The following is a 56,423-nucleotide window of genomic DNA, read 5'->3' as shown; positions in this document are numbered from 1 at the left end:
CGGTAGTCGCGGAGTAGTCCTTTGCTGATGATTTGTTTCTGGATTTCGCTTGTGCCTTCGCCGATGAGGAGGAAGGGGGCTTCGCGCATCAGTCGTTCGATCTCGAATTCTTTCGAGTAGCCGTAGCCGCCGTGGATGCGGAAGGAGGCCTGGGTGACCTCGGCGCAGTATTCGCTGCACAGGTATTTGGCCATCCCGGCGGCGACGTCGTTGCGTTCGCCGGAGTCTTTGAGGCGGGCGGCGTTGACCATCATCAGGTGTGCGGCCTCGACCTTGGTGGCCATCTCGGCCAGTGAGAACGCGATCGCCTGGTGTTCGGCGATGGGTTTACCGAAGGTGGTGCGCTGCTGGGCGTAGCGCACCGCCAACTCGAAGGCCCGCTGCGCGACGCCGCAGGCGCGTGCGGAGACATTGACGCGGCCGACCTCGACACCGTCCATCATGTGGGCGAACCCGCGGCCCGGGTCGCCGCCGAGGATATCGGTGGCGGGTGCGCGGTAGCCGTCGAAGAGGAGTTCGGTGGTGTCGATGCCCTTGTAGCCCATCTTGTCGATCGTGCCGGGGATGTTCACCCCGGGAAGTACCTCGCCGAAGCCCGCCGGTTTCTCGATCAGAAACGTGGTCAGATTCTTGTGTGGTTTGTCGTGGCCTTCCTCGGTGCGTACCAGGGCGGCGACCAGGGTGGATGAAGCGCCGTTGGTCAGCCACATCTTCTGGCCGGTGATCGCGTAGTCGCCGTCGCCGGTGCGCTTGGCCGTGGTCGTGATCGCCGCGACGTCGGAGCCCAGTTCGGGTTCGGACATGGAGAACGCGCCACGGATCTCGCCGGTGGCCATGCGTGGCAGGAATCGCTGCTTCTGTTCGTCGGTGCCGTGTTGGCGCAGCATGTAGGCGACGATGAAGTGGGTGTTGATCACCCCCGACACACTCATCCAGCCGCGGGCGAGTTCCTCGACACACAACGCATAGGTCAACAACGACTCACCGAGCCCGCCGTACTCCTCGGGAATCATCAGGCCGAACAACCCCATCTCGCGCATCCCGTCGACGATCTCCTGCGGATAGACATCGCCATGCTCGAGCTCCTGCGCGTACGGAATGATCTGCTTGTCCACAAACCGGCGAACATTCGCCACGATCTCGGACTGGATCCCGGTCAACCCCAGAGTTTGTGCGAGACGGGTCATCTGACCTCTTCTTCGATCGGCGGATTCTTGTCGTCAGGGCGCTCGACGGTGGCGGAGGGCACACCGGTGAACCCTCTCAGCATGCCTGCCGGACGTGCGCGAGGGAATGACGCGATCGGCTATCGATGCGTTAGCGGGAGCCAATGAGGCGTGGTCACCGGATGTACGCAGTCGACTCATAGGCAGTGGCAGTCCCACTCTTCGCCGAACGGACATTGTTCGCGATTGCGACGGGACGTTTCAATCGACACGGTGTGACCCACACCACCATCTCCGACCTTCCCCGCATTGCTGAAGGAGACTCCATGCCGACCACCAAAGTCGATCCGGACGCGGCGACCCAGGACTTTCCCGCGTCGACCGGGTTGCGCGACCGCGCCGGTTCACCACGAAAGGCGTGGGGACTGACCTCGCTACTGGTGGCGCTGTACGTCATCAACTACGCCGACAAGGCGGTGCTGGGCATCATCGCCCAGCCGCTCGCCGACGAACTCGGTCTGCGGTCCTCGCAGATCGGATTGGTCGGCAGCCTGTTCTTCCTGACCTTCACGATCGGCGGATTCTTCGCAGGCGCACTGAACCGTTGGTTCTCGCTCCGGTGGGCGTTGGTCTTGCTGGCGCTGTGCTGGGCATTCGCGATGCTGCCGCTGGTCGCAGTTGCTGCCTTCGCGGTGCTCATCGTGAGCAGGTTGCTGCTCGGATTCGCCGAAGGTCCCAGTTCTGCGTTGCTGCACACCGCGGCGTACTCGTGGCACCCGCCGGCGAAGCGTGCGCTGCCGGGCGCTCTTCTGGCCGGCGCCGCCTCCATCGCGAAGATCGCCATCGCGCCGATCCTCGCGCTGGTCACCGTGAACCTCGGTTGGCGCGCGGCCCTGGTGACACTCTCGGTGGCGGGGCTGCTGTGGTGTGTCGTGTGGCTGGCCACCTGGCAGGACGGGCCGTACATCTCCGGTGCCAAGGGCTCTGCGACGAGCCCGACCACAACGGCGGGCGAGGAGCCCGCTGTCCCGTGGGTGCGGATCTTCACCTCCCGGACGTTCATCGGCGGCGCTCTGCTGGTGATGAGTGTGTATGCCCTGGTCACGGTGGTCCTCACCTGGCTGCCCTCCTATTTCGAGGTCGGTCTGGGCTACAGCCGGTTGCAGGCGGGTTCGATGTTCGCGTTCCCGTCGATCGTCGGACTCGTCCTGATGCTGGTGACCTCTGTGGTCGCCGACCGCCTGATCTCACGGGGTGCCACCTCACGAAAGGTTCGGGTGATCGTGCCGTCTGTCGGCGTGCTGATCTCCGGCGTCCTGCTGTTCCTGCTGCCGTCGATCGGTACCCCGGCAGTAGCCGTGCTGGTCGTCTCGGTCGGCTACGGTTTCGCGACGACCGTCTTCCCTCTGATGAACGCTGCGATCTCGGAGATCTGCCCTCCGCGTCAGACCGCGGGCACACTCGGCGTGTTCTTGGCGATCATGGCGATCGGTGGCCTCGTCGCGCCGTATGCCACCGGTCTGATCGTCGATGCGGCGGCCACTCCTGCGCAGGGCTACGCCACCGCATTCCAGATCCTCGGACTCGTCGCGTCGGTGTGCGCGGTGATCGCGCTCGTCCTGGCCGATCCCGAACGCGACAAGATGCTGGTCCGGCGCGGCCTGGTGGACGACGCGACCCGTCCATAGGTTCGGGCTATCCGTCCGTGAGCATGAATCGACTTGTGATCCACCGTGCTTCATGGTCGATTCGAGTGGGGCCCGATGACCTCAGCACAGCAATCCGATCCACCGTCAGTAGAAGGAAGTCCCATGCGTGATGCAGTGATCGTCGACGCCGTCCGTACCCCGATCGGACGCCGCCGGGGCGCCCTGTCGGGAATCCACCCCGCCGATCTGTCGGCCCACGTCCTCGAGGCCCTCGTCGAGCGCAGCGGCATCGACCCGTCGGTGATCGATGACGTGGTCTGGGGCTGCGTCAGTCAGACGTCCGAGCAGGCGACCAACATCGCCCGGACCGCCGTCCTCGCCGCCGGCTGGCCCGAATCGGTCCCCGGCACCACGGTCAGCCGAGCCTGCGGATCGAGCCAGCAGGCGGTCAGCATGGCTGCGGCGGCGGTGATCTCCGGTCAGCAGGACGTCGTGGTCGCCGGTGGTGTCGAGTCGATGAGCCGGGTGCCGATGGGCAGTGCGGCGCCCGACGGCGAGAATCAGCCGGCCACGGTGCTCGACCGATACGGGGTGGACCGCTTCAGCCAGGGGGTCGGCGCCGAGATGATGGCCGAGAAGTGGGCACTGAGTCGAACCGCTCTCGACGAGTTCTCCCTGCGGTCCCATGAGCGTGCGGCGACCGCCGCCGACAACGGGGCCTTCGACGGGCAACTCGCACCCATCACGGGCGTTCTCGAAGGTGACGAGGGAATCCGCCGTGGGGGGACGCTGGAATCGATGAGCACGCTCAAGCCTGCCTTCAAGGACGACGGGGTGATCCACGCGGGCAATGCCTCTCAGATCTCCGATGGTTCCGGCGCGCTGCTCGTGATGGGCGACGACACGGCGAGGAAACTGGGACTCTCTCCGATCGCCAGGGTGCACACGGCGGTGGTCGCCGGCGACGACCCGGTCATGATGCTCGCCGGCCCGATCGCCGCGACCGCGAAGGCACTCGAGCGTTCGGGCCTTTCGATCGGGGACATCGGCGCCTTCGAGATCAACGAGGCCTTCGCCCCGGTCCCGCTGGCGTGGCAGATCGAGACGGGTGCCGATCCCGAACGTGTCAACCCGCTCGGCGGTGCCATCGCCGTAGGCCACCCGCTGGGTGGTTCAGGCGCGATCCTGATGACGAGGCTGATCCATCACATGCGCGACAACGGAATCCGCTACGGGCTGCAGTCGATGTGCGAGGCAGGCGGCATGGCCAACGCGACCATCGTCGAACTCGTCTGAAAACCAAAGGAACACAATGGAACTCAAAGGTCAGTCCTTCGCCGTCACCGGTGGCGCATCGGGGTTGGGGCTAGCAACGGCGAACCGCATCGTCGACGCAGGGGGACAGGTCACGGTGATCGATCTGCCCACCTCAGACGGCGCAGCCGTCGCAGACGAACTCGGGTCGTCGGCGAGCTTCGCCCCGGCCGACATCACCGATCGTGAGCAGTTCGCTGCCGCCCTCGACGTCGCCGACGAGCGCGGCGGTCTGCGGGGGCTGGTGCACTGCGCGGGTGCCGGACGGCGGATGCGCGTGCTGGACAGGGATGGCAAGGCGGGATCGCTCGAGGACTTCGAGTTCGTGATCAATCTGAACCTCGTCGGCTCGTTCAATGCCCTCTCCCTGGGTGCCGAGCGGATGGCGCGGCTCGACGAGATCGACGGCGAGCGCGGCTGCATCGTCCTCACGGCCTCGGTCGCCGCCTTCGAGGGGCAGATCGGTCAGATCAACTACAGCGCCTCGAAAGCGGGCATCGTCGGCATGACGATCGTCGGAGCGCGCGACCTGGCGAGCAAACTCGTCCGGGTCAACACGATCGCACCGGGCACGATGGACACGCCCCTGCTGGCGCGGCTGCGCGACGACGTCCGTGCGTCTCTCGCGGCCAGCATCCCGAATCCGTCTCGCCTGGGCAAGCCGTCGGAGTTCGGGCAACTCGCGGTCTCGATCCTCGAGAACAGCTATCTCAACGGCGAGACGATCCGCCTCGACGGAGCGATCCGGATGGCACCGCGATGAGTGATGCGTCGACGAAGGCCCGCAACGGGGCCGCCGCTTCTCACGGGTCGACCCAACTCCACTATCCCGACGTCCCGGTGGCCGCACTGCCGCCGAGTATGGCGCGGATGTACGGCGATCGGGCGGCCGTGGTCGACGGTGACCGTGTGTTGAGTTACGACGAACTCGACGTCGAAACCGGCCGGGTCGCAGCGGCGTTGCGAGCGTCCGGGGTCGACTATCTCGACGTGGTCCTGCTGCATCTTGCCAACAGCATCGAGTTCGTCGTCGCTTACTACGGTTCGTTGCGCGCCGGGGCTACGGTCACGCTCGTCAATCCGCTCCAACCCGTTCCCGGCTTGCGGGCGCAGCTCGCCGAAACGGGTGCGGTGGCAGCGTTCACCGGAGCCGAGCAACTCGACCGTCTGCTTGATGCGGCCGGCGAAACCCGACTTCTCGCCGTGGTGCTGGCCGAGCCCGACGCGCCGTCGGCACCCGCTGGGGTGGTGACGCTCGCGGAATTCACCGCGGGCCACTCCGTCGCCCCGGCCACGTCGGTGACTTCCGCCGACGTCGCGCACCTCGCTTTCACCGGCGGCACCACCGGGGTCTCCAAGGGTGTTCAGGTGTTGCACCGCAACGTGATCGGAAACGTCACCCAGATGGTCGGGTGGCGCGCCGGGCACGCGGTGATCGAGGGCGACGACGGGTACGTCCAGCTCCGATCACGAGGTGGTGAGAGTCGGGGAGTGGTCCCCGGCGACGCCGCCACCGTCGTGGTGTCGCCGCTGTTCCACGCGCACGCCCTCATCAACATGTCCTTCCTGCTGCTCTGCGGTGCGACCCAGGTGCTGGCGGGACGGTTCGATCCGGCGAAGATGCTCGGTCTGATCGAACGGCATCACGCGACCTACATCACCGGCAGTCCGGCGATGTGGCACGCGTTGGCCACGCACCCGGACGTCGGGAGCCGTGACCTGTCGTCGGTTCGGGTGGTGTCATCGGGCGCTGCACCGATCGACCGGGTGACACTCGAGTTGCTGCAGGCGGCCTTCCCCTCGGGGGCGGTCGTCGAGGGATATGGACTCACCGAGGCAACGTGCCTGGTCTCGTCGGCGCCGCTGACGAGTGACGGTGATTACCGGCTCGGCAGTGTGGGTTTGCCGACATTCGACACCGCGATCGAGATCCGCTCGGTCGATGACCCGCACACCGTGCTGTCGGCGGGTGAACGTGGCGAGCTGTGGGTCCGCGGACCTCAGGTCACCGCCGGCTATCTGGGCCACCCCGAGATCACGGCCGCGCAGTATCTCGACGGATGGCTCGACACCGGCGACATCGCCTACCGCGACGACGACGGTTATCTCTACATCTGTGACCGTGCCAAGGACATGCTGATCTACAAGGGCTACAACGTCTATCCACGCGAGCTCGAGGAGATCCTGGTCACGCATCCGGATGTTGCCTCCGCTGCCGTGGTCGGGCGTGAGGCGGGCAGTGTCGGTCAGGAGCCGGTCGCGTTCATCGTGCCCAAGGACGGCCACGTGGTCGACGAGGAGCTCGTCCGCGGTTTCGTCGCCGAGCAGGTGTTGCCGTACAAGAAGATCCGCGACGTCATCGTCGTGGACTCCCTGCCGACGTCGGCTGCGGGCAAGATCCAGAAGGTCGCGTTGCGCGGTCGGCTGGCACCCACGGCCCGCTGACCGAGTGGCGTCGGTTGCCACTCGGTCAGCGGCGGCCATGCGTGTTTCACACTGTGGAGTTGTCAAGGAACACTGTGGAGTTGTCAAGGAACGGTGCGGTGTTCGCCGCTGATCGGTCAGTTGTCTGCCGGGTTGGCGTTGTCGACGTCGAGTGTGCTTGAGGTGGAAGCCATTTCAGGCCGCAGCGGGTAGGTCGTCGAGGGTCATGCTGCGCCGGTTGTGGGCGGGTATGGGTTGTCGACGTGGGTCGAGGGTGGCCGGTGGGATGAGCCAGGGGTGTTTGTCGAGGCCGATGGTGACGTCCCAGCCGTTGTGATGGACGTCGGCGTGGCATGACGGGCACAGCAGACAGCCGTTGACCACGGCGGTCTCACCGCCGTCGGCCCAGTGCACGATGTGGTGGGCATGGGTGCGGGCGGCCGGTGCACCGCACTTGATGCAGCAGCGATCACGGACATAGAGGGCCTTGCGCATCGCGGCGGTGAACAGTCGCTTGTCGCGGCTGATGTCGAGGGGAACCTTCTCACCGTCGACGATGACAGTGGTGACGCTGGCATCGCATGTCAGTTGCGCCAGGGTGGCTTCGGTGACCGATCCCATGAACTGCAATGATGCCTGGATCGGCGCATCGGCGGGCACCGTGATCAGCACCTGGGTACGTGGTGCCGATGCGGTGTCGCCGCCGCGGGAGGCGATGTCCAACAACGTTTCGAGCGCATCGGCCTGCCGACGTTCGATCGACCGGGCGTCGGCGGATCCGTCGGGTTCGGGCCGCGGAGCGCCGAGTTCCTCCATCGCGGCCCGAAACTTCTCGCCGACCTCGGTGTCGAGGTCGGCGCGTACCTGTAGGCGGCCGTCGCTGTCGGCGGCATGGGTGAGGGCATTGATCGAACGGTCCTCGGCGGCCGGCAAACCGCCGTCGGTGGTCGCGGCGAGCTCGTTGCCGATCACCCTGGCGCGCGCGGCGATCTGGGCGGGAGTCGCTCCGAAGAAGAACTGGCCGAGCAGATCGGTCAGCTGCCCGTATCGGGTGTCGTCGTCGACCGATTCGGGTGATCGCTTCGCGATGTGTGCGATGCCGGTGACGATCGCATCGATGTGCTCGGCAGAGATCGCACCATCGGCGGCATGGGCATGCGCGGTCGGCAGGGCGGCCGTCGAGGCCGCGATCCGGATCAGTCGCGCAGCGACGTTGGGCGCGAAGCCCATGACGATCAACAACTCTCGGAGCTTGCGTCCGTGGCTCTCGCCGACGCCGAGCCGTTCGAGGTGACCGGTGAGAATGGCCGCGTGATGATCGATCAGATTTCGCAGCGTCAGAATCGTGCGCATCGCCTCGAACGCGCCGCGGCCGGACATGTCGTCGGCGAATGCGACATCGCGCAACGAATCGGCGATGGTGGACAGCTCAACCGTGGTGGTCATGTACAGCCTCTCGGATAACGCGGATGCGCTTGCAGGGCATCGTCATCGTTGTCTCTGGTCGACCAGAACCGGGTGTCCTGCGGTCGACCGGCTGTCATCATTTCGGCTTGGTGGAACCAGACTATCTGCGGGCACCGACAAGATCGGCGGGGACGTGAATTCTGTCCACATGGTCGGCATCCGCGACAGTCGTTCCAGGCGAGACCGATTCGTACTCGTCGGGATCCCGCAATGGTCGAGTGCCTGCCGCATCCGCCGATGAGGAAGCACTACGGTGGCCGTTTGGCCGTTGCAGCCTCGGAGACCGCGGTGCTGAAATCGGATTATCGGCGGCCACCGACACGATGGGCGGGGCCGGGTCAACCGGACAACCGTTGCAACGTCGGATATCGGTGGTCACCAGCCGCCACACTCGTCCGTGACACCTCGGGTGGCGGCCCCTGCGATCAGTTCAGTGCCCACGAGGTCGAGGGGCACGGCAATCAGCCCCGTTGCGCTCGCTTCACCAGATTCCGGCCGATGATCAGCCGCTGGATCTCGCTGGTGCCCTCGTACAGTCGGAGCAGGCGGACGTCGCGGTAGATCCGCTCGACGGGCACGTCGCGCATGTAGCCACTGCCACCGTGAACCTGCACAGCCAGATCGGCGACCTTGCCGACCATCTCGGTGCAGAAGAGCTTGGCCGCCGACGGTGCGATCCGTCGGTCCGTCTCGTCGACCCACGCGCGCGCCGCATCCCGCACCATCGCGCGTCCGGCCATCACTCCCGCCTGCTGGTCGGCGAGCATGGCCTGTACGAGTTGGAACTCGCCGATCGCGGTGCCGCCCTGGGTCGCGGTGGCGGCCCACGTCACCGATTCGTCGAGAGCGCGCTGCGCGGTACCGACCGACAGAGCCGCGATGTGGACACGGCCTCGTGCCAGTGAGGTCATGGCTGCCCGATAGCCGACGTCCTCGCTGCCGCCGACGAGCGCCGAGGCAGGCACCCGGACGTCATCGAAGTGGACATCCGAGGTCCACGCGCCTTCCTGTCCCATCTTGCGGTCCTTCGCGCCGATGGTGATACCCGACGTCCCCGCGGGAACCAGGAACACCGCGATCCCGGTCCCGTCGGAGTCGGCCATGCGCTCCGAGGATTGAGCCCGCTCGCTGCGCTCCCGGCGCTCGGTCCGCGCGAACACCACGAACAGGTCGGCCAACGGCGCATTGGTGATGAATCGCTTCTCGCCGGTGATCACCCAGTCGGCGTCATCTCCCGATCCGGCGCGAACCGCCTTGGTGCGCAGTCCGGCCGGGTCCGAGCCGGCGCCCGGCTCGGTGAGCGCGAACGAGGCGACCACCTCGCCCGAGGCGATCTTCTCCAGCCAGGTGCGCTTCTGCTCATCGGTGCCGAAACCGACGAGTACCTGGCCGGCGATACCGTTGTTGGTGCCGAACATCGACCGGAGCGCCAGCGACGTGTAACCGAACTCCATGGCCAGTTCGACGTCCTGGGTGAGGTCGAGGCCGAGGCCGCCCCACTCCTGCGGGATCGCGTAGCCGAACAGGCCCATGTCCTTGGCGGTGGCCCGGATGTCGTCGGGGATCGCGTCGCCGTCGAGGATCTCCTGCTCACGCGGGACGACCTTCTCGCGGACGAACTCACGCGTGGCGGCGAGGATGTCCGCGAAGTCCTCGGCGGACACCTGGGATGTGGCAGCTGCTGTGTTCATGACACCGGTCATCCTCCCACTGTGGCGCCCTCGGCGGGCGCGGTCCACTACGAACTCGCTACTGCACGGATAGCCGCTTCGAATGGATCGGCGGGGGTCGATTCGGTGCGGCGGCCGGTAGATTCCGTCATATGGACTCTTCTGCACCCAACACCCTCCTGGACGGGCGGACCGCGGTCATCACCGGTGGTGCGCAGGGCATCGGACTCGAGATCGCACGGTCGTTCGTCGACGCGGGTGCACGCGTGGTGCTCGGTGACCTGAACGAAGAGGCCGCCCAGGCCGCGGTGGAGAAGCTCGGCGGCACCGACGTCGCGCGCGCCGTGCGGTGCGATGTGACCGACTCCACCAGCGTCGATGCGCTTCTGGCCGAGGCCGTCGACGGCTTCGGTTCGCTGGACGTGATGGTGAACAATGCCGGCATCACCCGTGACGCGACGATGCGCACGATGTCCGAGGACGACTTCGACCTGGTGATCTCCGTGCATCTCAAGGGGACGTGGAACGGTACCCGCAAGGCTGCCGCGATCATGCGCGAGGCCAAACGCGGTGCCATCGTGAACATCTCGTCGCTGTCGGGCAAGGTCGGGATGGTCGGGCAGACGAACTATTCGGCCGCCAAGGCAGGCATCGTGGGCATGACCAAGGCCGCCGCCAAGGAGATGGCACATCACGGGGTACGGGTCAATGCGATCCAGCCCGGTCTCATCCGGTCCGCGATGACCGAGGCGATGCCGCAGAAGGCGTGGGACCAGAAGATGGCCGAGATCCCCATGCAGCGGGCAGGCGAGGTCGGTGAGGTGGCCTCCGTAGCTCTCTTCCTCGCCTCTGACATGTCCTCGTACATGACCGGGACGGTGCTCGAGGTGACCGGCGGGCGCTTCATGTGAACGCAGCCCGCCGCCGACACCGTGGTTCGCCGAATTCGAAAGGCTTGCAATGAGAGACACTGTTTTACGTGACGTGGTGATCTGTGAACCCGTCCGCACCCCGATCGGCCGGTACGGCGGCATGTTCAAAGACGTCACCGCCGTCGAACTCGGAGTGACCGCGTTGCGCGGCATGCTTGATCGGACCGGGCTCGCGCCGGATGTGGTCGAAGATGTGGTCCTCGGGCACTGCAACGGCAACAGTGAGGCGCCGGCCATCGGCCGGGTCGTCGCACTCGACGCAGGCCTGCCGATCACGGTGGGCGGCATGCACATCGACCGGCGATGCGGCTCCGGGCTGCAGGCGGTCGTCCAGGCCGCGTTCCAGGTCGCGGCCGGCGACAATGATGTCGTGGTCGCCGGTGGGACGGAATCGATGAGTAATGCGTCGTTCTACTCCGTCGACATGCGCTGGGGCGGCGCCCGAACCGGTATCGCCATGCACGACAGCCTGGTTCGTGCCCGGTCCACCGCCGGAGGGCAGAACTACCCGGTGCCCGGTGGCATGATCGAGACCGCGGAGAATCTCCGGAAGGAGTACGAGATCTCCCGCGAGGAACAGGACGAACTCGCCGTCGAGTCGCACCTGCGTGCGGTGCGGGCACAGAAAGACGGCATCCTCGCCGAGGAGATCATCCCCGTGACCGTCCGCAGCCGCGGTGGCGAACAGATCATCGACACCGATGAGCATCCGCGTCCCGACGTCTCGCCGGATTCCCTCGCCAAACTCAGGCCGATCATGGGGAAGGCCGACCCGGACGCGACCGTCACCGCAGGCAACGCCAGCGGCCAGAACGATGCGGCGGCCATGTGCATCGTGACCACACCCGACGTCGCGGAGAAACACGGTCTGCGCCCGCTGGTGCGGCTGGTGTCCTGGGCAGTCGCCGGAGTCCCACCGCGCACGATGGGTATCGGGCCGGTGCCCGCCACCGAGAAGGCGCTGGCCAAGGCGGGTGTGACGCTCGCCGACATCGACGTGATCGAGCTCAACGAGGCCTTCGCCGCGCAGGCGCTGGCGGTGACGCGCGAGTGGGGTTTCGGACGATTCGGTACCGGTGGCGGCTTCGATCGCACCAACGTGCACGGGTCGGGGATCTCGCTCGGCCATCCGGTCGGCGCGACCGGCGTGCGCATGCTCGCATCCCTGGCGCGGGAGATGGTGCGCAACGACGTCCGCTACGGACTGGAGACGATGTGCATCGGCGGCGGCCAGGGGCTGGCGGCGGTGTTCGAACGCGTCGTCTGAGTCCAGGCGCGCACCGGGATCACGGCGATTCGCGGATCAGGTCGACGAATGCGTGTCCCACGGGTGACAGGCCTGCCGGGTCATAGGTGATCGCGAACGGCCGGACGAACCGCGGTTCGACGGTACGTACGACGACGCGATCGGCGGCGGCCTCGGCCATCGTCTTCTCCAGCAAGGTGCCGCCGATACCCGCCAGCACCATCGGCAACCGTTCCTCGCGATGCTCCGACAGGACCGCGAGCGGCGGTCGGACACCGGCCACTCGGATCGCCTCTTCGATCTCGTCGGCGACCGAGTGCCCGCGTGGGACGAACACCATGGGGATCGTGGGCAGTTCCGCCAGCGGGATGGGCCCGTCGGGGACCTGCGATCCCGGCGGATAGACGAGCAGGTACTCCTGCTCACCGAGCACGATGACCTCCAGATCGTCACCCGCGATGGGGAGATGGGCGACGACGAACTCGCAGTGTCCGTCCTCGATCACCGAGGCCGCCTGCGTCTCATCGCGCAGCTCGCCGAAACGGACACCCACACGGGGGTACTCACGACGGAACCGCGCGATCAGCTCGACGATCGGCCCGCTCGCCATCGCGGGGGCCGCGAGGATGTCGAGGCGGCCGGTCAGTTCGTCGGCCGATGCGGACAGCAGATCCTCGACCGCGCCGACGTCCCGCACGATCTGACGTGCCGGACCGACCATCGTCCGGCCGGCGGCGCTGAGCACCATGCCACGGCCGATGCGATGGAACAGCTGTACGCCGAGTTCGCGCTCGAGAGCCCGAAGTGCTTGTGACACAGTGGGTTGCGCGACGCCAAGGGCCCCGGCGGCACCGCCGATGCCCTCGTGTTCGACAACTGCGAGAAAGTACTCCACCTGACGTAGTTCCATCGTCCTACCAGTCGCCGAACTCGGTCGGGTCCGTGGTGACACCGACGTGCCCCTTGGCCACCGCGATGAAGGCCATGGCCGCAGGCGAGGGCCGACCGGCCCGGAGGACCAGACCGAAGGCCCGGGTCAACGGCGGGTCGAGCCGCAATCGCCGACTGCCCGGCATCTGCTGTTCGGCGACCACCCGAGGCGCGACGGTGGCGCCCGTGCCACGTTCCACCAGGTCCCAGGTCGCCGTCGGATGGGCGCAGTCGACCACAACGTTACGGGCGTCGTCGTCGATGAGGTCGCCGATGATCGCCGACGAGCCCGGATCGGCGATGTCGAACACGAGTGGGATCGAGCGCACCAGCCTGCGGGGCACCGGATCGGTGAGGCCGGCCGCCAGATGCGGCGGGGCGGCGAGCACGAGTTCCTGCGCGCCGAGGGGGATGGCGGTGAAGGTCGCGTGCTCGGCCGCCGCATCCATGAGGCCGATCTCGGCCTCACCCCGTCGCAGGGACGCCAGCACACCGCTCGGTCCGTCGGCCGCGACGACCCGCGCCGCGAGGCGCGGGAACCGTTCCCGGAACACCCGGATCATCTCCACCACCGGGTCGATGCTGAACGCGCCGTGGGTGACGATGTCGACCCGTCCCGCGCGTAGTTCGCGCACGGCCTCGACCTTCGCCTTGGCCCGGTCGACGTCGGCCAGGATGCGCCGCGCGGCGACATCGAGTTTGCGGCCGGCCTCGGTGAGTTCCAGGCGACGCCCGGTGCGGTCGAACAGCGTGACGCCGAGCCGCCGCTCGAGCGTCCGGATGGCCTGGGAGAGGGACGGCTGCGAGATGTAGAGCGACTGCGCCGCCTTGGTGATCCCGCCGTGGTCCACCACCGCTACGAAGTAGGTGACGAGGTGCAGGTCCACGTCAGTGATGGTACGGATCGTCGATTGCGTCGGGGCCGGTCACGGGCGGTTGCCCGTGACCGTCGGGATCACTGTCCCGTCCAGTTGGGGGTCCGCTTCTCGGCGAATGCGCGCGCACCCTCCTGTGCGTCGGCGGAGGTGAAGACCTGCCCGAGGTGCTTCCACTGTGCCTTGAACAGGTCGGCGTCGGTGTAGTCGATGGACATGGAGACCACCTGCTTGGTGGCCCGCACGGCCAGCGGTCCGTTGGCGGCGACGGTCGCGGCGAGTTCGCGAGCCACGGTCAGTGCCTCGCCGGGTTCGGCCAGCCGGTTGACCATGCCGAACTGGTGGGCGCGCTCGGCGGTCATCGGGTCACCGGTGAGCGCCATTTCCATCGCGAGCTGGTAGGGCAGGATCTTCGGCAGCCGCTGCAGACCGCCGGCCGCTGCTGCGAGGCCACGCTTGACCTCTGGGATGCCGAATTTCGCGTCACGCGCGGCGACGATGAGGTCTGCACTCAGGGCGAGTTCGCATCCACCGGCCAGGGCCCAACCCTCGATGGCTGCGATCAGCGGCTTCGCCGGGGGCGCCTCGACGAGTCCGGCGAACCCCTTGCCCTCGATGTTCACGTTCTCGCCGCGGGTGAATCCCTTGAGGTCCATGCCTGCACAGAAGGTGCCGCCCGCGCCGGTGAGGATGCCGATGGTGATGTCGTCGCGGGCGTCCATCTCGTCCACCGCGGCCGCGATGCCCTCGGCCACCTCGCGGTTCACCGCGTTCTTGGCCTCGGGCCGGTTGATGGTGATGACGGCGACGCCGTCGGCGAACTCGGTGAGAACTGCGGTCATCGGGAAGTCTCCTCGACTGTGGTGGACGGTGTGGTCAGCGACCATCGGATGGGGACACCCTCGGTCGGGCTCAGGATGCCTCGCTGCTGCAGGACGACCAGGTGTGCGTTGGTCTCGCCCAGTGCCATTCGGCTGAGCGGGACCGATAGCTGCTCGAATGGTCGCGACCACGTCACCGAACGGGTGATGTCCCAGGCTGTGCTCTGGGGCTCGGCCGCCACGGCCGCCGTGATCTCGTCGAGTCGTTCCTCATGGTGTGCGAGGAGATGTGTGACGCGGTCGGCGAGCCCACGGAACCGGTACTCGTGGGAGGGCAGCGCTTCGAGGTCGGGCAGGTGCTCGGTGTTGGCCAGCGAGATCAGATACTCGGACAGCGGGTTGTGTGACTGGAACCGATTCGTCGAGACGTTCGGGCTGATCCGCGGCAGCAGGTGGTCGCCGGTGAAGATGACCCCGGCGTCCTCGTCGACGAAGCAGAGGTGGCCGGCGGTGTGTCCCGGGGTCCACAGCGCCCGCACATTCCACCCCGGCAGATTCAGTGGGTCGCCGTTGTCGAGTTCCACATCCATGGTGCGACCGTCCGGCAGGCGGGCGATCTCACGGAATCCGGTGTCCACGACGTCGGTCGGTGCGCCGTGGATCTCGAGGTCCCGCTGCGCGCCGTCGATCTGTCGTTCTATCTCCGCCTCGGTGACATGGTGCAGGTGGCGCGCATCGTTGTGGTGCATCGCGAGCACCGGATCGGCGTGCTCGAGCAGCCGCGGCACCAGCCCGAAATGATCGGGATGCAAGTGCGTGATGGAGACGTGGCGGACGTCGGCCACATCGTGCCCGGTGGTGTGCAGACCATCGACCAGGGCACGCCACGATTCGTCGGTGTTCCATCCGGTGTCGATCAGGGCGATGCCGTCGGGGAGCGCCAGTGCGTAGATGAGTACGTACCGCAGCGGGTTCGACGGCATCGGGACCGGGATCGACCACAGGCCGGGCCGGACCTCCTCGACCGGGGGCAGTACCTTCTCGGCCCATGCCTCGCGCTGACGATGGCCGGTGACCTCGATCGTGGTCATTTCACCTCCAGATGATGCCGCCGATGATCCGGACGGTTGCGGCGATCAACTTCCATCGGATCATGAGGGGTTCGTCATATTCAAAGTGGGTCCGACTCAGACACGATGAGGAAGGTTCTATGGCAGTGGGAGATGCGCGCCGTTGACGCGTTGTGGGTCGGCAGGTGATGGTTGCCCGGTGGATGCCGATCAGATGCCCCTGCCGCTGGCCGGGATCACCGTGGTAGCGCTCGAGCAGGCCGTCGCGGCGCCGCTGGCGACGCGACATCTCGCCGACATGGGTGCCCGCGTCATCAAGGTGGAACGCGTGGGTGAGGGCGACTTCGCCCGGAACTACGACGACGCAGTGCACGGCCTCGCATCGCATTTCGTCTGGCTCAACCGTGGTAAGGAGTCACTGGCCCTCGACCTGAAGTCGTCGTCGGGGCGCGACGCGTTGCGCCGGCTGATCGACCGCGCCGATGTGTTCCTGCAGAATCTGGCGCCCGGGGCCGCGGCACGGCTGGGGTTCGGTGCCGACGAACTACGTGCCGATCATCCGGACCTGATCGTCGTCGACATGTCGGGATACGGCGACGCCGGTCCGTACCGGGAGCGCAAGGCCTACGACATGTTGGTGCAGGCGGAGGCGGGTCTGATCTCGGTGACCGGCACTGTCGACGAGGCGGCCAAGACCGGTATCCCGACGTCGGACATCGCCGCAGGCATGTACGCCTTGACCTCGATCCTCGGTGCGCTGGTGCGGCGTGGGGTCACCGGAGTGGGGGCTGCGGTCTCGGTCTCGATGTTCGACGCGACGGTCGAGTGGATGGGGCATCCAATGTACATGCGGCTCTACGGCGACCGGCAGATCGCGCGTTCCGGCGTGGGACACGCGGCGATCGTGCCGTACGACCGCTATCCGACCAGTGATGGCGAGATCCTCATCGGGGTCCAGAACGACCGTGGCTGGCAGGTCCTGGCCGGCGAGGTACTCGGACGCCCGGATCTCGCCGCCGATCCCCGCTACGCCACCAACATCGGCCGGGTCGGCGCCAGGGTGGACGTCGACGCCGCGGTCGCGGCCGAGACCAAGCGGTTCACCACCGCCGAACTCGACGAAAAACTCGCTGCGGCAGGCATTCCGGCCGCCGAGATCCGTGAGCTCGACGGCGTGGTGGCGCACCCGCAACTGTCCGGACGCGATCGGTGGCGTGAGGTGGACACCGAGGCGGGCCCGATCCGCGCGTTGCTGCCCCCGATGACCTTCGCCGACGTCGAGCTGTCGATGGGGGCGGTGCCCTCCCTCGGCCAGCACACCGAGGCAATCCTCGCCGAGCTGGCTCACGACGAGACCGACCCGGCGCGGGTGATCGAGTAGGGGACGAGCGTGGTGAGGGGGAACGGGTGTATCGAGATCGCCTGTTGCTCGGGTGGTCTCGATACGCCGCTCGCTACGCTCGCGGCTACTCGACCGGCGGTGGGTGGGCGGTGGTTGAGTGCGGCTACGGGGCCGGCGGGGGATTGTCGGCGCCGAGTTCCGATGCCGGTCCGGTGACGTAGTGCTCACCGTCGAAGGCGGCGGGATGGCCTGCGGCGAGAAACGTCCCGATCCCCGGTTGGTCGAGTTCGGCGAACATCGGGTTGGTTGTCAGCACCCCCGACGCGACGACCTCCTCGAAACTTCGGTAGCGCTCCCAGAGCACCGATGATCCGCCCAGCGCCGCAGTGACTTCCGCACTGCTGTGACGCGCGAACCACGGCTCGAAGAGCGCAGTCAGCACCGCCCGGTGGGTGAAGCGGTCGGCCTCGCTGCGAAAGTCGGCGCCGAGCGCCTTCTCCACCGCCTCGATGGCGTCGCCCACCTCGGTCAGCGCGACCAGGTCGCGGAAATGGCGTGGCGTGAGCGCCACGATCATGAACCGGCCGCCGTCCGCGGCGACGAAATCGGTTCCGTACGTGCCGTAGACGTCGTTGCCGGTGCCCACCCGTCCCCGGCCGTTCACCTGCGGTTCGGTCAGGTAGCCGAGCGTGCTGGCGATCGAGAGGGCGGTGTCCTCGAGCGGCAAGGTGATGTGTGCGCCGATGCCGCTGCGTTCGCGTCGACGGACTGCGGCCGAGATGGCAAGGGCCGCATACAATCCACACGCCATATCCCACGCCGGCAGCACATGATTCACGGTGCCGGAGTTGGTGACCGGTCCGGTGATCATCGGGAACCCGAGGCCCGCGTTGACGGTGTAGTCGACGCCGGGCGTGCCGTCGGTGCGCCCGAGGATCTCGCAGGTGATGACGTCGGGCCGTAGCGCCGAGAGGGTCTCGTGGCTCATCCACGACCGTCCCGCCGAGTTGGTCAGCAGGATTCCGCCCCCCGCGACGGGATCGGACACCAGACGTTGCACCAGCGACTGCCCTGCCTCGCTGCGCAGATCCGCGGTGATCGACCGCTTGCCCTTGTTGAGGCCGGTCCAGTAGATCGACTCACCGCTGTCGGTGAGCGGCCATCGGTGCACGTCGGCCGCACCGCCCACCGGGTCGATCCGGATCACCTCGGCGCCGAGCTGCGAGAGGGTCAGTCCGGCCAGCGGCGACGCGACGAAACTCGACACCTCGACGATGCGGAGGCCGGCGAGCGGCTTCTCGGGGGTGGTCATGATCGTGCTCCTTCGGGGGTACTCATGTCAGGGGGTTACGCCATGAGGGCGCGGAAACGCCAGTCCAGGACGGGGCGTGGGCCGTCGGCGTCGTGCGCGACCACCACCGACCGCAGGTCGAGCAGTCCGCCTCCGCCGTCGAGGGCGATTGCCTGTTCGACAGTCAGTTCGCTGGTGAGCGTGTCACCTTCCCGGACCGGTCCGGTGTGGTCGCACGCCTCCCAGCCCAGCACGGTGACCAGGTTCGGCAGGGCGCGATTGGCCTGGGCGAGAGCCACTCCGATCGTGTGTCCGCCATAGACCAACCGCCCGGCGGTGCCGACCCGCTCGTCGTGATGCGTGGCCGCGATGTTGAGGGTGAGGCGGGCGAGCTCCGGCGCGTTCGACACGACGTCACCGCTCGACGCGTACACATCACCGGTGAGGTCAGGAGAGAAGTGTTGTCCGCGAACAGACTCCCGGAATGCGGCGAGGTCCCAGTCCGGCATGACCGACTCGGTGGAGTGGTCGGCGCCGATGGCGGAGAGGTCGTCGGAGGCACGGACACGTTCTGGGTCCGGCGAATCACTCAGCGGTAGCATCGCGCATCGGTAGAAGTCGAGCACCACGGCACCCTGCTGATCGGTGGTGACGATGTGCAGCGCGGCCAGTCCGGTCGGGGCACGACCGGGTTTCGGCGAGTTCTCCCGCAGCCCGACCACTTCGGTCGTGGTGCTCAACGTGTCCCCGACGTGCGGATGGCGCAAGAATCGCAGGCCGCGATAGAACAGGTTTGCCTTGACATGATGGGTCGCCAGCGTGGACTGGCCGATGGCCAGGTCGCAGATCAGTCCGGGGTGGGCGATCGCACGGTCGCGACCCGTGATCCGCTCGGCCAGTGAGACGTCGAGAGCGAGGCGCATCCGGTTGCCGACGATGGCCTGGTGGGTCGCCGCCATTCCCGATGTGATGGTCACCGACGGTGCGTCGTCAAAGATCTGCCCGATGGTGAGCTCGTCGAAGTAGGGGCCTCCGACCTGGATGGTCGCGCCGGTCATGCGGGGTCCGCCTTGGCGAGGACCCGGCGCGCCGAGACGGCGAGCGCCTCGTCGAGCATCCGCCCGTCGAGAGCGGCGGCACCGTCACCCCGTGCAGCGGCCTCGTCCAGCGCGTCGAGGACTCGTCGCGCATCGGCGACCACATCGGGGTCGGGCGTGAAAATGGCTTTCGCCGAATCGATCTGGGCCGGGTGGATCACCCAGGTGCCGTCGAAGCCGAGATCCCGGACCCAGGTCTTCGCATTCCGGAACGCATCGTCGTCGGCGATGGTGAGATGCGGTCCGTCGACCACCGAGACGCCCGCCGCGCGGGCGGCAGTCAGCACGGTCTCCTGGATCGGATGCCAGACGAGTTGCGGTGCGGTCGACGAACGCCCCAGCGTTGCAGCGAGATCCGCGTAACCGATGATCACCGCGTCGAGCCGATCGGACCCGACGCAGATGGCGGCGATGTCGCGGATGCCCGTCGGGGTCTCGACGAGGATCTGCAACCGGGCAGGCGAGTTGCCGAGGAGCCGATCGGCATCCGTGAGTTGCTCGGGCGACTCCGCTTTGGGGAGCACCACCGACCCGAGTGACGATCCCATCGCGGCACATGCGGACAGATCTGGCTCGACCCAGTCGGTCCCGAACGCGTTGATGCGGATCGACACCGGGCGAGCGCCACCGAATTCCGCGACGAGTGCAGCGGCGGCGTCGCGGGCGGAGTTCTTGTTCTGCGGCGTGACCGCGTCTTCGAGGTCGAGGATCACCTCGTCGGCGTCCGAGGCGAGTGCCTTGCGGGCCTTTCGATCATCGGAGGCGGGGGCGACCAGGACGGCCCGGCGTCTGTTTGTCTGCACGAAATCCTCGATCCCAGGTACGGCCAAATGTGCGGCCAAATCGGTGTCCCCAAGAACACTTACCAGACGCGCGGGTGCAACGGAAGTGCGTGACAGGCCTTGACAGCGCGACCGGGTAGGGCAAATATGGCCGTACAAATAGTCACGAATGTATTGCTGCTGTGTGAGGTGGGTCCATGAGCAACCTGAACGCCGAAGAGTCGTTTCTCGTCGAGACCGTGCGCGCGTTCGTCGACCGCGACGTCAAGCCGACGGTGCAGGAGGTCGAGCACGCCAATGAGTACCCGGACAAGTGGATCGAGCAGATGAAGCAGATCGGCATCTACGGTCTCGCGGTTCCGGAGGAATTCGGCGGTTCGCCGGTGTCGATGCCCTGCTATGCCCAGGTGACCCAGGAACTCGCCCGGGGCTGGATGAGTCTGGCCGGCGCGATGGGCGGTCACACGGTGGTCGCGAAGCTGTTGACCGAGTTCGGCACCGACGAACAGAAGCAGCGCTATCTGCCTCGGCTCGCGACCGGCGAGGTGCGGGCGACCATGGCGCTCACCGAACCCGGCGGCGGTTCGGATCTGCAGAACATGTCGACGGTGGCCAAGGTCGACGGCGACGACCTGGTCATCAACGGTTCCAAGACGTGGATCTCCAATGCACGGCGTTCAGGTCTCATCGCGTTGCTGTGCAAGACCGATCCCGCCGCGCAGCCACGGCATCGGGGCATCTCCATCGTGCTGGTGGAACATGGCCCGGGACTGACGGTCTCGCGTGATCTGCCGAAGCTCGGGTACAAGGGTGTGGAGACCTGTGAGCTCTCGTTCGACGACTACCGGATCTCCCGGTCGGCGATCCTCGGCACCGAACCGGGCAAGGGATTCGGCCAGATGATGAAGGGACTGGAGACCGGACGTATCCAGGTCGCCTGCCGTGCATTGGGAGTGGCCACCGCGGCGCTCGAGGATTCTCTTGCCTACGCCCAGCAGCGCGAATCGTTCGGGCAACCCATCTGGAAGCACCAGTCCATCGGCAACTATCTGGCGGACATGGCCACCAAGCTCACTGCCGCACGGCAGTTGACGTGGCATGCGGCCGACCAGTACGACCGTGGCGAACGCTGCGACATGGAGGCAGGCATGGCCAAGCTCTTCGCGTCCGAGGTCGCCATGGAGATCGCGCTGAACGCGGTCCGCATCCACGGCGGCTACGGCTACTCGACCGAATTCGATGTCGAACGCTACTTCCGGGACGCTCCGCTGATGATTGTCGGCGAGGGCACCAACGAGATCCAGCGGAATGTCATCGCGGGGCAACTCGTCGCCCGGGGCGGGATCTGAGCGATGGTGAGGGTTCCGGGATGAGCGCACGAGACACGAGCGAGCCAGCCTATCGGGCACTGGCCGGGACACTTCGTGCGCGGATCGCGGAGGGCCGCTACCGCGGCGGAGTCCGACTGCCCACCGAATCGGAACTGTCCGACGAGTTCGGTCTGAGCCGGCAGACGGTGCGGCGTGCGTTCCAGGATCTGGTCGCCGAAGGTGCGGTGTACCGGGTGCCGGGCCGTGGCACGTTTGCCACCGAGGGCAACGGGCGGTACCTGCGGCAACTCGGATCCATCGAAGACCTGATGAATCTGTCGGCCGACACCACCATGGAGGTGGTGTCGGCACCCCGACGGCAGGTCGACCTCGACGCGGCCGGTCGCCTGCGGTTGGACACCGACCTGGTGTATCGCATGGTCTTCCGCCGGTTTCACGATGGTGTGCCCTTTGTCCTGACGACGGTGTGGTGGCCGGAGTCGGTGGCGCGACCGGTGATCGATCGACCGGAGGTGGCGGCCGGGGCCACCAGCGCGCACACCATGATCGGTCTGCTCGAACCCCACCTGGCCCGTCCGATCGTGGAGGCTGCACAGTCCATCACGGTCGCCGCCGCTGATGCGTCGGTGGCCGAGCAGGTGAATTGTCCGCAGGGCCATCCGATGCTGCGGGTAGACCGCCTCTACAGCGATGCCGAGGGGAACGCCGTCGAATTGGCCGTCAGTCACTTCCTGCCCGAGCACTACACGTATCGGGTCACCTTGCGACGGAGTAGCAGCTGACCGGTGGCGCGGTCAGTCGCCGGTCGGCTCCACCACGTAGTGGCCGGATCGCAGGAACCGGATCGCGCGCCGGGTTCCGGCGGGATCGAGGAGCGGGGCGAGCGCGGCGCGCAGGGCGATTCGCCACCGTGCCGCGACGACCGGATGCGTCCGCCGCATCGCCTCGATGTCGCGCGGGACCGGAATGACCACCGCCGAACCGGAACCGATGTCGGTGACCGCGCGAGGCTCGCCTTCGACGACGTCGATGCCGAGGCGCGCGCCTGCGCCGAGTAGGTCATCGGCGGTGTCGGCGGGCGCCGGTGGCGCGGGAGAGCCGAGCGACCAGGAGACGAGCAGCCGATCGCTCTCGTCGCCGCCAGCGAGTTCGTCGGCCAGTTCGCCGTAGAAATCTCGGTGGTAGGCAACCGGCACCGCGCCGAGCTTGGCGAGGTTGAAATAGGCGTTGCGCGCAACGAGAGGATCGAAGGTCCAGGTGATGGTCTGCAGGCCACGCGCCACCGCCCACTCACGCTGGTGCATCTTGAGTGCATGGCCGACGTTGTGGCCGCGGCCGATCCGGGACACCCCGGTGACGTGGCTGTGCAGCGTCCGACCGACCGGCGCCGCGAAGAAGCCCACGCTCCCGCCAGCCAACCGGTCGCCGACATACGCGCCTGCGACGTAGTTCCCCGCGTGGGACAGGGCGCGGAGCATGTCGACACTCACCGGCCGGTTGCCGGGGTCGGGGTGCCACACGTCGTCGAACACGTGGGTCAGTTGCTGGAGATCGGCGGGGGACGACAGCTCGTGGATCTCGACAGCGGTCGACGTGTGCGGCATGACCTCATCCTGTCATCGTCGCCGCGGATCACGGGCCGAGTCCGGCCAACCATCGGTGCCCTGCTCAGGAGGCCCGGGCAGCGCATTAGGATGACCTGTCATGGGTCGTGCGACGCCTGATCGGTCGCCGGATGTGCTGACGCGCGTCGCGGCGGGCGTCGTCGTCCCGGTGGTCGCGGTGGCCGCGCACGGTCTCGGGGCAGGCTCGGTGCCGGGCTCGGCCGGTGTGCTGCTCAGCGGGGGCATCGGCGCCCTCGTGGCGCTGGTACTCGGCAGTCAGCGGCGGCGGTCGGCGACCACGGCCACGCTGCGCACTGCGGCCCTTCTGACGCTTGCCCAGATCGCTTCGCATCTGTCGTTGATGGCCGTTCAGACACCGTCGTCGACGATGCACCACGACGCGCTCCTGCCGATGCTGGTCACACATATGATCGCCATCCCGCTGAGTGCGGGACTCATCGTGGCTGCGGCCGGCCTGCTGCGGGTACTCACCTCGACGGTGCGGCGTCTGTTCCCGCCACCGCGGGTCGTCGCGTCTCCACCCGTCGTTCCCGTGCGCTGGGTGGCGCCCTATCTCTACACCGGTGTCGTCGTCGGAGGGGTCGGGGTCCGCGGTCCGCCCGCACTGCCCTGACCCGATTCGCCAGCGCCGTCCGACTCCTGTCGCGACGCGGTGGCACCTGCGCGTGCCGGTACGCCTCTGATCGTGCCCGGCTGACGCGGGGCGATCATCACACGCGTTTTCCGCGTGTCTCCGAGACCTGGAAAGAACCAACAATCATGAGTAACAGACTGATTCGACGACTCGCCGTGCCTGCTGGAGCCCTCGCCGTCGCGGCGGCGGCCACCTTCGCCGGGGTGGGCGCGGCCTCTGCGCACGTCACCGCGAACGCGCCGACCCTGAGTCAGGGCGGCTACGGCGTGGTGAACCTGGTGGTGCCCAACGAATCCGACACTGCCGCGACCACAGCGCTGACGGTGACCCTGCCCAAGCTGAAGTCGGCCCGTCCCGAGGTGATGCCGGGGTGGAAGACCACGGTCGTCAAGGACCCCGCCACCGAGGAGGTCACCTCCATCACCTGGACCGCGCTGCCGGGTACACCGGGTGTACCGGTCGGCGAATTCGCCCAGTTCCGCATCTCGGGTGGGCCGTTCCCCGAGCAGGCGAGCGTGTCACTACCCGCCGTGCAGACCTATGCCGATGGCCAGAAGGTGGACTGGTCACAGCCCATGGGCGCGAACGGTGAGGAGCCGGAACACCCGGCGCCCACGCTCACGTTGCCGGCAGCGGAAGAAGGTGCCGACCATCACGGTGGCAGTGCAGGCCAGAGCGGTGTCGCGGAGACCTCGACGGCCTCGGATGCGGCCTCGTCGTCGGCTGACGGCACCGCACGGTGGTTGGGCGGTATCGGACTGGTGATCGGAGCACTCGGCGCAGTGTTCGGTATCGGCGCGCTGGTCAGATCCGGCCGACGCGGCACCGAGACATCTGGCGATGACGACACGCGACGTGGTGACGATGCGCGACGTGGTGACGATGCGTAGGCCTGCATCGGCAGCCCCGACAGTCCGTCGCCGCTCACCGTCGACCGTGCTCGCGGTGATCGTCGGTGTCCTGCTGGCCGGGCTGATCGGCACCTGGGCAGCACCGATCGCGTCGGCCCATTCACGCGTGGTGTCGACGGATCCGGCCGACGGTGCCTCGGTACAGACCGGCCCGCAGCAGGTCACCATCACCTTCAACGAACCGATCCAAGAGTCGTTCGCAGTGCTGACCGTGGTGGGTCCCGACAACCATTACTGGCAGGACGGCAAGCCGACGGTGAGTGGTCCGCGACTGAGCGTCGCATTGCGGGAGTTGGGTCCGGCCGGGACGTACACGCTCAACTACCGAGTGACGTCGGCCGACGGACACCCCGTCGAGGGAAAAAGGACCTTCGAGCTCGCGACCGCGGGCAACGGGACTCCCGGTCCGGCGGCCGACGCGACGTCCGGCGGCGGCGACGACGGTCCGCCGTTGTGGCCCTTCATCGTGGTCGCGGTCGTCGTGCTGGTCGGTGGTCTGGGCGTGGTGCTGTGGCTGACGCGCCGGCCCACTCGACGCTCGTCGTGACCGGGACGGACTGACGTGGGCATCGCGGGCAGGCGTACCCCGCAGTCGCGATCGTGGCTGCGCGATCTGGCGCTACCGGGTGCGCTGCTCGCGATGTTCACCGGCCTCGGTGTCTGTTGGATCCTCGCCGCGCCCGGCGGACCCGAGGCGCTTGCCGTCCCGTCCACGGCTGCGGTCGGCGCAGCCGTCCTGCTGGTCGGCCTGGGTTCACTGCCCGGGCTCGGACTCCGGCCGTCGGCACGGGTGATCGGCGTGGCCGGCGGCATCTGGTGTGTCGCGGCGCTTGTCTCCGCCTGGATGCGCACGGCCGACCAGGCGGGTGAGTCGTCCCTGTCGGTGAGTGTCGGCCAGTTCGCCGACACTCTCGGTGAGGGGGCGCCGGAGGTGGTCGAGCTGATCGCGGCGGTGCTGGTGGTCGCGATGGCATCCGTCCAGCTCACCGGCCGGATGCATCCGCCCGCCACGGCCTACGGGGTACTCGGGGCCATCGGGCTGCTGGCAGCCGCCATCACCGGACATCCGAGTCAGACGGCGGTCGGCCCTCTGCTGATCGGCGCCCACGCGCTGGCCGCGGCCTGGTGGTGCGGATCTCTCGCGGCAATGGTCGTCACCATCCGAGGCCGGGTCGGCTGGACCACGGCCCTGCCCGTCTTCTCACGACGGGCGGTGTGGGCGGTCGCGGTCATCGCCGCGACGGGTGTGATCACCGGTCTGATGGAGATCGGTGGTCTCGGCGAACTCGTCGGATCGGGCTACGGGCGCATCCTGCTGGCCAAGGTTCTCGGCACAGTCGCCCTCGTGGTGCTGGGTGCGCGACATCGTCGGGCGTGGGTGCCCGCGGTCATCCGGCACCGGTCGCCGGAGGCCACCTCGATCAGACTCGCCGTCGGGGAGCTGATGCTGATGGCCGTGGTGCTGGGACTCGCGGTCGGGTTGTCGACCACGGCGCCCTGACGGTCTGCTGACAGAGTCAGCGGGGCTGGTCCCAGACCGCCAGGAGTTCGGTGATGATGTCGACCGACATCCCGAGCGCCCCCAGGTGACTCTCGCCGTGCATCGTGAAGAGTTTCGCGTCGGGCAGCAGCGACACCATGTGTTCGCCGTGGCTGTACGGGATGATGTGGTCGCGGTCGCCGTGCCACCATCGCACCGGCACGGTCACGTCGGACACCTGGAAACCCCAGTCCCGCGAGAAGACCACGATGTCGGAGAACGGTGCCTCCATTCGCTGCGACCCGCCGTGGAGCAGGTCGTCGAGGAACATCGCCCGGAATTCGGGGCGCGACAGCAACTCCCGGTCTCCCTGCGGCGACAGGCGCCCGTAGATGGAGATCGCCGGGTCGGCGATCGGGCGCGCGACACTCAGCACCGAACTCACCACTTTGCCGACCGGCGCTCCGGCCACCCGTAGGACCGGCGCGGCAGCGCGGGCGAGACGCATCGCGCCGCCATCGATCGCGTCGGGTCCGACGGTCGGTGCGACGCCGCCCAGGATGCCCGCCGTCACCACCCGATCGGGGAACGCATGGGCCACCCCGAGGGCATATGGGCCGCCGCCGGAGAGGCCGATGACGGCGAACCGGTCGATACCCAGCAAATCGGCGACCTCGCCGAGGTCCGTGGCGAACTCGGCGACGGATCGATACGAGTGGGGCGTCGACGAGCCGACTCCCGGCCGGTCCAGTCCGATGATCCGAATGTCGTTCTCGGCCGCGAATGCGCGCGCCTCGGTCGGGATCTGGCGGCGTGCTCCCGGCGTTCCGTGCAACCAGAACACGGCGCGGCCGTTGGCCGAGCCGAACTCGGCAAACCCGATCCGCCGCTGACCTCCGCTGACCGCAACGGAGCCCTCGATCTTGGGACGGTCGATGTCCATCATTCATCCAGCATCCCACGTAAGTTGTGTCTTGGGTCACGTGACCCCGACAGATTTGAGGGGGGCCGTCTCGATCGGAAGGTGATACGCGATGACAGATCAGACTTTCACGGCTGCCGTGGTGACCGGCTTCGGAGATCCGCTGACCATCTCGGAAGTCGAGATGCCCGAGCCCGGTCACGGGCAGGCGCTCGTGAAGCTCGAGACGTCCGGCGTGTGCCACACGGACCTCCATGCGGCGCACGGGGATTGGCCCGTGAAGCCGACACCTCCGTTCGTCCCGGGCCACGAGGGCTACGGCACGGTCGTGGCGGTAGGACCGGGCGTGACCGACATCGCGGTCGGCGACAAGGTCGGCAACGCGTGGCTCTGGTCGGCATGTGGTCACTGTGAGTACTGCCGCACCGGCTGGGAGACGCTGTGTGAGAAACAGCAGAACGGCGGGTACTCCGTCAACGGCTCGTTCGGCACCTACATGCTCGTCGACGAGCGGTTCGCCGCCCGCATCCCCGATGGTGTGGACCCGGTCGAGGTGGCGCCGATCCTGTGCGCCGGCGTCACGGTCTACAAGGGCTTGAAGGTCTCCGAGACCAGGCCGGGTCAGTGGATGGTGATCTCCGGGATCGGCGGTCTCGGCCACGTCGCAGTCCAGTATGCGACGGCGATGGGTATGCGGGTCGCCGCCGTCGACATCGGCGACGACAAACTCGATCTGGCCCGTGAACTGGGCGCGGAGGTGACCGTGAACGCTGCCGAGGTGGATGTTGCCGACGCGATCGTCGAACAGACCGGCGGCGCGCACGGCGTGCTCGTGACCGCCGTCCACCCGCAGGCATTCGGGCAGGCGATCGGTATGGCGCGCCGCGGCGGCACCATCGTGTTCGTCGGGCTGCCACCGGGCGACTTCCCCGCTCCGATCTTCGACGTGGTGCTGAAGGGACTCACGATCCGGGGTTCGATCGTCGGTTCCCGCCAGGACATGACGGAAGCACTCGACTTCTACGTGCGAGGCCTCGTGAAGCCGACCGTCGCGACGACCCGCCTCGACGACATCAACGATGTGTTCCGTCGGATGGAGGAGGGCAAGATCGAAGGTCGGATCGTGATCGACTACCGCTGACCACAGGTATTTCTCATCGAGAACCGCGTACCGTCGTGAGGGTGAGTTCTGAGTTCGCCCGTGGTGTCGCCCGTGGATTCGGGCATGTCCTACGTCCGTATCCGATCCGCGACATCCCGGCAGGCGCGAGTGTCGATCTCCCCGGCCGTGGCCCGACCTACGTCACCGATTCCGGGCCCAAGGACGCACCCGCGGTGTTCCTGCTGCACTCGGTACTGACCACCGGTCTGCTCTGTTGGTACCCGGTCATCCCGGAGCTCAATCAGCGATACCGGGTCATCACGATGGATCAGCGATGGCACGGCCGCGGCATCCGGTCGGACGGCTTCGATCTGGTGGACTGCGCCGACGATGTGGTGGCACTGGCCGACACACTCGGCATCGACACGTTCATCGCAGCGGGCTTCTCGATGGGTGGCGGCATCGCCCAGCTCACGTGGCGGCAACACCGACAACGCGTGGCCGGGCTGGTGCTGTGCTCGACCGGGCCCTATTTCAGCACCCGCGACCCCGCGCATCGGGCCAACGCCCAACGGACCGGGCGACTGCTGACCGCGACGAGCCGGTTCATGCCGAAACCGTCGCGACGCCTCGACGACACCTCCGCGCACACCACGGTGTGGGCAATGCGTCAGTTCCTCTCCACCCCGCTGGCGCAGATGGGGCAATTCGGTGACGGACTCGGTGAATTCGACTCGCGCCCATGGCTCGGCGAGATCGATGTGCCCACCTCGGTGGTGGTCTCCGTTCGGGACCGGGTGGTGGAGCCGGAACGTCAGCAACTGCTCATCGACGGGATCCCGGGCGCGCGGCGATTCGAGGTCGACGGCGGACATGCATGTTGCGTCCTCGGTGCGCAGTTCTTCATCCCGCCGTTCACCGAAGCCGTCGACGCCGTCAGCGAGGTCTCGATCGGGGCGTGAGCGTCTCGCCGGTCGTCGGGCGCCGGCGTGGTGGCACGGCATCGCATATCGCGCACCCGTTCGATGCTTCGGGACGGGCCGTCGGATACGCGACACCGGTTGGTGCCATCAAGGTTTCACACTATTGACTTGTCAAGGTTCGACTGCGATCCCGGGTTGCGCCCGGGTGCGTGGGGAATGGTCCGGTCAGGCAGCGAGCGTGAGGTCACCGACGGTCATCGTGCGACGGTTGTAGGCGCGCAATGGTTCTCGTCTGGGATCCACCGTCGCAGGCGGGATGAGCCAGGGGTGCTTGTCAGCGCCGATCACCACATCCCACCCGTAGTGGTGGACGTCGGCATGGCATGACGGACAGAGCAAGCAGCCGTTGGCCAGAGAGGTCTCTCCGCCGTCGGCCCAATGCTGGATGTGATGCGCGTGCGCACGGGTCGCCGGCGCGCCGCATTTGATGCAGCATCGGTCTCGTACATAGAGCGCCTTGCGTACGTGCGCGGGGAAGAATCGTCTGTCGCGACTCATGTCCAGAGGTACCCGCTCGCCGTCGACGAAAACGGTGGTCACCGCGGCGTCGCAGGACAATGCCCGCAGGGTTGCCTCGGTGACGGACCCCATGAACTCCAATGACGCGCGTGTCGGGGCGTCGGCCGGGACGGTCAGCAGAACCTGGGTGCGCGGGGCGGATGCGACATCGCCGCCGCGGGCAGCGATGTCGAGCAGGGTCTCCAAGGCGTCGGCGCGGCGCCGTCCGGGGGTTCGGGAGTCGGGTGAGCCATCGGGTTCGGGTCTGGGTGCCGACAGTTCCTCGATCGCGGAACTGAGCTTCTCGCCGACCTCGACATCCAGGTCGGCGGTAAGGTGCAGCCTCCCGTCGGCGGTCACCTGATGGTCGAGGGTGTTGATCGAGCGGTCCTCGGCGGCCGGCAGTCCTCCGTCTACCTGCGCGGCGAGTTCGTTGCCGATGACCCGTGCGCGTGCCATGATCTCGGCCGGTGTGGCGCCGGAGAAGAACTGGCCGAGGAGATCGGTGACGTGGTGATGGCGTGTCTCGTCGTCGACCGGGTCCGGCGTCCGGGTGGCGATGTGGTTGATGCCCTTGACGATCGCATCGACGTGCTCACCCGAGATCGCGCCGTCGCCGGCGTGCGAGCTCATGGTCGGCAACGACGCCATCGACGCACTGACGCGCAACAATCGACTCGCGACGGCGGGGGCGAATCCCATGACGATCAACAACTCTCGTGTCGAACGGCCGTGATCTCTCGCAACGCCGAGTCGGTCGAGCGCACCGGCAAGGAGTGCCGCCCGATGATCGAGCAGACTGCGCAACGTGACGACGGAGGTCATGGCCTCGAACGCCTCACGTCCCGTGATGGCGTCATCGAGAGGACACTCCCTCAGTGAATCGGCGATACCGGTGAGATTCCCCGTAGTTCTCATGACTCCAATGTATTCGAATGAATGTTCGATTACAAGAGCAATTCGCAAGCAGTGCAAGCAAATTCAGCAACTTCAGTGGACCTCAGTGAACCTCAGTCGACATCAGTGAACAGAAGTCACAGGACAACAGCGGCACCTCTAGGGCACGCGGGTCACCCAACGATCAGCACGTGCAGTGTCCGTGGCCCGTGGACACCCTCCACGCGATCGAGTTCGATGTCGCTGGTGGCGCTCGGCCCGCTGATCCAGGTCTGTGGATGTGTGTGGGCCCCGGTCTCGACGAGTCGGGCGACCGCTTCGGGGACATCGCCGACCACCTGATCGGTGTCGACGATGCAGACATGTACGTCGGGCACCAACGACACCGCGCGTCGGCCCTGTCCCGGTCCGTGGTCGAGGACGATGGTGCCCGTGTTGGCCATCGCGACCGCAGCGGTCGTCACCACCGCGCCGACCCCATCGAGGTCGGCGGGCGAGAGTCCGTCGTCCTTGCGCCATTCCAGATCGGCCCCGAGGCGTCGACGGACGACGTCGTCGGCCACGATCGGTCCGCTCACCCCGGCGAGTGCGGCGACGACCGCGGCGTCCAGGTCGGCCGCCGACACCTGCTCGACCACGGCACGGTAGTCGGCCACCCGTTCGGCGAAGCGATCGATCAGGCCGAGGTCGCCGGTGCTGACCGCCTGCCCGTACGCCCAGTCGACCGGCGTCTCGCCCACGTGGGGATCGCTGACGTCGCCGAGCGCGGTCCGGATTCGTCCGAGGATCTCGTCGCGTGCACTCATCTGCCGCCCTCGCCGCCCTCGTCGTTTCGGTTGGCGCGCTCACGTTTCCACCAGTCGCGGAACGACTCTTTCGGTGGCACCGGGATGTCGCGAGAAGAACTCCAGCCGGCCAACGGTCCCGGAATCGACCCGATCGTGGTGCGCCGCCGGAAGAATCGGTTGCTCGAGGTCGCCGTCTTCTGTGCGGCCTCCAGTCTCTTGTGGGAACCGAACATCCAGGCCATCGCCTTCATCGCGGCGGACTCAGCCGTCGGGAGTCCGCCGCGATGCTCGTCGACGACGCGGGTCCGCAAGTGCACCAGCAGTTCCGGGATGTCGATGCGCACCGGACAGGCGTCGAAGCAAGCGCCACACAGGCTCGATGCATACGGCAGTGACTGATCGACAGCAGAGCCGGTACCGCGGAGTTGCGGGGTGAGGATGGCGCCGATCGGGCCGGGGTAGACAGAGCCGTAGGCGTGGCCACCGGCGCGCTCGTAGACCGGGCACACGTTGAGGCACGCCGAGCAGCGGATGCACCGCAACGCATCACGGCCCATCTCGTCGGCCAGCACGGTGGTGCGATGGTTGTCGAGCAGGACGATGTGCACATTCTGTGGACCGTCTCCGGGGGTGACACCGGTCCAGATCGACGTGTAGGGATTCTCCCGTTCGCCGGTGCTCGACCGCGGCAGCACCTGCAGGAACACCTCGAGGTCGGACCAGGTCGGTAGCACCTTCTCGATACCGACCACCGAGATCAGCGTTTCCGGGAGGGTGAGGCACATCCGGCCGTTGCCCTCGGACTCGACGACCACGAGACTGCCGGTGTCGGCGACCGCGAAGTTCGCGCCGCTGATCCCGACCTTGGCGCGTAAGAACTTCTCGCGCAGGTGGAGCCGTGCCGCCTCGGCGAGCCGTCGCGGGTCGTCGGTGAGGTCGTCGGGGGCCGGACGGCCGACCTCCTTCATGCGTCGCCGGAAGATCTCACGGACCTCGCTGCGGTTGCGGTGGATGGCGGGGACCAGGATATGGCTTGGCCAGTCATCGCCGAGTTGCACGATCAACTCGGCGAGGTCGGTCTCCCAGGCGTCGATGCCTGCCGCCTGCAACGCCTCGTTGAGCTCGATCTCCTGGGTGGCCATCGACTTGACCTTGACCACCTCGTCGGCGCCGGTCCGGCGGACCAGATCGACGACGATCCGGTTGGCCTCCTCGGCGTCTCGGGCCCAGTGCACCACCGCGCCGGCCGCGGTGGCCTTCTCCTCGAACTGCACCAGGTAGTGGTCGAGGTGACGGAGGGTGCGGTTCTTGATGGCCTCCGCTGCCAACCGAAGCTCCTCCCAGTTGTCGAGTTCACCGACGACGCTCGCACGTTTGGAGCGGATGATGCCGGTGGCATGGGCGAGGTTTCGACGTTGGGTGGTGTTGGCGAGTTCGGTGCGGGCCGCGACCGGGAACTTCGGCATGCCGACGAAGGTGGACGTCACACCGACGTGCGGGTGGCCGGTCTGATGGGCAGGTCGGGCGGTCGTCATGCCGGCTCCGTCTCGGTCGACGCCAGTACCTCCGCCAGATGCATCATGCGTATCCCGGAGCGTTCTCTCGACAGCATGCCGCCGATGTGCGCGAGACACGAATTGTCACCCGCCACCAGGACTTCGGCACCGGTCTCTTTGACGTGGGCGGTCTTGTCCGAGCCCATCGCCACCGAGACATCGGCGTTTTTCATCGCGAACGTGCCGCCGAAACCGCAGCATTGCTCGGCTGCCGGTAACTCGACCAGGTCGATCCCCTTGACGCTTCGTAGGAGTTGCAGCGGTTTGTCGCCGACTCTCAGCATGCGCAGCGAATGGCATGTCGGGTGATATGTCACGCGATGTGGGAAATACGCACCGACGTCGGTGACGCCGAGGACATCCACGAGGAACTCGCTCAACTCGACCACCTTGGGGACCAGGACGTCGACGGCCGAGCGCAACCCACGATCGCCTGCGCGGTCGGCGAGCCACGGATGCTGATGACGCACCGATCCCACACATGATCCCGATGGTGCGACCACGGCGTCGTAGCCGCCGAAGACGTCGACGAACTGGCGGACACCCGGGATGGCCTCATCGGCGTAGCCGGTGTTGGTGAACATCTGTCCGCAGCAGGTCTGCTCGACGGGGAACTCCACCTCGACCCCGAGGCGTTCGAGCAGCAGCACCGTGGCCTTCGGGGTGTCGGGCCACATCGTGTCGTTGAAACACGTGGCGAAGAGCGCAACCCTCATGTGTGAATCATCCGCCTCGACGCGGTCGGACGCAGTCGGATCGTCAGAGACGGAGTTCTGCTGTGCCCGCGGGCGTCAGGTCACATCCTGCGAACGATGTGGAGGCGATCGCGGTCGATCAGCGCTTCTTCGGGAGGACTGGCCGCGTGCACCCGAGACCGTGTACCGATGATCTCCAACTGCCCCGAAACTATGTATCGTTGATATACGTGGCGTCAGGTAGAGGTCGTTTGATCGAGGCAGCACGTTCGATGCTGACGGAGCAGCCGGGCCGAGTCCCGAGCACTCGTGAGTTGTATGAGGCGGCCGGTGTCGCTGCTCCGACGCTGTATCACCACTTCGGCGACAAGGACGGTCTCTTGCAGGCCGTGACCGATGAGGCGTTCGCTGAGTACCTGGAGCGCAAGCGCGCGGTTACCCGTAGCGGTGATCTTCTCGTCGACTTCGCGGCGGGTTGGGACATGCATGTGGGCTTCGGAGTGGAGAACCCGGCTCTTTATGCACTCATGTACGGCGGTGCTGATCATCAGTCCGCAGCTGCTCAGACGGCCGAAGCAGAACTGCGTCGCGGCCTCGAGCGGCTAGCCGATGCGGGGTTGCTCTGCATGGGGGTGGGCGAGGCCACCGCCATGACCACTGCGATGGCGATTGGCTGCGTCACGCGGTTGGTCCACGACGGTGGATCGGCAACCGGACCGCTTGCCAAGAGGATGCGTTCGGCGCTGATGTCCGAGCTCACCGGGCGCCCGCACGAACTCGGTTCCTCCGAACATGCCGGAGCGCTGCTGCTCGCTCGGCTCGGCTCGGCTCCAGAGCTGTTCACCTCGGCAGAGGAAGCGCTGTTGAGGCAATGGCTGCGCACCCTCATCGAACACGTCGCGCCCTCACAAGACGCACCGGAACAGGGAGCAAAGGAGTGACCATGTTTGCCAACGAGAGCTTCACACCCACCCACTTGCTGGGAGGAACGGACCGGGTCGTCCGTCTCGGATACGGCGCCATGCAACTGGCCGGCCGGGACGTCATCGGGTTTCCGGACGACGTGCTCGGCGCGATCGGCGTGTTACGCGGCGCGGTGGAGCAGGGAGTGCAGTTCTTCGACACTGCCAACGCCTACGGGCCCCGAACAGTCAACCAACTCATCGGGCGGGCGCTCAGCCCGGTTTCCCCCGACATCGTGATCGGGAACAAGGTCGGCGCCCGGCGCGGTGCTGAGGGGGAGTGGCTGACCGACGGTCGCCCGGAAATCGTGCGTGCCCAGGTCGAGGATGCCTTGCTCGATCTGCGGGCCGAGGCCAGCCCGCTCACCTACCTGCGTCTTTGGGGCGACAGTCAGGCGCCTGGGAACTCTCCTGAGGAGGCGGTGCCGCTCGAAGATGCGCTCGGCGCCCTCGTCGAGTTGCGAGACGAGGGGAAGGTGCGCCACATCGGTATCTCCGGCGCTTCGCCCGAGATGTTGGAACGCGCACAACGTCTCACGCCGATTGCGGCGGTACAAAACCGGTTCAACCTCATCGATCGCAGTGGCGTCGAGGTACTTGCGGCGTGCGAGCGTGACGGCATCGCCTTCGTCCCCTACTTCCCGCTCGCGACCGGCGCGCTCGGCGGCCTGCCGGCGCTCACGCGACCAGCCCAGCGTCTCGGTGTCTCGGCATCGGCGGTCGCCTTGGGCTGGTTGCTGCGCCGCTCGCCTGTGATCATCCCCATCCCGGGCACCAGGTCCTTGGACCACCTGGCGGACAACCTGCGCGCGATTGATGTCGCTGCTGCGCTGACCGATGAGGAGATCAACACCCTCACGTCCGTCGAGGACGAAGAGTCAGCGTCGCTGGACACGATGTCGACGCAGATGATCGAGGCGCTGACCCGCCGCCGATCGGCATAACCGCCGGGACTGAGTCGAATTGTCACCCGCCACCAGGACTTCGGCGCCGGTCTCTTCCGCCGAATCCGCAGCATTGCTCTGCTGCCGGTAACTCGACCAGGTCGATCCCCTTGACCGCCTTGACGCTTCGCAGGTGTTGCAGCGGTTTCTCGCCGACCTCGTGTCGTTGAGGCATGTGGCGAAGAGCAACCCTCATGGTGGGATCATCCACCTCGGAGCGGGCGCCCGCAGCCGATCGGCCGTCGGTGGCGAGTTCTGGCCGACTCCGGGCAGAGGTCACCAGTCGACTTCGTCGAGGGCGGTCAACGCTGGTCCGGCGGATTCGAGGCCGACCTGCATGGTGTCGTGGTCAGCGAGCGTGCCGAACCTCAACGCGGTCGCGGATGCGATCTGCGCGATCGGGGCCTGGAACACCGCAACCGTGCCGAGATCGGCAAATGCCTCGGTGCCGTCGCCGAGTGCGGCGTCGAGTCCGGCATTCTGGTCTGCGATGAAACCGGTCGCGCGCAGCCGGCCTGCGTGCACACGGATCACGATCTTCCAGAACGCCCGGGGAACGGCGACGTCTCGGTAGACGGGGTCGTCGGCGCCGAACACGGGTCCGGTGATGATGGTGATGCGCTTCTTCTCCGCACCCGCATTCGTGAGCGCGTAGTTCTCGATGCCCTGCCAGAGGTGTTGATTGAAGGCAGAGATCTGCGGACAGCAATTGGTGAAGTGAAAGGTGTCGTCGGCCGATAGCTTGGCGGTGGCCGGGCTGCCCCACGCCGGGTCGAGTCGACGCACCATGTGGCCGCGATCGAAGAAGCGTGGCCGCTGCGAGGCGAACACCTCCTGTCCGAGTTGTGCGTCGGTGTCGATGCGCGGGTCGGTGTACCAGATCTCCGCGGCCTCGACCTCGCCGGTGGTGCGGTTGATGCTGCGCAGCCGCCGTCCGTCGACGTTGACGATGGTGTACACCGGCATTCGGCGATCTGCGCGGATCACAAGGCTGAAATGGTGATACCGCAACACCACATTGGCCGCCGATCGGCGCAGGCCGTGGGGTAGCGCGCACTGCTTCACCAACGCCGTCGGGAGTGTGGGGAGCGCGACCGCCTGCGGGAGGAAGTCGGGCTCGTAGCCACGGCGCTTGTCGTAATCGGTTTCGGGCGCATCGTTGCGTTCGAGGACCATCGCGCCCGCCGTCGGCGGCGAACCGTCGGACAGCACATCGATCGGCGGCACGCCCTCGGGCGTCGAAGTCGGTGACGCGTCGGGGGTCGCCGACGTCGCGGCGGCCTCGGCCGCGATCGTGCGGCCGTTGACGATCCGTAGTTCGGGAAGGATGAGCTCGGCGGATACCCCGGTGGCTGTCGCGATCGTCGGCGTCGGTGTCGGTGCGGTGGCCGTCGTGCGGGCAGATCCCATCGGTGGGTTGAGCGCCTCGGCGAGGAGGTCTCGGAAGCGCAGGGGCAGGTCATCGTGACGGAGACGGAGTGCCGCGACGACCGCGCTGGCCCGGATGCCCTCGTTGCAGTCGTCGGGGGCCGGCGCGCCGGTGTCCAGGGTGTGATCGTTGCGTGGGCCACCGGCGTGATGCAGTGCGACGAGACAGAATTCGTCGTTGTACACAGGACTCCCGCTCGATCCGTGCAGCGTGTCGGCGGAGTAGAAGAGGGTCGTCGACGACGCGCCGCGTCCGACCACCCGGTTCTCACGCAGCGCGATCTGCTTGAAGTCGCCATCGGGATGCTCGATGACCGAGACGAAGTCGCCTTCGGCATGTTTGTCCGCCGCCGACGACAGCGGGGTGAACCCGAACTGCTCGAGTGCCTTGTCGCCGGCCAACCTGGGACCGACCGCGATGAGGCTGACGTCCAGATCGTCGACGGGGCTGGTCCAGAAGAAGGTTGTCGGGTCCAACCGGAACTCGGTGACGATCGCGGGGATGTCGTCGATGCACAACTGATAGTCGAACTGCAGGCTCGATGCTGCCGCGTCGGTGGCATCGGGGATGACGTGATGGTTGGTCATGAACAGCCGCGGCGACACCATGACTCCGGTGCCGAGGGGTCGGCGGTGACGGTCGAGGAGCCGGGCCACGGTGGCGGACGCTCGGCGGGCCAGGTCGAGATAGGCGATCGGGACGTAGTCGGCGGGGCCCACGAGTTTTTCCAGAGCTCCGTCGGCGGTCGGTGCGACGAGTGCGGCGACGCGTTGTCTGCTCGACGGGGAGAGGTCGTTGAGCAGCTCGGCGTCACCGCCGGCGAGTTTGGCGATCTGTGGGCCGGTGAGATCACCGCCGGTGACCGCGGAGAGCCTGCGCACGAGTCGGGCATGATCGGGTTCGGAGAAGATCGTGGTCATCGAGCCCTCCAGGGCATCGTTTCCGGTGTCTGATCCAAGTGTGGTCCGACTCCGCGATGCGGCCGCGAGTAGACGACTACCTGTCTTTGCAGGTTGTGCGGCGGGTTACTCGGGACTTCGAATCATGTGCTGCCGGTTTCGCGACCACATACGACGTCAGTCAGAAGCGTCGCGTGACCGATCGGTGGCCACGACGGCCTCCGGAGACGACGAAAGCGACTCGCTCGGAAGCGAATCGCCTGGTCAAGATGGTGCCCCCAGCAGGGCTCGAACCTGCGACCTGCGGATTAAAAGTCCGTAGCTCTACCAACTGAGCTATAGGGGCGTGCCCCGCGGAGCAGGGCGACGACGAGTTTACAGGCCCGGTCGACGCGGGGGATGCGGCCCCGTCGAGCAGCCGTTCGGCGGCGGTGGTGCAGGCGCTACCTCAGGTTTTGTGGCAGCGGCAGTGTCTTCGTGTGGATGCGGACATGGCGTCACCGCAATGGTGACCACACCGATGGACATTCGGCCTGTTGTTCGCACCCGAGCCCGTTGTCGGCCTCGCCGACCGCCTCACCGTGACCGTGGTCGGATCTGGGCCAGAACCCTTTTCGCTACCGCGGGTCCTCGGCGTGGCGAACATCGTCGCCACGCCGGATCTTCCACCGCAGGAGGGAAACCGCCGGGTACAGGCCGTCCCGACTTACTTTGCGAAGTGATGACAACGAACGCAGATTCGCCCTCTGACCATAGGATTTGTACTTTGTTCAGCGCGTGTCCTAAGCTAAGTCGGCTCCCAACGGAGAACCGGCCCCCTTCGTCTAGCGGCCTAGGACGCCGCCCTTTCAAGGCGGTAGCGCGGGTTCGAATCCCGTAGGGGGTACGCTTGCCCGGCCCCGAGGTGACGAGGGGACGGAAGAGCAACACAACAGAACATGGCCCTGTGGCGCAGTTGGTTAGCGCGCCGCCCTGTCACGGCGGAGGTCGCGGGTTCGAGTCCCGTCAGGGTCGCAAATTCGTTTTTGCGATTGGCATTCGGTTCGGGTGCCGCCCGGCCAGGTAGCTCAGTTGGTACGAGCGTCCGCCTGAAAAGCGGAAGGTCGCCGGTTCGATCCCGGCCCTGGCCACCATCCATACCGGAGCAAGCGGTCCTCGTCTGAGGGCCGCTTTTCTGTCTGCGGACCCACAACTGGATGTTCAGCCCGAGTACCCCAATCGCTTCGACACGGTCATCGCGCCGTCGATCAATGCGAGGGCCATCTCGTCCTGTCGGGCATCGGACATGTCCGCCGACAACCCGCCCATACTCAACGCCGCGACGACATGTCCTTTCCGGTCCCGGACGCAGGCGCCGAGCGCGGCCACCCCGGGCGTCACGTCCCCGATGCTGATGGAGTACCCCCGCTCGCGGATCTCGACGAGGCGAGCGCGCAGTTCCTCCTCGGTGATCTCTTCCCCAGTGGGGGTCAGCATGGGGCCGGCGTCGAGGACCTGGGGGAGCGCGGTCTCCTCCAACTCGGCGAGTAGTGCGATCGGCGCACCACCGAGGTAGAGGGGCAATGACCGCCCGACGGTCAGCACCATCACTCGGATCGGCTGACTGCTCTCGATGAGGTCCAGGCACACGGCGCGTGCACCATCCGGGACGAGGAGGTAGACGTGCTCATCGAACCGGGCCGCCAGCTCGGACATCACATGGCTGGCCTCGGTGCGCAGGTCGAAACTGCCGAGGACCGCGGAGGCGAGCTCGAAGACCCGAAGCGTGAGGCGATAGTCGTTGGATCGTGTCCGCTCCACCCACCCGGCTACTTCGAGGGTGGCGAGGATTCGGTACATCGTGGTCCTGCTGTACCCGCACTTCTTCATCAGCTCGGCGAGGGACAGCTCTGAGCTGTCGCCCTTGAAGGCCTCCAGGACAGTCGTCGCCTTGATGATCGAGGCGATGTGGTTCTTCGGATCGAGCTCGGGTGTTCGGGGCGGGTTCACTGTCATCGTTCCCTCTCCTTCGCCAGCTGTTGTGTGCGCCTGGCCATTTCAGGACTTCGTTGTCGTTATCAACGGTGATGGCCCGTTCGCGCGAGACTGCGGCGGCAGGCACAAATCACCACATGTTGTGATGGTTGACACACGAACAGCTTCGTGCAATTGTTCCGTATGGCGAACACGCTATCCGGATTCCGGACACCGAGTCAAGCCCCAGGGGTGATGGACATCGATACGGCACCAGGAGCCGCCGCGACACTGGTTCTGCCCATCTCGGGTTCGGGACAGCTCGTCGGACGTACGGCCGCTGGGACCGAGATCACCGTCGAGACCGCCGGATGGTCCGTCCTGGACTCCTTTGTCGAGAGATTCGCACCCGGCATCGCCGCTGACCTCGATCACCGGTTCGCCGACCTCGTCGCGGAATGGGAGTCCACACCGGCGACCGTCGTCTACTCGGTCGCCGACGGCCATGACGTGCTCGTCGGACTGTCATACCAGACTGCTCCTGCGGAGATCCTGCGTGCTGTGTGGTCGGGTCTGTGTGTCGCGATCGCCCGCGACCTGCGCGACAACGAGATTGACGGACCGGTCGAGATCCACTCCGACCATCCCGGCGCCGACGTGCTCGCCGATCGCCTCGCCGGCCTCGGCGTGGTCGTCGATCCCAGGGGACGGAGCGCGGACCTCACCGAGGTGGCCCGACGCGAGCAGCTCGACTTCCTTGTGCGCACTGTGGCCACCACCGCGCAGGGGGCAGTCTGATGACCCGCCGTTCGGTCGTCGTCGGCATCGACAAGGGAACAAGCTCGTTGAAGACGATCGCCGTGGACCTGGCCACCGGCGCACTGGTCGCCGAGCGCGGCGCGAAGACCCCGTGCTCGTACCCGAGTCCCGGACGGCACGAGGAGAACCCCGAGGACACCTGGCGCAGTGTCGCGTCCACGATCCGCTGTGTGGTCGGAGATCTGGGTCCTGACACCGTGATCGAAGGGGTCGGGGTGACCGCCCACATGGGTGGCCTGTGGACCCTCGGAGGCGACGGGCGGCCGGTGGGCAACGCCATCTGTTGGCCCGATGCTCGGGCCACAGGGATTCTCGACGAGGTCGGTGACCGAGGTGAGCTCGACGCGCTCTTCGACATCAGCGGCAACGCCCTGATACCTGGCACACCGTATCCGTTGCTTGCGTGGGTCAAGCGGCACGAACCCGCCCGCTACGCCGACATTGCGCATTTTTTCATGGCCAAGGACTACATCAACTACCGGCTGACCGGAATCGTCGCAACCGAGGAGTCCGATCTCTCGTTCGCGCCGTGCGACTTCCGCGGACGACGGAAGGCCGAGGCCTTCTTCACTGCCTTCGGTATCGAGGAGATGTCGGCCCGACTCCCGGATGTCGGGGTCAGCGAAGCCCTCTTGGGTACCGTGACCGATGTCGCGGCGGCGGAGACCGGTCTGCCGGTCGGGACACCGGTCTGCGCGGGGACGGGCGATGCGACCGCGAACATGATCGGGATCGGCGCCGCACACGACGGTCAGGCAGTCACCACGATCGGGACCAGTCTGATGAACGGGACCTCCACCGACCATCCGCTTCTCGAACCCAGAGGCGTCGGTTTCGCGTTCCTCATGCCGGAGAACCGCTGGCAACGGCAGATCACCAACTCCGGTGGCGGCACCATGTGCCTCGATTGGGTGATCAACACCTTCTGCCCGGTCGAGGTCGAACGGATCGCAGCGGGGGAGACGACCCTCGGGCACGTTGTCCGCGAGTTCGCGCAGGACACGGAGCCGGGCGCTCGAGGCCTTGTCTTCCATCCGTATCTCAACACCGCAGGCGCGACCGCGCCGTTCCTCGACGTGAACGCCCGCGGTAGTTTCGTCGGCTTACGCAGGGACACGACACCGGCGGAGATGGTCCGCGCCGTCATGGAGGGCACCGCGCTGTCGGTGCGTGACTGCTATGCAGCGATGCCGGTGAGGATTGACGAGATCCGCCTCACCGGTGGCGGGGCACGCAGCGTCGAGTGGAGCCAGATCATCGCCGACGTCCTGCAGAAGACGATCGTCGCGCCGGACGTCCCGGAGTCGGGTGCCCTCGGCGCCGCGATGCTGGCCGCGATCGCCACCGGGCAGTACACCGACCTGGATGCCGCGGCCGCTCAGATGGTGCGCGAAGGTCGTGTCCACGAACCGGATACGACGACCGCTGAGGTTTATGACGCGGCGTTCTCGACGTACCGCGCGGTACTGACGCCCCTGCGCGACGTGTGGGCGGCCGTCGCCGACGGCACCGACCATCGCACCCCGGCCTGAGCGCCGATCCCTCCTCGATCCAACCGAACCTCGACCAACAGCGAACGGAGACTCCTGTGACCGCCATCAGAACCGTGCTCGGCGACATCGCGCCCGACGATCTCGGCGTGACGCTCTGCCACGAGCACCTGTTCACCAATCCGCCCCGGTGGGCGCGGGAGCGGGACCACGACATGGTCCTCGACAAGGTGGATGCCGCCATCGGCGAGGTCGCTGACTTCAACAGTCTGGGCGGGGGTGCATTGATCGAGATGACCACCGAGGACTACGGACGTAATGCCGCCGGTCTCCTTGCCGTCGCCGAGGCCTCACGTGTCCACGTCGTCAGTGCGAGTGGCTATCAGAAGGGCATCTACTATCCCGACACGGTCGCCACCGAATCGGTCGACGAGATCTCGCGGCGCTTCGTCACCGACGTGACCGTCGGGATCGACGGGACGTCGGCGCGAGCAGGCGTGATCAAGTTCGGCACCTGCCGCACCGATGAGATCCGTGAGGACGAGCGCAAGGTCCAGGAAGCGGTCGCCCGTGCACATCTCTCGACCGGTGCACCGATCTCGACACATTGCCAGGCCGGGACGCTCGGCACTCTGCAGGCCAACGGATTCGCCGATCTGGGCGTCGACCCGGCGCGCGTCCTGATCGGACACCTCGATCGGAATCTCGACTACGGCTATCTCCGCGAGGTCGCGCAGACGGGCGTATGGCTCGGTTTCGACCACTGGACCAAGCCGAAGTACCCGTCGGACGAACTGCGGGTTTCCTGCATCGAGCAGTTGTTCGCCGAGGGGTACACCCAGGTGATGGTGTCGGGCGACCTCGGCAGACCGTCCTACCAACCGCACCACGGGGGCTCTCCCGGATTCGCGGGGCTGCTCAAGCAGATCCGCGAACGCCTTCCCGCGGAAATCGCCGAGACCGTGTTCCTGACCAATCCCCGCGAGTTCTTCGCCTTCACCCCGACGGAGACGGCCGCATGAGCACCCCGACAACCGCTTCGACCGTCGACACGCGTTCGCGACTACCGACCAGGGGAGTGCTCTTCGATCTCGACGGCACACTGATCGACTCGCGGTACGCGATCATCGAGGCCTATCGTGCGACCTTCGAGAACGAACTCGGACGTCCGTTGCCCACCGAACTCGAGGACCCGAGCGCGATCATGGCCCCGCGCCCACCGGAGATCTTCGCGCGGTACTCCGACCAGGAACCGCTCGAACTGGAGAACGCGTACGGCCGCCACTACGAGACCGATGCATTCCGCCGTGTGGAACCGTATCCGGGATTGCGCGACACATTGTCCGTACTCGTGGGTCGCGGCATCACGGTCGGCATCGTCACCAACAAGCGGATGAGCCGTGTACGAAGGGATTTCGACCATCTCGGACTAGACGCGACAATCTTCGCGACCATCGTCACCGCCGATGACACCGCAGAACGGAAGCCTCATCCGGCACCCGTACTTCTCGGTCTGCAACGCGGTGGTCTCGACCCGGCACACGCCTGGTACGTCGGTGACGGGCCCCAGGACATCCGTTCCGGCGCCGCCGCAGGCACCGGGACCGTCGGGGCCGCGTACGGCTACTACGGCCCCGAACGGCTCGCCGACCACCGGCCCGACCATCTCTTGCACTCCCTGCGCGATCTGCTCGATCTCGTCTGACACCGTCGCGCAGCGCTTCTCTCGATCCTGCCCACTGTGGGGTGTGGGCACTCACCGAACGGAATCACCATGACCCAAGTACTCCCTGCCCGAAATCGGGCGCTGACCTCGGTATCGGAGGTCGACCATCTGGTCGACTCTGAGGACATCAAGACCCGCAGACACAAGGTCATGCTTGTGCTCGGCCTCGCCGGGATCGCCTTCGAGGCCTATTTTCTGGCGGTCCTGAGTTCGGGCACCGCCCCCATGAGCGAGCAGCTGAACCTCGACTCGAACGGTGTCGGTCTGGTCAGCTCCTACGGCTATGTCGCCACGTTGGTCGCGGCGGCGACGTGTGGGCTGCTGGCGGACCGTTTCGGCCGCGTCAAGATCATGGTGGTGGCCAAGCTCATCGCGGTCGTCGCCGCGTTGCTGATGGCCGGTGCACCCAGTTTCGCGATGCTGGTGCTGGCCCGGTGCATCGCGGGTGCGGCCTACGGCGTCGACCTCGGTGTGGCGATGGCCTACCTGTCGGAGAACCTGCCCAAGCGGCGTCAGTACCTGCTGAACTTCTGGCAGGCCCAGTGGTACATCTCCACAGTGGTGGCGCTGGTCATCGTGCTCGGTCTCTATCACCTCGACGTCGGTCTGAGCATCTGGCGCTGGGGCCTCGTGACCGCCGCGATCTTCGCCTTCGTAGTGGCGATCGCGCAATGGACCCTGATGCCCGACAGCCCGCGCTGGCTGGCCAAGAAGGGCCGGCTGTCGGAGCTGACGACGTCCCTGCAGCAGATGTACCGGATCTCCGCTACATATCCGACCGGACATCTGGAGGCCGCGGTCGAGGAACCGAAGAAGGAACGGCGCTGGACGGAGCTCTTCAGCGTGCGTTTCCGGGCACGGACGATCCTCGCCAACGTCGTGACGATGATGCAGGCCTTGCAGTACTACGCCGTGGCGTACTACCTACCGGTCATCGCGCTCAGCCTGTTCGGAGACAATTTCGGTGAGGCCACCTTCGGGTCCATCGTCTTCAACGTCTTCGGCATCGTCGGTGGTGTCGCATCGATCTGGGTCGCATCGAAACTCGGTGCCAATGGTGCTGCCAAGTACGGCTTCCTGGCCGTGGCCGCGATGATCCTGATCCTCGGCGTCTTCTTCGACTCGCTGCCCGTCCTTCTCGCGTTCCTGGTTCCGGCGATGTTCATCTTCTTCCACTCGGCCGGACCGGGCGTCTCCGGACTGACGATGGCCGCCATGGCGTATCCGTCGGATTTGCGTGGCCGTGGCGGACAGCTGGCCACCATCTCGCAGAGCATCGGCGGCATCGTCGGCCTGTACGCATTCCCCCGGATGTCCGACGCACTCGGACTGAGCACCACCATCACGATCTTCGTGGCGGTCCCACTAGTCGGCGCGGCGATCTGCATGCTGATCCGTTGGGAGCCGTTCGACACCAGTCATGACCTCAACGAGATCGCAGAAGCCGAGGGCGACATGGTTGTTCGGGAGGTGTTCGGGAAATGAACGGCACCAACTCACCGCGCGTCGCGTTGATCACCGGCGGAGGTCAGGGCCTGGGGCTCGCGATGGCCCGCCGCCTGCACGCCGACGGACTCGAGATCGTGATCGCCGACATCGACGCTGCCCGTACCGATCAGGCCGCCGCCGAGGTCTCGGGCACCGCCGTGCTCCTCGACGTCACCGACGACAGGTCGGTGCGCCGGGGGATCGATGCGGTCGCCGACCGGTTCGGACGCCTCGACGTCCTGATAAACAACGCAGGCGTCATCTCCCGGTCCAACGCAGAGAAGATCGACTCGGATCGGTGGCTCCGGGAACTCGATGTCCACCTGGGTGGGACCATGCGATGCAGCCGACAGGCCTTTCCGCTGCTGCGGGAGGCGCCGGCCGCGGCCGTCGTGAACGTGGCGTCAGTCGGTTCGACGTTCGGACTGCCACACCGACTGGCCTATACCGCAGCGAAGTCGGGCGTCACTGGGATGACCCGGACCCTCGCCGCCGAATGGGGTCCGTACGGGATTCGGGTCAACGCCGTGGCACCCGGGTACATCGACACCGGGATGATGCGGTCCGGCCTGGAGTCGGGAACCCTCGACGAGGATCGGCTCCTCGATCGCACTCCACTTCGTCGCCTCGGGCGGCCGGAGGAGATCGCCTCGGCCACCTCGTTTCTCGTCTCCGCAGATGCCTCCTTCGTCACCGGCACCGTCCTGCGGGTCGACGGCGGTATCACCATCGACGGCACATTCCACTCGGCATCGGCCGAACAGACCAGAGAGGCACATTGAGACATGCTGGTGGACAACACAGTCGACGCACCGTCGGCAATCACGTTGCGCGACACCGCATATCGCCTGCGATCAGCGATGATGCGGATGGCCGCAGACAAGGGTGAGGGCTACATCGCGCAGGGACTCGGCATCGCCGACCTCCTGGCAGTGATCTACTCGCGGCAACTGCGATTCGATCCCGCCGACCCCGACTGGGCAGGCCGCGACCGGTTCTTGATGTCGACCGGGCACTACTCCATCGCCCTCTACGCGGTGCTCGCCGATCTCGGTGTGCTCACCGAGGAACAGATCGACGAGTACGGACTCAACGGGAGTGAGCTCCCGATGAGCACCTTCGACGAGACACCCGGCGTCGAGATCACCGGCGGTTCACTGGGGCACGGCCTCGGACAGGCGGTCGGGATGGCGCTCGGGCTCCGGCTCGACGGCGGTGACCAGCGGGTCATCGTCGAGCTCTCCGATGGCGAGCTGCAGGAGGGCGCCACCTGGGAGTCTGCCATGTCGGCCGCGAGCTTCGGCCTCGGCGGCCTGACCGCGGTTGTCGATTGCAACGGCATCCAGGCGGACGGTCCCATCGTGCTGGACATGGAACCGATCGCCGACAAGTGGCGGGCGTTCGGGTGGGCCGTCGAGGAGGTCGACGGCAACGACATCGACGCGATCACCCGTGCATTCGACACCCTGGCCACTGCACCTGCGGACACCCCGCGTGTCCTGATCGCGCGCACCACACCGGGGACCGGGGTGCCGACCCTGGTCGCGAGGGAACGAGCACATTTCGTCCGGGTCGCCGACACCGAGTGGGCCGGACTCATCGCCGAATTGGAGGAGAACCGTGGCTGAGGTCAGGAACCGTGCCGGTGGCATGGGTGAGATCGCTGAGATCGAGGGACCGTACGAACGAGCACCCTTCGGAAACGAGCTCGCCGAACTGGGCGCGCGGGACGAGCGGATCGTAGGGCTAAGCGCCGACATGTCGAAGTACTCCGACATCATCCCGTTCCGGGAACGGTTCCCGGAACGGTACTTCAACGCAGGGATGGCCGAGCAGAACGCGGTGATGATGGCGGCCGGTTTGGCCAAGGTGGGCAAGATCGCCTTCTGCGCGACATACGCCGCCTTCCTCACTCGGCGCGCGCTCGATTTCATCGCGGTGTCGTGTGCGCACAGCAAGGCGGACGTGAAGATCGTCGCCGGTTCTCCCGGCCTCGTGAATCCCTATGGTGCGACCCATCAATCGCTCGAGGATCTGGTGGTGATGCGGTCGATCCCCGATCTCACCGTCATCGACCCATGCGATGCGGTCGAGCTGCGCCACGTGATCCGTGCAGCCGCCGAGACCCCCGGGACCTTCTACATCCGCAATCTGCGCGGCAACGTGCCGGTGGTGTTCGACGAGGGCGATTTACGGTTCGAGATCGGGCGTGCGCGGCTGCTCCGGCCAGGTCGTGACGTCGCGGTGATCGGCACGGGCTTCATGTCCGCACGTGCGCTGAAGGCCGCGGCGACCGCCGAGCAGCAGGGTATCGCTGCCTCGGTCCTGCATGTGCCGACTATCAAGCCGTTGGACACCGAAGCCATCGCCGCGGTCGCCGCCGATGCCGGCCGGGTGATCGTGGTGGAGAACGGCCTCCGCTCGGGCGGCCTCGGTACCGCAGTGGTCGAGACGCTGGCTGATCGCGGCATCTCTGTCCCGGTGACACGCATCGGCCTCGGCGATCGATTCCACCCGTGCGGATCCCAGTCCTACAACGAGACGCTGTTCGGGCTGGACGAGGACGCGATCACCCGCGCGGTGATCACCGGCGACTGGCCCTACACATGAGTGCGGCTCTCGACGGCGTCGGCGTCGAACGCGCGGCCCGTCGGTTCGCTGCACCTCAGCAGTACGTGCAGGGGCCCGGGGTGTTCGACGAGCTCGGCCCGATTGTCGCCGAACACGGCGCGCGCCCGGTCGTGGTGATCGACGCCGACATCGTGGAGCTTCTCGGTGAACGTCTGACCGCGTCGATGGCGTTGGCCGGTCTCACGCATCAGGTCGTGCCCTATCGGGGGCCGGTGACCCGTGCCCATATCGCGACCACCGTCGATCGAGTCGCGACCGGTTTCGGCGATGTCGTCGTCGGTGTGGGTGGAGGCAAGGCGCTCGATGTCGCGAAGGGCGTCGCGCACCGGCTCGGGCGCCCGATGATCTCGGTCCCGACGACGGCGTCCAATGATGGCCCGACGGCGAGCATCTACGCGCTCTACGATGACGAGGGTCGTTTGTCGGAGCTCGGCAGACTGCCGAGCAACCCGGCCGCAGTCGTCGTCGACACCAAGGTTATCGCGACCGCCCCGATCCGGTTCCTGGTGTCGGGAATCGGGGACGCGTTGTCCAAGAAGTTCGAGGCACGCTCGTGCGCGCGGGGTCGCGGTGTCACCACGCAGGGGACCCGGCCGCTCATCATCGGTGAGGTGATCGCGGACGGTTGCTCGCGAGTGCTGTTGCGTGACGGTGTGGCCGCGGTCCGCGATGTCATCGATGGGCGGGTCACGGCCGAGGTCGAAGCCGTCGTCGAAGCGGTGATCCTGTTGTCGGGGATCGGATACGAGAACGGCGGCCTCTCGATCGCGCACTGCATGACACGCGGGCTTCAGGTGGGGCGCGGATCGTCGAAGCACCTCCACGGGTTCCACGTCGCCTATGGGCTTCTCGTGCAACTCGCGCTCGAGGACGACCCCGAGGTCGACCGGCGCGAGATCCGCGACTTCCTGACCGCGGTCGGCCTGCCGACGTCGCTTGCCGATCTCGACATGCCTTCTCCGACGAGCCAGGAGATCGCGGCCCTCGGCGCCGCGGCCGCCGCGGCCCCGCACGCGGCGAACACGTGGGTCGACGCGTCCGCCACACGCATCACTGCGGCCATCGACGCCGTGGAACGGCAGGTGGCGTCGGATGGTGACTGAGGATCGACCCGTGCCCCCGGTACCTGCCGACTTCACCTTCGCGGCACTGAGCCCGGCGACATTCCTGGATCGCGCGGCGTACGCCTTCGCGGACCGGATCGCCATCATCGATGGTAACCGGAGGTTCACCTACTCCGACTTCCACCGACGCGTCGCCCGCCTCACGTCCGTCTTGGAGGGCCTGGGGATCGGCCCGGGAGACCGCGTTGCGGCCCTGTGCACCAACAGTCACGTGATGCTCGAATTGCACAATGCCGTTCCGGCGCACGGATCGGTGTTGGTCCCGTTGAACATCCGACTGTCAGAGGTCGAACTTGTCTACATCATCGAGCACAGTGGCGCCACACTGCTGGTGGCGACCGCCGAGTTCGCCGAGCGGGCACACGTAGTCGGTGCCGCGACGGGCGTGCGCGTGGTGGTCGCCGCGAGTGAGCCATCCGACGAATACGAACAGCTCCTGCGCGGGGCGTCGGAACCGGTCTACCGCGAGCCGGACGAGCGGGGACTACTCGCAGTCAACTACACGTCGGGGACCACCGGCAGACCCAAGGGCGTGATGTACCACCACCGCGGCGCCTACCTGCAGGCGCTGGCGATGGCCTACCACGCGGGACTCGGGACCGGTTCGCGATATCTGTGGACGCTGCCGATGTTCCATTGTGACGGTTGGTGTTTCACGTGGGCGGTCACCGCGGCAGGTGGCACGCATGTCTGCCTGCGTAGCATCGACACCGCGCAGGTCTGGCGTCACTTCTTTGCGGACGGGATCACACACTTCAGCGCTGCTCCTACAGTCCTGACGATGATCGCCGAGGACCCGGCGGCTGCCGCGCTCGACCACTCCGTGCATGCCGGGACCGGCGGCGCGCCACCGTCTCCCGCCCTGCTCGAGCGGATGGCCGGCCTCGGGATCGAGATCACCCACCTGTACGGGATGACCGAGACCTTCGGTCCCATCGTCGTGAACCAGTGGCAGCCGGACTGGGATGTCGGGTCGGCCGCCGACCGGGCGGTGCGCACGGCGCGGCAGGGCATCGGCAACATCGCCGCCGGACACGTCCGGGTGGTGGCGCCCGAGGGCGTCGACGTCCCCGCCGACGGCGAGACGCAGGGCGAGTTGGTGGTCCGCGGCAACAACGTGATGCTCGGCTATTACCGCGATGCGGACGCGACCACGGCGGCCACGATCGACGGCTGGCTGCGTACTGGCGACCTCGCGGTGATGCATCCCGACGGCTACGTCGAGATCCGCGACCGCAGTAAGGATGTCATCATCTCCGGCGGCGAGAACATCGCGTCGGTCGAGGTCGAACGGGTCCTCGACGGACATCCGGGCGTCGTCGAGTCGGCGGTGGTCGGACGCGCCGACGAGCGATGGGGCGAGATCCCGGTCGCCTACGTGACGGTGCGCGGTGGTGCCCAGGTGGAGGCCGACGATCTGATCGCGTTCGCTCGCGAGAGACTCGCCCGGTTCAAGGTGCCCAGGGAGATCGTGTTCGCCGACCTCCCGAAGACCTCGACAGGCAAGATCAAGAAGCACGCTTTGCGCAGAGGTGAATGACATCGACATCCCCCTCTCCGCTCAGGCCCAGGGCGGAGAATGCCTCGCGGCAGGCCGCCGTACTCGTCGTTCTGAGCCCGAAGCTCTGCTGATGGTTGAAATGCCATTGGCCTCTCAACCACGTGTTGACGTCACATGAAGCAATGGCGCGCAGCATCTCCCACCGCTCACGATCCTGCCGCCGCTCAGCGGCCCGCGAGGATCAGATCCGCCGCCTTCTCGCCGATGAGCACCGACGGGGCATGGGTGTGTCCTCGGACGATGGTTGGCATCACCGAGGCGTCGGCGACTCGCAGGCCGGTGACACCCCGAACGGCGAGGGTGGGCGTGACGACACTGTCGGTGTCGGTGCCCATGCGGCAGGTGCCCACCGGGTGATAGAGCGTGTGCGAGTGACGGTCGAGCACCTCGGTCAGGACGGCGTCGTCGGGCACGCGGGAGTCGGTGCGCGGCTGCGAGACCACGCCGAGCCGCCCGCGCAGTGACGGCGCTTGTGCGATCTCGACGGTCGCCCGCAATCCCTGCATCATCGCCGCACGGTCGACGCCTGCGGGATCGCTGAGGTAGCGCGGGTCGATCATCGGCTTGGCGGTCGGGTCCGCCGAACGCAGCGTGATCGTTCCGGTGCTCTTCGGCTGGACCAGGATCGGTCCCATTGCGACGGCGTGGTGCGGATACGCCTCGCCCACGCCTTCGTTGTAGAACGCGACGGGGGCGAAGATCAGCTCGAGATCCGGCAAGCGCAAGTCGTCGCGACTACGGATGAATCCGTAGGCCTCGCCGACGTTCGAGGTCAGCATGCCGCGACGGCGCAGCAGGTAGTCGGCGAGTTGGCGAGGGCTCTCGGCGTCGCGCAGCGTCCCGGAGTCGACGTCCCAGCCGATCGGCGCCAGCAGGTGATCGAGCAGGTTGCGGCCGACACCGCCGTTGTGCGCGACGGTGCGGATGCCGTGCCCGGCGAGATCGTCGCTGTCGCCCACACCCGAGAGCATGAGCAACTGCGGGGTGTTGACGGCACCGCCGCAGAGCACGACCTCACGTCGCGCGTGCACCGTCTGCGTCCGACCTGCGTGGGTGTACTCGACACCGACGGCGCGGGTGCCATCGAACAACACCTTGGTGGCGAGCGCTTCGGTGACGAGGCTGAGGTTCTTTCGCTTGAGCGCGGGGCGTAGATATGCGTCGGCGGTGCTGAACCGTGCGCCCTTGTGCTGGGTCACCATCGTCTGCGAGAAACCCTTCGGCTCCGGCAGATTCGCACGCTCCACGGTATGTCCGCACTCGGCCGCGGCGTCGAGGAACGCGCGGGTCAGCGGGCGCGGCGAGCGCTGATGTGACACGTGCAGCGGCCCGGTGGTGCCTTCGTCGTTCTCGGTGGCGCCCGCGACGTTCTCGATGCGCCGGAAGTACTCGACGAGGCCGTCGAACGACCAGTCGGCACCCGCATGCTCGGACCACGCGTCATAGTCGGCGGCGAATCCGCGAACCCACATCATGGCGTTCATCGACGACGAGCCGCCGAGTGTCTTGCCGCGTGGGTAGACGACGCGTCGACCGCCCAGTTCCGGTTGCGGCTCGGTCGAGTAGTCCCAGTCCGACGCGCTGCCGAACAGTTTCGAGAACGCCGCGGGGATGTGGATGAACTTGTCGGAGTCCTTCGTCCCGGCTTCGAGAACGAGGACCTCGTTGCGGGAGTCGGCGCTGAGTCGGTTCGCGACGACGGCACCGGCGGACCCGGTCCCCACGACGACGTAGTCGACGGTGCGTGGTGCTGTGGTGGGCATGGTGGCCTTTCGTGGTGAGATGGTCTGCCGTGTTGGCATCAGCCGCAGTTGTGTTCAGCCACGTAGTGCGGAGGCGAAGATGGCGGGCAGTTTCAGTGGAGACGGCGCGCCGGCGAAGTCGGCGAGCAGGCGACCGGTGGTTGCCGCTGTCCGGTTGGTGACGAACCACGGCGGCTTCGGGGAGATCGACCATTCGCCGTGCAGAACCGAGCGCGGTGCAGGCCGGAAGGGCCCGCGAACCACTGTGCGTTCGGTGTCGGCGAGGAGGAAGGCGTTGTGTACCACGCCGATTCCTGATTGGACGTCGTCCAGACTGTGACCGGGAAACGCCCCCCACGTTGCGGCGGCGCTGAGGAAGCCAACTCCGGTCCACGCATTGACGGCGATGGTCCCGTAGCGGAGGGCGGCGATCATCGACTCGAAGGCCTCGCCGAGTCCGGCGATCGAAGCAGGGTGTGCGATCACGTTCACCCCGAGGGTTCCGAGGAAGTGATTGTTCGCGGCATCGGTTGCGCTGGTGAGGAAGTCGGCACCGGTCCCGGGAAGCTCGAGAACGCCGAGGACCGGTCCGAAGTACTCGGTGTGCAGGATGTCCTCGTCCTCGTCGAGCGACAGCCCGGTGATCAGCAGTCGTTCACCCGCCGTGCCCAGTTGTTCCGACGTCGGGTACGCCGTGCGAGCGGCGCCGACGCGGTCGTCGCTGCCCGGGTAATAGCAGACCCGCGCCGGCGCGGAGGCGAACGCCTCGCGGAGCGCGTCGAGGAACTCGTGCTTCTGGTCCCAGTCGGCGGAGACGATGACGACCTGGGCGGCCACGCAGTTGTATCCGCCATTGTGCAGACGCTGGGTCGCGATGTGCTCGGCCTGGTAGCGCAGGTCCGCTGCGCTCCATCGGCCGGGCACCACGATGGCCGGGGACACACCGCCGAGTTCGCTGGTGATCGGTGTGGTGAGGCGCGGCTCTCCGGACGCCCTGCGCCGCTCGGCCTCCTCCCCGGTTCCCCAGACGATCGCGTCGTGCGTGTTGGCGCTGCCGGTCATGTGGACATGGGCGACCGCGTCGTGGCCGACGAGGTACTCGCCGACATCCGCTCCGCCGGTGAGGATGCGGATCGCTCCGACTGAGGTCAGCGGTTCGAGCACTCGCTCGAGAACAGGCAGCAGCGGATCGGTGAGCGGGTTGAGCTTGAGGGCGACCACCCGGTTGTGGGCGAGCAGTTCGTAGATCACGTCCAGCGGCGCGATCGACGTGATGTTGCCTGCACCGAGGACGACGCCGATGCCGCCGCTGACAGTGGGATCGAGTTGTGCGAGACCTGCCGCCGCGGTGGCCTGCGCGGCGTCGACCCCCGGCCGCAGCCACACATCGGCGGTGAAACCGTTGAGCAGCAATGAGTCGTAGCGCGACGACGGCAGGACCCGGATGGTGGTCCGACCTGCTGCGGTCCCGAAGGCGGCGTCGGCGATGGGGCTGCGGCCTGCGGCCAGGTCGCGAAGCGTTTGTGCAGTGGCACCGAGGCCGGTGGCGAATGCATAGGGACCGGACATCCATTCCTCGCCGAGGAGCGCCGAATGCGGCCCGAGCCGTTTGATCGACGCCGACGCCGCGACCCAGTCCGCGGCGTGCATCCCGGTGAGTGACCGGACACGGTCGAGAAGGTCGGCGCGTTCGAGCAGGGACAACCCGGCCCAGGCCTTCTCACCTGCGGACAGGTCGGAGAGCGCGGCGTCGATCACGTCCCGGTGATCGGCGGTCTGGTGTGTGTCGACGCTCATGTGCGTAGATCAGCTCCTGTTGTCTCGTGGTTACCGCTTGTGGATCAGGGGATGGCCCGATACCTGGATTCTTCGTGGTGCACCACGGGCGCCGCCATAGGCGACGGCCACGCTGTCGGCCACGTGTCCTTGTGCACTGGCACAAGGCTGACGTGGTGTGGCTCACCGCGGGCCGCTACGATGTGGCCCGTGCCCATCACAACCAGCAGCTCGACGGCGGCCGCACTCGCCGCCGACCTGCTCGACGACCTGCCTGCACTCACCGAGACCCTTGTCGAACGACTGCAGAAGGCAGAGGAGTCCTATCTCGAGTCGCAGCTGCTCACGCTGGAGCAACTGTCGGCTGCGTGCACCGAGAATCTGGGTTCGATCCTCACGGTGCTCGCCGGCCGCGGCCGGGTTCGGTTCGACGTCGCTCGCGCGACAGGTCGACTCAAGGCCGAGCAAGCGATCCCGCTTGCGGCGCTGTTGAGGGCGTACCGGCTCGGTGGCCAGCTGATCTGGGAGCAGATGTTGTGCGGATCTCGCGGTGTCTCGCCGGTGGAACTGCTCGACGTTCCCGCCCAGCTCTGGGCCGCGATCGACACGTACTCCGATGCTGCCGTGGAGGGCTACCGGGAAGCGGAGATCCTGCTCACCCACGCCGACGCCGAGGCGCGAGCGCTCCTCGTGCGGAAGGTGTTCGACGACCATGCGGACAACCCGACAGCCATCATCGATGCCATGCGGGCCCTCGGTCTGCCCGAACGTGCGAGCTACGTCGTGGTGTGTGCCGGGAGTCCCGAGTCGCGCTCGACCACGGCGAGCGATACCGCAGGCCGTTTGCAGAGCAAGGGCGTCACGTCGGTCTGGGACGCGCGACCCGACGGGTATCTCGGATTGATCTGCGGCCGGTGCGATGCCGACATCGAGGCCGGCTTGACCGAACTCGGTTCGGTGTTCGATCACCGTGTCGGTGTGAGCGGGCCGTTCTCGATGCCCAGCGAGATCGCGCGCGCCGTGGACGAGTCCCGCCTTGCCCGACGCTCCGTGCCGCCTGGTGCTGCGACGCTCAGCCGCTACGAAAGTCTCACGCTGGCATTACTTCTCGTCCGCAGCCCGGATACCGCGCGTGAGGTCGCGGCTCGCACATTGGGCCCTCTGCTGGACCTACCCGAGGACGAACGCGAGGAGATGCTCGCGACACTCGAGGCCTGGTTCGAGTGTGACGGTTCGACAGCGGCAACGGCGAAACGTCTCCATTTCCACCGCAACACGGTGCTGTACCGGCTGCGCAAGATCCGCGATCTCACCAATCGGTCTGTCGACAAGCCGGTGGACGCCACCGAGTTGTATCTCGCGCTGCGCTCGGTACAGCTTCTCGGTGATCAGCGGCTGTGAGTACCCCCGACGGTGCGCCGGCCCCCGACAACATGAGACATTCACGACATCGAACCCCAGGAGTACAGCGATGACCAACCTTTCCATGAACCTCGTTGCCACGGCACGCGATCACGGCGACACAGTCGCCTTGCGGTGCAACGACTTAGCGTTGACCTACACCGAATTCGACTCCGCCGCAGCGCGGATCGCGACGCTGCTGGAAAGGGAGGGGATCGGGCCGGGGGACCGGGTCGGCATCATGTTGGGCAACACACCGGCCTTCGCGCTGGCGTTCTACGGGATTCTCCGTCGCGGCGCGATCGCGGTGCCGATGAATCCGCTGCTGAAGGCTCGTGAGATCGAGTTCTACCTCAGCAACACCGGGGCGTCGGCGCTGTTCGCGACGCCGGTGTTCGCCGACGAGGCGCGCGCGGCCGTCGACGTGGCGGGTGGGCGGTTGTGGCTGGTCGACGATGCGGGTCTGGCCGACCTGATCGCCGACCTGCCGGTTCAGCAGAGCCCCGTCGATTGCGAGGACTCCGACACCGCCGTGATCCTGCACACCTCGGGCACCACCGGCAAGCCGAAGGGCGCCGAACTCACCCACGGCGGGCTCGCGCTCAACTGCGAGGTGACTGCGCGGACCCTGTTGAGGATCGAGTTCGGCGACGTCGTCATGGGTTGTCTGCCGCTGTTCCACGTGTTCGGCCTCACCTGTGGGATGAACACCTCGGTGCTTGTCGGCGCGACCTTGACGCTCATCCCTAGATTCGATCCGCGTACCGCAATACAGGTGATCGAGCGGGACCGGGTGACCGTGTTCCTGGGCGTTCCCACGATGTATGCGGCGATGTTGGGTGTGGCGCGCGAGTTCGGCCCATCGGCGACCGCGAGCCTGCGGACCTGTGCATCGGGTGGGGCGTCGCTGCCCGTTCAGGTACTCAACGACTTCGAGAAGACCTTCGGATGCATCATCCTGGAGGGCTACGGATTGTCGG

The 56,423-nt window shown here is 66.9% G+C and carries 49 protein-coding genes, 4 tRNA genes and 2 pseudogenes (1 of these 55 running past the window's edge); 33 read left to right on the top strand and 22 right to left on the bottom strand.

The window, feature by feature from the left end; genetic code table 11:
• On the bottom strand, positions 1-1,187 hold a 1,187-nt coding region (locus IDF66_RS18195; protein WP_190268011.1), incomplete at its 3' end, for an acyl-CoA dehydrogenase family protein.
• A gap of 305 nt (positions 1,188-1,492) precedes the next feature.
• Here IDF66_RS18195 and IDF66_RS18190 point away from each other — a divergent pair.
• The 4 genes from IDF66_RS18190 to IDF66_RS18175 all read left to right on the top strand — a co-directional run bounded on the left by IDF66_RS18190 (position 1,493) and on the right by IDF66_RS18175 (position 6,574).
• Positions 1,493-2,854: an MFS transporter gene (locus IDF66_RS18190; RefSeq protein WP_164307234.1), complete on the top strand. Its 1,362-nt coding sequence runs from the start codon at positions 1,493-1,495 to the stop codon at positions 2,852-2,854.
• 123 nt (positions 2,855-2,977) lie between these two features.
• A complete protein-coding gene (locus tag IDF66_RS18185; protein ID WP_164307233.1) occupies positions 2,978-4,111 on the top strand; it encodes a thiolase family protein in 1,134 nt (377 codons plus the stop codon).
• A gap of 16 nt (positions 4,112-4,127) precedes the next feature.
• On the top strand, positions 4,128-4,892 hold the full coding sequence (locus tag IDF66_RS18180) for an SDR family NAD(P)-dependent oxidoreductase (RefSeq protein ID WP_190268010.1): 765 nt from the start codon (positions 4,128-4,130) through the stop codon (positions 4,890-4,892).
• Positions 4,889-6,574 (top strand): class I adenylate-forming enzyme family protein, encoded by a 1,686-nt coding sequence (locus IDF66_RS18175; RefSeq protein ID WP_223309731.1) that lies wholly within the window; start codon positions 4,889-4,891, stop codon positions 6,572-6,574. Before IDF66_RS18180 ends, IDF66_RS18175 begins: the two co-directional genes overlap by 4 nt.
• A gap of 174 nt (positions 6,575-6,748) precedes the next feature.
• On the opposite strand, the gene IDF66_RS18170 is transcribed toward IDF66_RS18175, so the two are convergent.
• Both IDF66_RS18170 and IDF66_RS18165 read right to left on the bottom strand, forming a co-directional pair.
• Positions 6,749-7,999 (bottom strand): HNH endonuclease, encoded by a 1,251-nt coding sequence (locus tag IDF66_RS18170; RefSeq protein WP_190268009.1) that lies wholly within the window; start codon positions 7,997-7,999, stop codon positions 6,749-6,751.
• A 482-nt stretch (positions 8,000-8,481) separates the two neighbouring features.
• Positions 8,482-9,723 (bottom strand): acyl-CoA dehydrogenase family protein, encoded by a 1,242-nt coding sequence (locus IDF66_RS18165; protein WP_190268008.1) that lies wholly within the window; start codon positions 9,721-9,723, stop codon positions 8,482-8,484.
• A gap of 119 nt (positions 9,724-9,842) precedes the next feature.
• Between IDF66_RS18165 and fabG the strand changes: the two genes are divergently transcribed.
• Both fabG and IDF66_RS18155 read left to right on the top strand, forming a co-directional pair.
• On the top strand, positions 9,843-10,601 hold the full coding sequence (gene fabG / locus IDF66_RS18160) for a 3-oxoacyl-ACP reductase FabG (RefSeq protein ID WP_190268007.1): 759 nt from the start codon (positions 9,843-9,845) through the stop codon (positions 10,599-10,601).
• Between the two features lie 49 nt (positions 10,602-10,650).
• Positions 10,651-11,889: an acetyl-CoA C-acetyltransferase gene (locus tag IDF66_RS18155; protein WP_190268006.1), complete on the top strand. Its 1,239-nt coding sequence runs from the start codon at positions 10,651-10,653 to the stop codon at positions 11,887-11,889.
• A gap of 19 nt (positions 11,890-11,908) precedes the next feature.
• Here IDF66_RS18155 and IDF66_RS18150 read toward each other — a convergent pair whose 3' ends face one another.
• From IDF66_RS18150 to IDF66_RS18135, 4 genes are all read right to left on the bottom strand, one after another.
• Positions 11,909-12,778: a LysR family transcriptional regulator gene (locus IDF66_RS18150; RefSeq protein WP_190268005.1), complete on the bottom strand. Its 870-nt coding sequence runs from the start codon at positions 12,776-12,778 to the stop codon at positions 11,909-11,911.
• Positions 12,779-12,782: 4 nt separating this feature from the next.
• Positions 12,783-13,685 (bottom strand): LysR family transcriptional regulator, encoded by a 903-nt coding sequence (locus tag IDF66_RS18145; RefSeq protein ID WP_190268004.1) that lies wholly within the window; start codon positions 13,683-13,685, stop codon positions 12,783-12,785.
• A gap of 68 nt (positions 13,686-13,753) precedes the next feature.
• Positions 13,754-14,515 carry a crotonase/enoyl-CoA hydratase family protein gene (locus tag IDF66_RS18140; RefSeq protein ID WP_164307225.1) on the bottom strand — a complete coding sequence of 254 codons (762 nt, stop codon included), beginning with the start codon at positions 14,513-14,515 and terminating at the stop codon, positions 13,754-13,756.
• A complete protein-coding gene (locus IDF66_RS18135) occupies positions 14,512-15,585 on the bottom strand; it encodes an MBL fold metallo-hydrolase (protein WP_164307224.1) in 1,074 nt (357 codons plus the stop codon). The genes IDF66_RS18140 and IDF66_RS18135 overlap by 4 nt, the downstream gene beginning before the upstream one ends.
• Before the next feature lie 193 nt (positions 15,586-15,778).
• Here IDF66_RS18135 and IDF66_RS18130 point away from each other — a divergent pair, with 193 nt between their 5' ends.
• Entirely contained in the window at positions 15,779-16,945 is a 1,167-nt protein-coding gene (locus tag IDF66_RS18130) for a CaiB/BaiF CoA transferase family protein (protein ID WP_190268076.1), read from the top strand.
• A gap of 124 nt (positions 16,946-17,069) precedes the next feature.
• On the opposite strand, the gene IDF66_RS18125 is transcribed toward IDF66_RS18130, so the two are convergent.
• From IDF66_RS18125 to IDF66_RS18115, 3 genes are read right to left on the bottom strand one after another with little or no spacing between them, the layout of a single operon-like run.
• Positions 17,070-18,218, bottom strand: coding sequence for a CoA transferase (locus IDF66_RS18125; RefSeq protein ID WP_190268003.1), 1,149 nt, complete (start codon positions 18,216-18,218; stop codon positions 17,070-17,072).
• Positions 18,219-18,253: 35 nt separating this feature from the next.
• The gene (locus IDF66_RS18120; RefSeq protein ID WP_190268002.1) at positions 18,254-19,255 is read right to left on the bottom strand and encodes a MaoC family dehydratase; all 1,002 of its coding nucleotides are present in this window, start codon (positions 19,253-19,255) and stop codon (positions 18,254-18,256) included.
• Entirely contained in the window at positions 19,252-20,097 is an 846-nt protein-coding gene (locus IDF66_RS18115; protein WP_190268001.1) for an HpcH/HpaI aldolase/citrate lyase family protein, read from the bottom strand. The genes IDF66_RS18120 and IDF66_RS18115 overlap by 4 nt, the downstream gene beginning before the upstream one ends.
• A 176-nt stretch (positions 20,098-20,273) precedes the next feature.
• On the opposite strand from IDF66_RS18115, the gene IDF66_RS18110 reads away from it, so the two are divergent.
• Together IDF66_RS18110 and IDF66_RS18105 are read left to right on the top strand one after the other, a co-directional pair.
• Positions 20,274-21,425 (top strand): acyl-CoA dehydrogenase family protein, encoded by a 1,152-nt coding sequence (locus tag IDF66_RS18110; protein WP_164307220.1) that lies wholly within the window; start codon positions 20,274-20,276, stop codon positions 21,423-21,425.
• A 20-nt stretch (positions 21,426-21,445) separates the two neighbouring features.
• Positions 21,446-22,189 carry a GntR family transcriptional regulator gene (locus tag IDF66_RS18105; RefSeq protein ID WP_190268000.1) on the top strand — a complete coding sequence of 248 codons (744 nt, stop codon included), beginning with the start codon at positions 21,446-21,448 and terminating at the stop codon, positions 22,187-22,189.
• 12 nt (positions 22,190-22,201) lie between these two features.
• Here IDF66_RS18105 and IDF66_RS18100 read toward each other — a convergent pair whose 3' ends face one another.
• A complete protein-coding gene (locus IDF66_RS18100; RefSeq protein WP_190267999.1) occupies positions 22,202-23,011 on the bottom strand; it encodes a GNAT family N-acetyltransferase in 810 nt (269 codons plus the stop codon).
• Positions 23,012-23,111: 100 nt separating this feature from the next.
• On the opposite strand from IDF66_RS18100, the gene IDF66_RS18095 reads away from it, so the two are divergent.
• The 4 genes from IDF66_RS18095 to IDF66_RS18080 all read left to right on the top strand — a co-directional run bounded on the left by IDF66_RS18095 (position 23,112) and on the right by IDF66_RS18080 (position 26,078).
• Positions 23,112-23,645, top strand: a complete 534-nt coding sequence (locus IDF66_RS18095; protein WP_190267998.1) for a YtxH domain-containing protein — start codon at positions 23,112-23,114, stop codon at positions 23,643-23,645.
• Positions 23,646-23,791: 146 nt separating this feature from the next.
• The gene (locus IDF66_RS18090; protein WP_190267997.1) at positions 23,792-24,556 is read left to right on the top strand and encodes a YcnI family protein; all 765 of its coding nucleotides are present in this window, start codon (positions 23,792-23,794) and stop codon (positions 24,554-24,556) included.
• On the top strand, positions 24,507-25,124 hold the full coding sequence (locus IDF66_RS18085) for a copper resistance CopC family protein (protein ID WP_223309730.1): 618 nt from the start codon (positions 24,507-24,509) through the stop codon (positions 25,122-25,124). Before IDF66_RS18090 ends, IDF66_RS18085 begins: the two co-directional genes overlap by 50 nt.
• 15 nt (positions 25,125-25,139) lie before the next feature.
• Positions 25,140-26,078, top strand: coding sequence for a copper resistance D family protein (locus IDF66_RS18080; protein WP_317628751.1), 939 nt, complete (start codon positions 25,140-25,142; stop codon positions 26,076-26,078).
• Positions 26,079-26,094: 16 nt separating this feature from the next.
• Here the strand turns inward: IDF66_RS18080 and IDF66_RS18075 are convergent, their stop codons facing one another.
• Positions 26,095-27,003 (bottom strand): alpha/beta fold hydrolase, encoded by a 909-nt coding sequence (locus IDF66_RS18075; protein ID WP_190267996.1) that lies wholly within the window; start codon positions 27,001-27,003, stop codon positions 26,095-26,097.
• 88 nt (positions 27,004-27,091) lie between these two features.
• On the opposite strand from IDF66_RS18075, the gene adhP reads away from it, so the two are divergent.
• A complete protein-coding gene (gene adhP, locus IDF66_RS18070; protein ID WP_190267995.1) occupies positions 27,092-28,120 on the top strand; it encodes an alcohol dehydrogenase AdhP in 1,029 nt (342 codons plus the stop codon).
• A 41-nt stretch (positions 28,121-28,161) separates the two neighbouring features.
• Positions 28,162-29,043 carry an alpha/beta fold hydrolase gene (locus tag IDF66_RS18065; protein ID WP_164307213.1) on the top strand — a complete coding sequence of 294 codons (882 nt, stop codon included), beginning with the start codon at positions 28,162-28,164 and terminating at the stop codon, positions 29,041-29,043.
• A 186-nt stretch (positions 29,044-29,229) separates the two neighbouring features.
• On the opposite strand, the gene IDF66_RS18060 is transcribed toward IDF66_RS18065, so the two are convergent.
• The 4 genes from IDF66_RS18060 to IDF66_RS18045 all read right to left on the bottom strand — a co-directional run bounded on the left by IDF66_RS18060 (position 29,230) and on the right by IDF66_RS18045 (position 33,519).
• Positions 29,230-30,480 carry an HNH endonuclease gene (locus IDF66_RS18060; RefSeq protein ID WP_190267994.1) on the bottom strand — a complete coding sequence of 417 codons (1,251 nt, stop codon included), beginning with the start codon at positions 30,478-30,480 and terminating at the stop codon, positions 29,230-29,232.
• 152 nt (positions 30,481-30,632) lie between these two features.
• Positions 30,633-31,265, bottom strand: coding sequence for a LutC/YkgG family protein (locus IDF66_RS18055; RefSeq protein WP_190267993.1), 633 nt, complete (start codon positions 31,263-31,265; stop codon positions 30,633-30,635).
• A complete protein-coding gene (locus tag IDF66_RS18050; RefSeq protein ID WP_223309729.1) occupies positions 31,262-32,782 on the bottom strand; it encodes a LutB/LldF family L-lactate oxidation iron-sulfur protein in 1,521 nt (506 codons plus the stop codon). Before IDF66_RS18050 ends, IDF66_RS18055 begins: the two co-directional genes overlap by 4 nt.
• The gene (locus IDF66_RS18045) at positions 32,779-33,519 is read right to left on the bottom strand and encodes a (Fe-S)-binding protein (RefSeq protein WP_190267992.1); all 741 of its coding nucleotides are present in this window, start codon (positions 33,517-33,519) and stop codon (positions 32,779-32,781) included. Before IDF66_RS18045 ends, IDF66_RS18050 begins: the two co-directional genes overlap by 4 nt.
• 2 nt (positions 33,520-33,521) lie before the next feature.
• Here IDF66_RS18045 and IDF66_RS24080 point away from each other — a divergent pair.
• The 3 genes and pseudogenes from IDF66_RS24080 to IDF66_RS18035 all read left to right on the top strand — a co-directional run.
• Positions 33,522-33,878: pseudogene (locus IDF66_RS24080) on the top strand (helix-turn-helix domain-containing protein); the annotation flags it as partial.
• Positions 33,879-33,887: 9 nt separating this feature from the next.
• Positions 33,888-34,439, top strand: coding sequence for a hypothetical protein (locus IDF66_RS18040; protein WP_317628760.1), 552 nt, complete (start codon positions 33,888-33,890; stop codon positions 34,437-34,439).
• A gap of 2 nt (positions 34,440-34,441) precedes the next feature.
• Positions 34,442-35,404 (top strand): aldo/keto reductase, encoded by a 963-nt coding sequence (locus IDF66_RS18035; RefSeq protein ID WP_190267990.1) that lies wholly within the window; start codon positions 34,442-34,444, stop codon positions 35,402-35,404.
• On the opposite strand, the pseudogene IDF66_RS24145 reads toward IDF66_RS18035, so the two are convergent.
• The 3 genes and pseudogenes from IDF66_RS24145 to IDF66_RS18020 all read right to left on the bottom strand — a co-directional run.
• Positions 35,339-35,582 (bottom strand): annotated as a pseudogene (locus IDF66_RS24145) (heterodisulfide reductase-related iron-sulfur binding cluster); the annotation flags it as partial. The gene IDF66_RS18035 and the pseudogene IDF66_RS24145 sit on opposite strands and share 66 nt — an antisense overlap.
• A 98-nt stretch (positions 35,583-35,680) precedes the next feature.
• A complete protein-coding gene (locus tag IDF66_RS18025; protein WP_190267989.1) occupies positions 35,681-37,753 on the bottom strand; it encodes a DNA/RNA non-specific endonuclease in 2,073 nt (690 codons plus the stop codon).
• Between the two features lie 249 nt (positions 37,754-38,002).
• Positions 38,003-38,078: transfer RNA gene (locus IDF66_RS18020), tRNA-Lys, on the bottom strand.
• A gap of 467 nt (positions 38,079-38,545) precedes the next feature.
• Here IDF66_RS18020 and IDF66_RS18015 point away from each other — a divergent pair.
• The 3 genes from IDF66_RS18015 (at position 38,546) to IDF66_RS18005 (ending at position 38,865) form a co-directional block, all read left to right on the top strand.
• Positions 38,546-38,618: transfer RNA gene (locus tag IDF66_RS18015), tRNA-Glu, on the top strand.
• A gap of 54 nt (positions 38,619-38,672) precedes the next feature.
• Positions 38,673-38,746, top strand: a tRNA-Asp gene (locus IDF66_RS18010).
• Between the two features lie 42 nt (positions 38,747-38,788).
• Positions 38,789-38,865: transfer RNA gene (locus IDF66_RS18005), tRNA-Phe, on the top strand.
• 67 nt (positions 38,866-38,932) lie between these two features.
• Here the strand turns inward: IDF66_RS18005 and IDF66_RS18000 are convergent.
• Positions 38,933-39,727, bottom strand: coding sequence for an IclR family transcriptional regulator (locus IDF66_RS18000; RefSeq protein WP_190267988.1), 795 nt, complete (start codon positions 39,725-39,727; stop codon positions 38,933-38,935).
• 213 nt (positions 39,728-39,940) lie between these two features.
• Between IDF66_RS18000 and IDF66_RS17995 the strand changes: the two genes are divergently transcribed.
• From IDF66_RS17995 to IDF66_RS17950, 10 genes are all read left to right on the top strand, one after another.
• Complete coding sequence (locus IDF66_RS17995) at positions 39,941-40,483, top strand: hypothetical protein (protein ID WP_190267987.1); 543 nt, start codon at positions 39,941-39,943, stop codon at positions 40,481-40,483.
• Entirely contained in the window at positions 40,483-42,036 is a 1,554-nt protein-coding gene (locus tag IDF66_RS17990) for an FGGY-family carbohydrate kinase (protein WP_190267986.1), read from the top strand. Before IDF66_RS17995 ends, IDF66_RS17990 begins: the two co-directional genes overlap by 1 nt.
• 56 nt (positions 42,037-42,092) lie before the next feature.
• Positions 42,093-43,016, top strand: coding sequence for a phosphotriesterase family protein (locus IDF66_RS17985; RefSeq protein ID WP_190267985.1), 924 nt, complete (start codon positions 42,093-42,095; stop codon positions 43,014-43,016).
• Positions 43,013-43,699 (top strand): HAD family hydrolase, encoded by a 687-nt coding sequence (locus IDF66_RS17980; protein WP_164307200.1) that lies wholly within the window; start codon positions 43,013-43,015, stop codon positions 43,697-43,699. The genes IDF66_RS17985 and IDF66_RS17980 overlap by 4 nt, the downstream gene beginning before the upstream one ends.
• Before the next feature lie 69 nt (positions 43,700-43,768).
• Positions 43,769-45,205, top strand: a complete 1,437-nt coding sequence (locus tag IDF66_RS17975) for an MFS transporter (RefSeq protein WP_164307199.1) — start codon at positions 43,769-43,771, stop codon at positions 45,203-45,205.
• Positions 45,202-45,990 carry an SDR family NAD(P)-dependent oxidoreductase gene (locus IDF66_RS17970; RefSeq protein WP_190267984.1) on the top strand — a complete coding sequence of 263 codons (789 nt, stop codon included), beginning with the start codon at positions 45,202-45,204 and terminating at the stop codon, positions 45,988-45,990. Before IDF66_RS17975 ends, IDF66_RS17970 begins: the two co-directional genes overlap by 4 nt.
• Positions 45,991-45,993: 3 nt before the next feature.
• Positions 45,994-46,836, top strand: a complete 843-nt coding sequence (locus IDF66_RS17965; RefSeq protein WP_190267983.1) for a transketolase — start codon at positions 45,994-45,996, stop codon at positions 46,834-46,836.
• Positions 46,829-47,818, top strand: a complete 990-nt coding sequence (locus IDF66_RS17960) for a transketolase family protein (RefSeq protein ID WP_190267982.1) — start codon at positions 46,829-46,831, stop codon at positions 47,816-47,818. Before IDF66_RS17965 ends, IDF66_RS17960 begins: the two co-directional genes overlap by 8 nt.
• The gene (locus IDF66_RS17955; protein WP_190267981.1) at positions 47,815-48,942 is read left to right on the top strand and encodes an iron-containing alcohol dehydrogenase; all 1,128 of its coding nucleotides are present in this window, start codon (positions 47,815-47,817) and stop codon (positions 48,940-48,942) included. Before IDF66_RS17960 ends, IDF66_RS17955 begins: the two co-directional genes overlap by 4 nt.
• On the top strand, positions 48,932-50,503 hold the full coding sequence (locus tag IDF66_RS17950) for an AMP-binding protein (protein WP_190267980.1): 1,572 nt from the start codon (positions 48,932-48,934) through the stop codon (positions 50,501-50,503). The genes IDF66_RS17955 and IDF66_RS17950 overlap by 11 nt, the downstream gene beginning before the upstream one ends.
• Positions 50,504-50,688: 185 nt before the next feature.
• Here the strand turns inward: IDF66_RS17950 and IDF66_RS17945 are convergent, their stop codons facing one another.
• The gene (locus IDF66_RS17945) at positions 50,689-52,287 is read right to left on the bottom strand and encodes a GMC family oxidoreductase (protein ID WP_190267979.1); all 1,599 of its coding nucleotides are present in this window, start codon (positions 52,285-52,287) and stop codon (positions 50,689-50,691) included.
• A 54-nt stretch (positions 52,288-52,341) separates the two neighbouring features.
• A complete protein-coding gene (locus IDF66_RS17940) occupies positions 52,342-54,063 on the bottom strand; it encodes an aldehyde dehydrogenase family protein (protein ID WP_190267978.1) in 1,722 nt (573 codons plus the stop codon).
• Positions 54,064-54,252: 189 nt separating this feature from the next.
• Between IDF66_RS17940 and IDF66_RS17935 the strand changes: the two genes are divergently transcribed.
• Together IDF66_RS17935 and IDF66_RS17930 are read left to right on the top strand one after the other, a co-directional pair.
• On the top strand, positions 54,253-55,443 hold the full coding sequence (locus IDF66_RS17935) for a PucR family transcriptional regulator (protein ID WP_190267977.1): 1,191 nt from the start codon (positions 54,253-54,255) through the stop codon (positions 55,441-55,443).
• A 70-nt stretch (positions 55,444-55,513) separates the two neighbouring features.
• On the top strand, positions 55,514-56,423 hold the 5' portion of the coding sequence (locus IDF66_RS17930) for a long-chain-fatty-acid--CoA ligase (RefSeq protein ID WP_190267976.1). 611 nt of this gene lie beyond the right edge of the window; the window shows 910 of its 1,521 coding nt (coding positions 1-910); the start codon lies at positions 55,514-55,516; its stop codon lies beyond the right edge, outside the window.

This window comes from Gordonia hankookensis (assembly GCF_014673215.1).
GTDB lineage: Bacteria > Actinomycetota > Actinomycetes > Mycobacteriales > Mycobacteriaceae > Gordonia > Gordonia hankookensis.
The sequence above is the reverse complement of the archived record's forward strand: the minus strand, read 5'-3'. Positions and strand labels throughout refer to the sequence as shown.

Excerpts from the sequence above, each read along its gene's own strand:
- IDF66_RS18100 (WP_190267999.1), bottom strand. The coding sequence starts at position 23,011 with ATGCCGCACACGTCGACCGCTGTCGAGATCCACGAGCTGTCGTCCCCC.
- IDF66_RS18060 (WP_190267994.1), bottom strand. The coding sequence starts at position 30,480 with ATGAGAACTACGGGGAATCTCACCGGTATCGCCGATTCACTGAGGGAG.
- IDF66_RS18165 (WP_190268008.1), bottom strand. The coding sequence starts at position 9,723 with ATGACCGGTGTCATGAACACAGCAGCTGCCACATCCCAGGTGTCCGCC.
- IDF66_RS18105 (WP_190268000.1), top strand. The coding sequence starts at position 21,446 with ATGAGCGCACGAGACACGAGCGAGCCAGCCTATCGGGCACTGGCCGGG.
- fabG (WP_190268007.1), top strand. The coding sequence starts at position 9,843 with ATGGACTCTTCTGCACCCAACACCCTCCTGGACGGGCGGACCGCGGTC.
- IDF66_RS17995 (WP_190267987.1), top strand. The coding sequence starts at position 39,941 with ATGGACATCGATACGGCACCAGGAGCCGCCGCGACACTGGTTCTGCCC.
- IDF66_RS17940 (WP_190267978.1), bottom strand. The coding sequence starts at position 54,063 with ATGAGCGTCGACACACACCAGACCGCCGATCACCGGGACGTGATCGAC.
- IDF66_RS17945 (WP_190267979.1), bottom strand. The coding sequence starts at position 52,287 with ATGCCCACCACAGCACCACGCACCGTCGACTACGTCGTCGTGGGGACC.
- IDF66_RS18175 (WP_223309731.1), top strand. The coding sequence starts at position 4,889 with ATGAGTGATGCGTCGACGAAGGCCCGCAACGGGGCCGCCGCTTCTCAC.
- IDF66_RS18170 (WP_190268009.1), bottom strand. The coding sequence starts at position 7,999 with ATGACCACCACGGTTGAGCTGTCCACCATCGCCGATTCGTTGCGCGAT.
- IDF66_RS18125 (WP_190268003.1), bottom strand. The coding sequence starts at position 18,218 with ATGACCACCCCCGAGAAGCCGCTCGCCGGCCTCCGCATCGTCGAGGTG.
- IDF66_RS18110 (WP_164307220.1), top strand. The coding sequence starts at position 20,274 with ATGAGCAACCTGAACGCCGAAGAGTCGTTTCTCGTCGAGACCGTGCGC.
- IDF66_RS18135 (WP_164307224.1), bottom strand. The coding sequence starts at position 15,585 with ATGACCACGATCGAGGTCACCGGCCATCGTCAGCGCGAGGCATGGGCC.
- IDF66_RS17975 (WP_164307199.1), top strand. The coding sequence starts at position 43,769 with ATGACCCAAGTACTCCCTGCCCGAAATCGGGCGCTGACCTCGGTATCG.
- IDF66_RS17950 (WP_190267980.1), top strand. The coding sequence starts at position 48,932 with ATGGTGACTGAGGATCGACCCGTGCCCCCGGTACCTGCCGACTTCACC.
- IDF66_RS18185 (WP_164307233.1), top strand. The coding sequence starts at position 2,978 with ATGCGTGATGCAGTGATCGTCGACGCCGTCCGTACCCCGATCGGACGC.
- IDF66_RS18150 (WP_190268005.1), bottom strand. The coding sequence starts at position 12,778 with ATGGAACTACGTCAGGTGGAGTACTTTCTCGCAGTTGTCGAACACGAG.
- IDF66_RS18050 (WP_223309729.1), bottom strand. The coding sequence starts at position 32,782 with ATGACGACCGCCCGACCTGCCCATCAGACCGGCCACCCGCACGTCGGT.
- IDF66_RS18180 (WP_190268010.1), top strand. The coding sequence starts at position 4,128 with ATGGAACTCAAAGGTCAGTCCTTCGCCGTCACCGGTGGCGCATCGGGG.
- IDF66_RS18025 (WP_190267989.1), bottom strand. The coding sequence starts at position 37,753 with ATGACCACGATCTTCTCCGAACCCGATCATGCCCGACTCGTGCGCAGG.
- IDF66_RS18095 (WP_190267998.1), top strand. The coding sequence starts at position 23,112 with ATGGGTCGTGCGACGCCTGATCGGTCGCCGGATGTGCTGACGCGCGTC.
- IDF66_RS18000 (WP_190267988.1), bottom strand. The coding sequence starts at position 39,727 with ATGACAGTGAACCCGCCCCGAACACCCGAGCTCGATCCGAAGAACCAC.
- IDF66_RS17980 (WP_164307200.1), top strand. The coding sequence starts at position 43,013 with ATGAGCACCCCGACAACCGCTTCGACCGTCGACACGCGTTCGCGACTA.
- IDF66_RS18120 (WP_190268002.1), bottom strand. The coding sequence starts at position 19,255 with ATGACCGGCGCGACCATCCAGGTCGGAGGCCCCTACTTCGACGAGCTC.
- IDF66_RS18055 (WP_190267993.1), bottom strand. The coding sequence starts at position 31,265 with ATGAGTGCACGCGACGAGATCCTCGGACGAATCCGGACCGCGCTCGGC.
- IDF66_RS17965 (WP_190267983.1), top strand. The coding sequence starts at position 45,994 with ATGCTGGTGGACAACACAGTCGACGCACCGTCGGCAATCACGTTGCGC.
- IDF66_RS17990 (WP_190267986.1), top strand. The coding sequence starts at position 40,483 with ATGACCCGCCGTTCGGTCGTCGTCGGCATCGACAAGGGAACAAGCTCG.
- IDF66_RS18045 (WP_190267992.1), bottom strand. The coding sequence starts at position 33,519 with ATGAGGGTTGCGCTCTTCGCCACGTGTTTCAACGACACGATGTGGCCC.
- IDF66_RS18155 (WP_190268006.1), top strand. The coding sequence starts at position 10,651 with ATGAGAGACACTGTTTTACGTGACGTGGTGATCTGTGAACCCGTCCGC.
- IDF66_RS18085 (WP_223309730.1), top strand. The coding sequence starts at position 24,507 with ATGACGACACGCGACGTGGTGACGATGCGCGACGTGGTGACGATGCGT.
- IDF66_RS18140 (WP_164307225.1), bottom strand. The coding sequence starts at position 14,515 with ATGACCGCAGTTCTCACCGAGTTCGCCGACGGCGTCGCCGTCATCACC.
- IDF66_RS17970 (WP_190267984.1), top strand. The coding sequence starts at position 45,202 with ATGAACGGCACCAACTCACCGCGCGTCGCGTTGATCACCGGCGGAGGT.
- IDF66_RS18075 (WP_190267996.1), bottom strand. The coding sequence starts at position 27,003 with ATGATGGACATCGACCGTCCCAAGATCGAGGGCTCCGTTGCGGTCAGC.
- IDF66_RS18130 (WP_190268076.1), top strand. The coding sequence starts at position 15,779 with ATGCCCCTGCCGCTGGCCGGGATCACCGTGGTAGCGCTCGAGCAGGCC.
- IDF66_RS18090 (WP_190267997.1), top strand. The coding sequence starts at position 23,792 with ATGAGTAACAGACTGATTCGACGACTCGCCGTGCCTGCTGGAGCCCTC.
- IDF66_RS17955 (WP_190267981.1), top strand. The coding sequence starts at position 47,815 with ATGAGTGCGGCTCTCGACGGCGTCGGCGTCGAACGCGCGGCCCGTCGG.
- IDF66_RS18035 (WP_190267990.1), top strand. The coding sequence starts at position 34,442 with ATGTTTGCCAACGAGAGCTTCACACCCACCCACTTGCTGGGAGGAACG.
- adhP (WP_190267995.1), top strand. The coding sequence starts at position 27,092 with ATGACAGATCAGACTTTCACGGCTGCCGTGGTGACCGGCTTCGGAGAT.
- IDF66_RS18190 (WP_164307234.1), top strand. The coding sequence starts at position 1,493 with ATGCCGACCACCAAAGTCGATCCGGACGCGGCGACCCAGGACTTTCCC.